Raw genomic sequence first — 57,671 nt, forward strand, 5'->3', positions numbered from 1 at the left:
AGGGCTGTCGCTTGCCGAATACGATTCACTATGCGACAGTGGAAAGCTGCACTCAAATGGTACAGCTCTATAGTAGACGGGGCCTGGGCCGGATGTGCATGAAATTAAATTCGTGGGGATCCCTCAGACTCTGACCCCATTATTTATTTCTTTGAAAGCAGAAGATAAACGCCGCTGGCAACGAACAGGCCGACAAACCAAGCGTAAGCGTAGAGGGTATCAAAGATTGCAGGGACCGAATTCACAAAACCCGCGGCATGGAGAAAACCTGGGATATTCGGCAAAACGCCAACAATTAAGGCTATCACACCTGCCATGTTCCAGCCGTTTTTAGCGGCGTATTCCCCTGTATGCTGGAACAGCGCGTCGATATTCAACGTAGACTTTCTTAAAATAAAATAGTCAGCGATCAAAATGCCCGCAATTGGGCCAAGTAAGGCTGAATACCCTGTTAGCCAGGTAAACAAGTACCCCCCTGCGGTTTCCAGAAGCTTCCAAGGGAAAATAGCGACGCCGATACCTGCCGTAATGTAGCCGCCCATTTTAAAGCTAATTTTTGCAGGTGCCATGTTTGAAAACCCATATGCAGGCGCCACCATATTAGCTGCTAAGTTGGTGGTAAGTGTCGCCAGCGCTAACGCTGCCAAGGCCAGTACAACGCCAACGCCGCCCATTCTGCCCGCCAAAGCAACCGGGTCCCATATGGCTTCGCCATAAATGGTAACCGTGGCCGAGGTAACTGCAACGCCTATAAACGCAAACAATGCCATAGGTAATGGTAGGCCAATGGCTTGCCCTAACATTTGATCTTTTTGTGATTTTGCAAAACGTGTGAAATCGGGAATATTTAACGCCATGGTGGCCCAAAAGCCCACCATAGACGTAAGGCCGGCAAAAAAGGCAGGCCAAAACTGTCCTTCCTTTGCGCCCCCAACAACAAACTGTGACGGTGTTGAAAGCATTTCTCCGAACCCTCCGGCTTGAACATAGGCCCAACCAAGAAGCGCTAAGCCCATTAAGATCAAAAATGGTGCAGCGAAGGTTTCAAGCCAGCGAATAGACTCCGTGCCAAATTTGATAAATACCAAGTGCATGGCCCAAAAGGCGAAAAAGCACAACGTTTGCGTGAGATCTATACCTAAAAACGGCAGGGCTTGGCCCACGAATGCATCGCCGCTAACGCTATTTAGTATGACGTAAATAGCGCTGCCCCCAACCCAGGTATTAATGCCAAACCAGCCGCAGGCTACAAGACCCCGTGCTAGCGCGGGAATTTTTGCTCCCTTGGTGCCGAAGGCGCTACGTAGTAAAACGGGGAAAGGCAAGCCGTACTTTGCCCCCGCATGGCCAATTAGCATCATGGGGACGAGTACGATTACGTTACCCAACAAAACTGTGATAACGGCTTGGTACCAGTTCATTCCTTCAGACACCAAACCAGCCGATAAAAGGTAGGTAGGTACACATACCACCATGGCTACCCACAACGCCGCGTAGTCTTTCCAGCCCCAAGTGCGCGCTGCGTTACTGGTTGGTGCTAAATCCTCGTTCCATAAATCGCCATCGTAGTGGGGAGGCTTCGCCATGTTATGATTATTAGAGTTGTCCACTATGCATTTCCTTTACAGCTTCAGTATGGTTTTTTGGTAATAAAGCAAAAATATTGCCGTTTTGTCATTTGCGCACTTATCATTTGTGCTTTTACTAATTGCACAAAAATAGGCGCACTAAAACCGGTCTTTCAAGAGAATGATTTTAGCTCGCCTTTATTGTATTGAGTTCGCTATATCGCATTGGAATAATACAGTATAACAACCCACTGTTATTAAAATTACCTCTAGAAATTACGTCTTACTGTTAAACCGTAGGTTCTTGGTTTTGCGTAGGATATCTGCGAGGTGCCGTAAAACCCTGACACATCAAAACCTATCAATTCGTGATCGGAATCGAACAGGTTATCCACATAGGCCGCGAGGCTCCATTTATCGTTGCTGTCATTCCACGTTAAGCGCGCATCGGCTGTGGCATAGCTATCAATCTCATGAGCAGTAAAATTACGCGCATTATGGAAGGTTTCAGACTGATAATTAGCCGACAATTGCGCCGCCATATTGCCTTCGAAGGCATCCCAGTTGTATCTCACCATGGCAGAAGCCTGATACTCTGGTGTAAACGGAGGCGTGGTATCGGCAAAGTAACCCGAAGCAACTTCTAAATCTTCTACCACGGCATCGGTATAAGAGAAATTCAACATCACGTCTAAGCTGTCTGTGGGGGTGAGGAATACTTCTAACTCTATGCCGCTGAAACTAGCTTCTTCATTGGTTACCACACCGGCATTATTTACCCATGAAAACGATTGATAATCGTTGTAGTCGTAGTAGAAGACATTGGCATTAAATACCCCGCTTCCCTGCATGAAGCTGTGCTTTAAACCGGCTTCGTATGAGGTAAGCTCTTCGGGCTCATAAAAACTAAACCCGCCGAATAATGGTGCATTAAAACTGCCCGCTTTTACGCCTCGGTTAATACCGGCATAATACAAACTATCGCCCACGCTATATTCTAGTTGGAGTTTAGCTGACCATAAGCTTTGATCGTTTTGTTCGTCCATCACCTCTAACGAGGCCGTGCTAGTATCTATTTCAATAATACGATCATTGGTATTTTCGTTTTGATATACGTTACCGACAAACGCTTTATCTTCTCGGGTATAGCGCAAGCCGCCTACTAAGACCAGGTCATCGGTTAAGCTATAGTCTACCTGCCCGAATAGGGAGTACGAGTCGGTCTCAAGTGACACTAAAGTATTGTTTTCCTCGCCACCTAGGAAAAATGTGGTAGGCGACCCCGCTAAACCCTGGCTGTAGTCGGTGCTAACAGACAAGTAATAAATCCCGCCAACCCATTTTAGTGCAGCTGTTTCACCTGAAAAACGAAACTCTTGGCTGAACTGCTCAATGGTACTGTCTGATTGAAAAATTAGCTCTGGCGACGCCGTTTGGTCGGAATCAAGGCCCACCGTGCGCGTAAATTCTTTGTAATCAGACATAGCGAAAAAATCAAAATCTTCAAACGCGTAATCTAATGTTGCTGCAAGCCCTTTAGATTCAATTTTATTTTGATCGTCAAAGGCAAAGTCTTTGTTTACCTTATTACCCGAACCATCGGGGTCGAAGTTACCGTTAAAGTCGCCACCTTGAACTGGGCGTAGGGGATCGCCATTAAAGTTGCCATCAACACAAACGCCGGCTTGAATTGTGTCGCAACCTAGCGGGTCATCAGCGGCAAAAATTACATCAATAACATTGCCCTGCGCATCTTTCACTTCTGTGGTATTCACTACCTGGTAGGGGCCTTCACTTTTAGTGGTATCCGACCAATTACCGCTTAACAATAGCGAGCCTTCATCGCCAATATCAAATAACAGCTGGGCACGAAACGCTTTAGTATCATCGTTATAGCCATCTTCGCCGCCACCTACTGATCCTAGCCGCGTATCGGGGGCAGCGCCGTCTTCATAAATATTTTCCAGTATTTCGCCCTGCTGATTGGTGAAACCAGAAAAGCGCCCATAAACCCCCTCTGTTATTTCGCCAGATATAGCACCTTCAAAGCGATATTGGTCAAACCGGGCGGCGGTGAATTCTCCGTAACCTTCGGTTTCTGCGGTAGGTTTTGCGGTAATGGTATTTACCAAGCCTCCCGTAGCATTACGACCAAAAAGTGTACCTTGTGGGCCTTTTAGTATTTCAATTCGCGCTACGTCAAATAACCCAAAGGTTTGTGCCTGGGTACTGGCAAGATAGCCGCCATCTACATACACGGCAACGGGCGCTTCGGCTAAATCGGCATAGTCGTTTTGCACCACACCCCGAATATTAAAAATAGCGCGTTGCCCGCCAATATCGCCGGCTAATGATACACCGGGGGTAAACGCGATAAGCTCGGTACTGCTTTCAAGACCAAGGGCTTCTAGTTGCTCGCCTGAAAAGGCGGTAATCGCAATACCCACATCACTGATATTCTCGTTGCGCTTTTGCGCGGTTACTTCAATACTTTCCCAAACATTCTCTGCAGCAAAAGCCGCTGGCGCACTTAACGCCGTCGCTACGGTTAACGCCAGCAGCCGCTTGTGTGTGTTTAACGTATGCATGTTTTACTCTCGTTTTAAGGATCTGTTTATATTTTTTATTAACAAGCCTTGCGGCGGTGTTGTCCCGATATTTTTATTTAAGAGTAACTGTCGACGTGAACTGCTTATCGAAGGCCACTAGGGTGCAAGCCTAAGGCAGGACTGGAGAGGAACTGCCAAAGGCTTGCGGTTTTAAAATTGTTATTATTAATGGCTTAGTATTAAGCCTGGTTTTGGGCTTAATTTTGTGCTGTTATTTACTTGCTATTTCATACCTTTCGGCCATGAACAAATAGCGTGCTAGCAACTTCTTTAAGGAAGCTTGCCCCGCATACTAGCTAGGAAACGAAAAGCTCACTCCTTCGCGCACGCCGCTTGAGGGCCAGCGCTGAGTGATAGTTTTACGTTTGGTATAAAAGCGCACTCCGTCTGGACCATAGGCATGAAGGTCGCCAAACAGCGAACGCTTCCATCCACCAAAGCTATGATAAGAAACCGGCACAGGCAGAGGTACATTAATGCCCACCATGCCCACTTGAATGTTGTCAGAAAAATAACGCGCAGCTTCGCCATCCCGGGTAAAAATACAGGTACCGTTACCATATTCGTGATCATCGATTAACTGCATGGCCTGCTGCATGTTTTCAACGCGCATGACTTGGAGTACAGGGCCGAAAATCTCTGCTTTATAGCTGGTCATTTCAGGGGTTACTTTATCGATAAGCGTAGCGCCTAAGAAAAAGCCCTCTTCATAGCCTTCAACATTAGGGCTTCGACCGTCTACAACAACATTGGCTCCCTCTTCTTTGGCACTGGCTATGTAACCCTCTACTTTTTGTTTGTGCTGCAACGTGATAAGCGGGCCAAAATCGTTTGTCGCATCTTCATAGGCGCCTACTTTTAAGTCCATCATGGCGGTTTGCATCTTATCCACAATGCGATTAGCAACATCATCACCAACCGCAACAACCACTGAAAGCGCCATGCAGCGCTCACCTGACGAGCCGAAAGCCGCGCCTAGTAACTGGTTCACCGCGTTGTCGATATCGGCATCAGGCATAACAATAGCGTGATTCTTAGCCCCGCCTAACGCTTGGCAGCGCTTACCGTTAGCGTTTGCTTTTGAATAGATATATTCAGCAATAGGCGTAGAGCCTACAAAACTCACCGCTTTGATGCGTTCATCATCAAGAATTTGATCAACGGCTTCTTTGTCGCCATTCACCACGTTAAATACGCCGTCGGGTAGCCCTGCTTCTTTTAGTAGCTTCGCTAAGTAAATGGCACAACTTGGGTCACGTTCAGAGGGTTTAAGTACAAAGGTATTGCCACATACAATGGCTAGGGGAAACATCCACAGCGGCACCATCGCAGGAAAATTAAACGGCGTAATACCAGCAACTACGCCTAAGGGCTGAAACTCACTCCACGCATCAATATTGGGCCCCACATTTTTACTGTGTTCGCCTTTTAAAAGTTGTGGCGCAGCGCATGCAAATTCCACATTTTCAATACCACGCTGTAATTCGCCTGCAGCATCGTGACTGATTTTTCCGTGTTCAGCGCCAATGAGCGCAACAATTTCTTCGGCGTGTTCTTCCAATAAGCTTTTAAATTTAAACATAACCCTGGCACGCTTACTTACCGGCGTATTGCGCCAGGTCGAAAATGCGTTTTGGGCACTGACAATGGCGTCGTTCACTGTGGCTTTAGATGCCAACAAAACTAATTTCTCGGCTTGCCCGGTTGCCGGGTTATATACGTCTTGCATTCGCCCTTTGGGCGTACAAGTTTCACCATCGATAAAGTGGCCTACTACTTTCATTTAACGTCCAACCCTTGTTGTTATGTGTTTTTACACGCGCTGTTATATCCGCGTTGGTAATACAGCAACGCATCTGCGTCTTCGTCCTGTGTAATATCAACCACCTGGCAAAATAGTACGTCGTGCGTCGCCACACTTTTCACGTCCGTTATTATGCAATCAAAACTCACCGCCGCATCTTTAAGCATCGGTGAGCCGGTTTTAGAGGTTAGCCACTCACCACTTTCAAAACGCTCTGCCATCGGCGCTTTGCCGCCAAATAAATTTGAAATAGGCTGATGTTGTGATGTCAGCGTATTAATGACTAAGTGCGTGCTGTTTTTAAACACTTGGTGTACCGATGCACTGCGATTTAAACAAACAAGTAAGGTGGCAGGGTTATCGCTGACACTACAAACTGCAGTGGCGGTAAAACCGGCAGGGCCGTCTGGGCCATTGGTGGTAACAATATTTACCGCTGCTGCTAGGCTGGACATTCCTTGGCGATAGGCTTCTGGCGTTACCGGGGGGAGCACTTCTGTTACTGCGTTTTTCACTGCTGTAATAGTCATACGATTATCCTTTGTGTTGTCGTTACAATATTTGACAGGCTTGCTCAAAACTTAAGCGAGGAAAACGTTTATGCACTTTCTCGCCGTCGCCATAGCCAATGTTAAGTAAGAAATTCACCTTCCACGTGCTATCTGAAAAGAAGGTGTCATTAAGTAATGTGGGATTAAAACCAGACATTGCGCCTGTATCTAGACCTAACGCCCGAGCAGCGCTAATTAAATAGGCGCCTTGCATAGAGCTGTTGCGCATAGCCGTTTCAAGCGCCGCTTCTGGGTTAGAGGTGAACCAGCTTTTCGCATCGGCGTATGGAAATAACGTAGGCAGTTGTTCGTAGAATTCTTCGTCATATGCCACTATAACTGTGCACGGGGCAGACATGGTTTGCTCTACATTGCCACTTGAAAGACACGGTTTTAGCTTTTCCCGCGCTTCATCTGTTGTTATAAAGACAAATCGCGCAGGGCTGCAGTTTGCTGATGTAGAACCCACTTTAACAAGATCGTAAAGTTGCTGAATTATTGCTTCATCAATCGGTTTTTCCTGCCAGCTTGTATGGGTATGCGCGTCTAAAAAAAGTTGCGCTAGCGCGTTATCGTTAAGTGGTGTTGTCATATAAATAATGTTCCAATTTGCAAAGGTTACTGGGGCGTTTTTGCTATTGCGTCTGCCGCGTTAAGTAACCGAGGATTAAATTATTAAAGGTGCGTGGAATGGTAATACTCGATGCATGCCCGCCATATTCCATTACCGCTAACTCTGCATTAGGCATTTCCTCGGCCAAATGCTGCGAATTCTGCCACGGCACCAAAGTATCGTCTTTGTTAACAATGGCTAATGTGGGTGTTGTTATTCCTTTAAGCCTGGCAGCAACATCAAAGCTACTAAGCGCACTAATACGCGCAAGCAAGTTACTCACATCGGGAAAATGGCCAAGCAAATGGGCCTCTTCCTGTTCTAAATGTGCGGCATTTGCTGCAATCCAGTCCGGCGGATACAAAAGCAATGCCTGTAGCTGCAAGTAGGCTTTTTTTCTGTCATCGGCAAGCAATGTTTTACGAATATTGAAGCATCGTGTGGTATGGGGGTTTGGACTACTCCATGCATTTACCAGCACTAAACTTTCAAGCAACGAGGGGGTTGTAAGCGCAAGTTGCAGCCCAACTAACCCGCCTAATGCATGACCAATGAAGTGACATTTAGCGATACTGAGTTCGCTTAATAACGCAGATAATTCTTCGGCCATATGCGCAATGCTGTAATCACTAGGCAAATTCGCTGGACTTTTATTTGTGCCGAGTTGGTCATAAGTTATAACGCGGTAAGATTGACTAAAGTCACTTAACTGAGGTTTCCAAAACCCACTCGCGCCACCTAAGCCTGAACTCATCACAATGGTAGGTGCATCTTTTGCCTTAAGCCCATGCACGTCAAAATGCATAAAGCTCACCTAAGTAGAACCAATGGGCGCATTCGGTAGATAGTCCAAACATAGCCACCTACCCAATATGCGCAACGGATGCGATTTCAATTAAGGCTTCTGGTTTTACTAAGCCTACTTTTATGCAATAGCGTGCGGGTTTCTCGCCCGGAAAGTATTCGGCGTATACTTTATTAACCGCAGCGTAATCGTCCCAGTCAGTAATAAAAATAGAGTTAAACGTCACGTCATCCATAGTGCCCCCGGCTTCTTGAATAACACTTTTGATGGTTTCTAACACGTGGCGTGTTTGCGCTTCTGCGTCGCCCACATGAACTACATCATTGTTTTCATCAAACGGTAAAGTCCCCGACACGTATAAGATGTTGTCAGCCATAGAGCCTGGTACAAAAGGCGCAATGGGGGTTGACGTACCTGCTGGAATAATCGCTTTCTTTGGCATCTTCAGATTCCTTTTCGTTGTTCTCTTTTGCGTTTTCTTAATTGCGTTCCGCTTAATTTGTTGAAGGCGTTTTTGCGCTAAACACTTCACAAAACTGCGCTGTAGTAGACACCCACCCAAAAAATGTTTGAATATTAAAAAGTGAGGCCTCGTGTATTTCAGGCGGGCCTGCTTGGTAAGCCGCATCTGCCAGCACCACACCAAAATATTCCAAGTGAAAGCCATCACGTAAGGTAGACTCCACGCACACATTGGTAGCAATGCCGGTAAACACCAAGTTGCGAATACCACACGCGCGCAACATGCTGTCTAAATTGGTGTTGTAAAAGCCGCTATAGCGGGTTTTAGGAATAACAAAATCGCCCTTCTGGGGTTTAAGCGCATCTACAAGTTCGTAATCCCACGTACCTTTTGCTAATAAGCTGCCTTTTAATTCAGGTTGCTTTCGCATGGTTTTAAGAGCGTTAGATTTGTACCAGTTAGGCGAGCCCGGGCCGCCGGCTTCTTTGTAATCTGCATCCCAACCATTTTGTAAATAGAATACCGGCATGCCTGCGCTTCGTGCGGTATCTAATACCTTTATGGTATTGGCTATCACAGGTTCGGTGGTCGATACATCAAACCCAGCTTTGTCTAAATATCCCTCTTTGCTGGCATAAGCGTTTTGAATATCCACCACAATTACTGCGGTTTCACTCGGGTTAAGTGTAAGCGGCTCTGGCGTAGCGGGAAGTACGGGTTGACCGCTCTGCTTCGCTTGAAAACAGCCAGAAACCTCAAATATTTCACCTGCTGACATTAGGCCGCTCCTGAGGTTTTTAAGTGCTGACGAGACTTCATAAGAGGCTGAATCTTGGTGCCGAAATCGTCCATACCTTTTAAAAAGTCATCAAAGGTAAGCAGCACCCCTTCACAGCCCGGTACTGTCGCAATGTCATCGAGCATTGAAGCTACCGACTCATACGAGCCCACTAGGGTACCCATGTTAAGGTTCACTGCAGAAGTTGGGTTGGTCATATCGCGGATATTTGTATCCTTACCCGACTTCTTATCAGCAGCGCCCTGCGTTGCCATCCAATCAAGCGCCGATTGATCTTTCCCTTCTTTATAGCTTTCCCATTTCGCCATGGCTTTCTCGTCGGTGTCATCGGCAATTACCATCATAAGCACCGCAGAACCCACACTACGTCCGTGCTTTTCAGCCGCTTCAGTTAGCCGCTCTGCAGTGGGTGCAAACGCGGTAGGCGTATTGACACCTTTACCAAAACAAAAGTTGTAGTCGGCGTGGCGAGCGGAGAAATCCATGCCCGCGGCACTTTGGCCTGCGCAAATAAGCGGTATTTTACGCTGCGGTTTTGGCAGCATTCGACAGTCATCCATTTGAAAATGCTCGCCTTTAAAATCGCTTTTCCCGGTTTCCCACAACTCTTTTACCACCTTGATATATTCATCAAGGTACTCATAGCGGTTACCGAAAAACTCGTCGCCCGGCCACATCCCCATTTGCGAATATTCGGGACGCTGCCACCCAGTAACTAAGTTCACGCCAAAGCGGCCGTTGGAAATTGAGTCGATGGTAGTTGCCATACGGGCCATGATCGCCGGAGGTAAAACTAAGGTCGCCGCCGTGGCGTAAAGCTGAATTTTTGAAGTGACCGCAGCAAGGCCAGCCATTAGGGTGAAAGATTCTAAGTTGTAATCCCAAAATTCCGTTTCCCCGCCAAACCCTCGCAATTTGATCATAGAGAGTGCGAAATCCATGTCGTACTTTTCAGCCTTCATCACAATTTCTTTATTGAGATCGAAAGTTGGTTTGAACTGAGGAGAATTTTTAGAAATTAACCAGCCGTTGTTACCAATCGGAATAAATACACCAATATCCATGTTGTTCCCTCTGCTTGTATGCGTTTTGAGCTGCTAGAACAGCTTTTTGTCAGGTTGCCGAGTTCAAAAATTTGAAGAGGCGGTACACAGATTAGACAGCATAAAACAGGCCAATATATGTTTTTTAATCTAATCAATAACTTACAAAATAGCATGAATGAAATTGGACCTGTTGGTTCAATTTGAAACATCAAGTCCAGTGCAAATGAACTTAATTGGTGCAATTTTGTTCAAACAGGTTTATAGCGGTTAAAACAACGCGTAAACTACGTGGGAGAATTAAAATTGCTGCAGTTTAAGAAGTGACGATGGCAGAAAATAAAGTAAATGAAAAAATAGCGCGTACATTTAGCCCTACCGCGCAAAGGCGGCGTGATAAGGCGCTACAAGAAAAACGCAGTCGTATTATGCAGTCTGCCCTAGCGCTATTTTCTAAAAATGGCGTAAATGGCACCACAGTAGAGCAAATTTCCGAATTAGCGAACGTGTCTAAGAGTAACCTGCTTTATTACTTTAAAAGCAAAGACGGCTTATATTTAGCCGTTATCAGCCACCTGCTCGATGTATGGTTGAGCCCCTTACACCGCTTCTCGGCTGAACAAGATCCTATGGTTACCCTAAGTGAATACATTAAGTTAAAGCTTGAGATGTCGCGGGACAATCCAGCGGAATCAAAGCTCTTTTGCATGGAAGTGGTTCAAGGCGCCCCGTTGTTAATCAAAGAGCTAGGTACGCCCCTTAAAGCCTTACTCGAAGCTAAAAGCGCAGTAATAAACGCGTGGATAGCAGAAGGCAAGCTCAAACCCGTGGAACCTGTTCATTTAATCTTTAGTATTTGGGCTGTAACCCAACACTATGCCGATTTTAGTGTTCAGATTAAAGCTGTAACCGGTACCGACTTGAGCGATCCAGTTTTCTTTGAAAGTACCTTAAAGAACATCCAGCATATTATCTTAGATGGCTTAAAGCCTTAACAATAATGGGGTCAGAGTTAATTACCGCCGAAAGCCCCCTAAGGGAAAGTACTCTGACCCCACGTTTTCGTGATAAACTAAGACACTATTTTTATAAAGTAGCGATCTTAAATGAACCAACAACCTAATAACCCGCTTCACGGCCTTACTTTGGAAAAAGTTGTCACCCAACTGTATGAATACTATGGCTGGGAAGGGTTGTACTACCGCATTAAAATAAATTGTTTTGATAACGACCCGTCAATTAAATCATCGCTAAAATTTCTGCGTAAGACCCAGTGGGCGAGGGAAAAAGTAGAGCAGCTTTATATTCAGACGTTTTGCCAATAGTCGGCTTTAAAAAGCGGTTGCCTTAGTAGTACTGCGCTTAGTATTGAAACAAGCATAGGTGATTTAATTCAGCCCGGTTAGCTGTGTCGGATCAGATTTATATATTCGGTGGTTGGTAATATATCCAACCACCTATCGTCGCAAAAAAAAACGTCGCTAATCTCATGTCGTTCGCACAAGCTTGGCAGTTCACTGGGGTAGCGACACATGACACCATCTATATCCGTGTTGTACTTCCAAGGGTCGTCTGTAATGAAACAATGCACCTTATGCCCGCGACTAACCATTAAGCGAAACAATCGATACTCGGTATAGTCGGTTCCCACGATAATAACCACTCTTAGGCTTTCAAGCGTTTTAAAACGCCTGAAAATACGTGGCAAACGTGACCGCGCCACTTATTTGTCAGCCTCCCACGCAGCCACATCATCATAATATTGCAAACCATGTTCTTCTAACCGCGGGCGCATATTATATATATCAAGCCCCAACACTCCTTTTGCCAATAGCTCGCGCTTTTCTTCTTCTTTTTGCTCTCGCTTATTAGCATTAACCAATGCCATATCTGCATTTTTACGTGCTACAACGCAAACACCATCATCATCGGCAACAATTGCATCACCTGGGTGTATAAGCTGACCTGCACACACGATAGGAACGTTTACACTGCCGAGGGTATTTTTCACCGTGCCTTTTGCTGAAATGGCCCGAGACCATACGGGAAAGTCCATTTCTTTGAGATCGCGCACATCTCGAACTCCCGCATCAATAATAAGGCCGCGTACACCTCGCGCTTGCGCAGATGTGGCAAGCAAGTCACCAAACATGCCATCTGTGTTATCGGTGGTACAGCCCACGACCAAAATATCGCCAGGCTGACATAACTCAATTGCCACGTGTAGCATCCAGTTATCACCAGGTTGAGCAAGCACGGTTACCGCGTTACCGGCGATACCTTAAGGTATATCAAACCCAAAACGTGTTGGGCGAAGATGAGGTTAACCGTGAGGAAAGTAGAAGTGAAAGTAAATTCACGCCCTCATTCACCGTTCAATGGCAAGCATCTGACGATATGAACCTTTTTGCTACCTACGCTAAAGGGCATAAAACCGGCGGTTTCAGTGACCGCATAGAAGATCCAGAGGGCGATATTGAATTCGATGCAGAAGAGGTTTCCAGTATTGAATTAGGTGCTAAAACCACATGGCTAGATGGTGCCTTGAGCCTAAACGCTAACTATTTTTCGATGGACATTGAAGGGTTGCAGCTTTCCACACAGCTTGAAGGTACCGTGGCAGCATTTACCGTAGACAATGCAGCCGACAGTACCAGTGAAGGTATTGAAATTGAGATGAAATTTTATGCGCATGAGAACTGGAATTTAGGAGGCAACTACTCGTATACAGATGCCAGTTATGATGAGTTTATCGGGGGAGCAGACTGCGCCGAGCGCCTACGTAATAGCGATGGCGTATGTGACCTAAGTGGTGAACCTTTAATATTTGCACCTAAAAATAAATGGTCATTGTTTGCTGAATACTATCATGATGACTTGTTTGGTGACTGGGATTTCAATGCAAGAACTGACATTGCGTTCACCGATGAACACTACACCGACATTTCCTATTTTGATGGCGCTAAGCAAGGTGACTATACTACATACAATGCCAGTATGCGGGTCGTCTCTCCAAACGAAGATATTACTATCTCGCTTATCGGCAAGAACTTAACTGATGAGAAAATAATGGCATGGGGCCTCCCTTCTGGCCCGAATATTTTAGCGGCTATGGCCCCTCCTCGTGAACTAACGCTGAAGGTGAGTTACCGCTATTAAACGGCAGTCTGTTTAACACAACAGCCAACATGCCTCTAAAAGGCCAGCGTTGTCATTAGCGCTGGCCTTTTTTATTTGCCTTAATAATTTATAAGTACTACTTGAAGCGTATTTATTATCTTGCCTAACAATAATGTTTTTACATACGTTTTTCTGTTGGTATCCCACTGTTGGGAGTTGATATTCAAAAAAATTACCGTTAAATTATCTGCATGAAATACTTTTCAACGTCTACATCATCCTTCTTCTGGTGGCGCTCTATATAGAGCGGCGCTGAATTCTTACATTCTTAAGCTGCTGGAAGGTAGCTAAGACTGTAATTTCTTTTATATCTCCAGTAGCGATCTGTTCAACCTAGGAGATATACCCATGAACACAAAACAAGGTGCTGATAAGCCGGAGATTATTCTGACCGGAGACAGAGCGACAGGGCCGTTACATCTCGGTCATTATGTCGGTTCTCTAAAGCAACGCGTAACTTTGCAAGAAATTCACGAGCAAACGATTCTTGTGGCTGATATGCAAGGTCTTACTGATAATGCGTACAATCCGAAAAAAGTATCATCCAACATTTTAAATATCGTTGCTGATTATCTAGCTGTTGGTATCGCCCCCTCTAAAACAACTATTTGCCTTCAGTCACAGCTCCCCGCCCTTGCTGAGTTGACTATGTATTACAACAACCTTGTAACCATCAGTCGGCTAGAGAGAAATCCGACCGTTAAGAGTGAAATCCAAAACAAAGGATTTGAACGATCTATCCCCGCAGGTTTTCTAACATACCCTATATCGCAAGCAGCTGATATAACGGGGTTTAATGCATCTTTAGTGCCTGTTGGAGATGACCAGTTACCCATGCTTGAACAAACTAATGAGATAGTGAGAAAGGTTAACTCACTAGCAGGACGTATTGTCCTAAGTGAGTGTAGGCCTTTACTAAGTAATGCGCCGCGGCTTCCTAGTACAGATGGAAAAAATAAGATGTCTAAGTCGTTGGGCAACGCAATTAACTTAGGGGCTACTGAAAAAGAGATCTCCGCAGCTGTAAAATCCATGTATACCGACCCTAATCACCTAAAGGTTGAAGACCCCGGTAAAGTCGAAGGAAATATCGTTTTTACTTATCTCGATGCCTTTCATCCTGATGAGGGCTATATCAGCCAGTTAAAAGAGCACTATCGTCGTGGAGGTCTTGGTGACGGTACAACGAAAAAAGTACTGGAAGAGTGTTTGCAGGATATGCTTCGACCTATAAGAAAAAGAAGAGGCGAGTTTTTAAATGATAAGGCTCAACTAGTAGATATTTTAATCAAGGGAAGCCAAATTTCTAGAGAGAAAACAGCGAAAGTACTTTTCAATGTTAAAGATATTTTTGGATTGAATATTTTCTGAGTAACTTATTTTCAACAGCCAGCTTTTAGAGGTTCGATACCCGAATTTCTAGAAGAAGCTGTTTCTGTAAACGTGATAAGAATAAATTATTTGAGTGTAGTAGATATAGGTTAGACAAGTAATAAAAAAGCTGCATGCCATCATCGGCCATGCAGCTTAGCAAACATTCACTTACAGCTAAATATTAGGGGCGTTGTTCTTGCTTCGGGTATTTCCCCATAGCCAAGAAAAGTAGAATACAAAGAACCATCATCCCTATGGATATCATTAATATTGTACTGTATCCACCCGCACCAGCCTTACCATAAATTGGAGGCGCAACACCTGCTCCTACCGCAAAAAAGGCAAAGATGCCGCCAAATACAGAAGAGTAATGACGTGGACCAAAATATTTTCCGGTGAGATACGCGAGCAAATCTAACTCGGCGCCAGCTGCCAACCCCAAGGTAAGTGCTACCATCACCGCCACCGTCACTGATCCAGGCATCCAAACCAGAAGTGATATAGAAATAATAGGCAAAAGGAAAATCACCGACGCTACACCGGGAGCCCAAAAACGGTCTACCAAAGCGCCGACAGCTAAGCGGCCAATGATAATGGTTACTCCTAAAACAGAGGCCACCCACGCAATTGTGCCGCCTTGCAAGCCTTTACTTAGTAAAATAGGTTTGAAGTTAGACAATAAGCCAACAATGACAACCGCAGTTAAAAACAACACAAACCCGAGGATCCAAAACTGTTTGCTTTTCATGGCTTCTCGGCGAGATACTCCCCACACACCTTTGTCACTAACGTTCGCCTCTTTCGCAACAGCATTAGGAGAGCGTTTAAATAAAGCAATAACAAAGGGTAAGGAAATCACCACCAGGCCAATACCGATAGCTTGATAGGCGGTTCTCCAACCGAACTCAGCAATTAAGTAGCTTGCTGAAGGAGGTAGCACCAATGCGCCTAAGCCAGTCCCCGTCATGGTCAGGCCAATGGCTTTACCTTTGTGCTCAACAAAGTAATCGTTGAGTATGGTTGTCCAAATAATGGGCAAAGAACCTGCCCCAAGGATGGCTAATAGGACAAAACTGGCATACCACAATACAAGAGAGCCATTATTCATGGAAATTGCGATATAGCCCACCGCGTGCCTGGGAGAGAATAAAAAACCAGAAGTGCTGCTTACCCTTTCAGGGGGGAGCATAGAACAAAGGGGTCAGAGTTAATTTTACTAAAAAATACTCTGACCCCATTTACTCATTTACTCTAGAATGAGTAATTAAGGTTGAGTAAATACGTTGGGCCAAACTGGCGGCGTGAAGAAACAACGCCGGTGGCATCATCGGTAGTTTCTTCGTCTTCGTCCGCAAGGTTAGTGCCCGATAGAGAAACTCTTAAACCTTCAAGGTACTCCACCCCAGAATCAGCAAAGTCGTAACTGATTTGCGCATCAACTAGTGTGACGTCACTGCGCGTTGCTTCTTCTATTTTGTTAGAACCACCTCGCTGGTAGGTAAGGAAGTCTGTGCGATGGGTTGTCGCTACGCGTACTTCAAAGCCTTCATACTGATAATACACGGTCAAAGAGTACGATTTATCAGACTGACCAGGAATACGGGATCCATCTTCAAGTTCAGCATCGACATAGGTAAATGACGCTGCTGTACCAAACCCATCCAATACCGTACTAAATGTATTAAAAGGTACGTTTGCGGTTAACTCTATACCTTCAACTTTTCCTTCTAACCCATCTTCAAAGAAAGAATAAGTACCTAAGTCAGGAGGCGTTGCTATATCACCGGCCTCGTAATAGACATTTGCCGGCCCGTAGATACCGTCTGTTTCAATAACGCGGTCATGGAATCCAGGAACGAAGTAATTTGCTCCGCCATTTGTTTCATCATTAGTAAAATCAATTAACTGATTCCCATCACGGGTCCAGTTCACTAGATCTTTATAAAAATAGGCTAGCGCAAAGTACCCTTCGTCACTGAAGTAATTTTCATATGACAAATCAATATTATTCGATTCAAGTGGACGCAATTGCGGGTTACCGGTGAATTTAGACCAAGGCGAGCCATAGTTTTCAACTGCTTCTTGTGAGTTTGGAATAGTGATTTGATCGATATTCAGCGTAAATTTGACAAAGCCCGACGCCTTCATTTGATCAATACGCGCGCGGCTGATTGTCTTGTTCGCAGCAAACTTGAAGAACTGCCCCTCTGCAAACTCTAGACTTAAATTCAAACTAGGTAATATATGGCTATAGCTATCACCCATACTCACTAAGCATGACTCGTCGACCACATTATCGTCATTATCATCGCACACTTTAAAGTTGCTACCGATAACCGCAATAGAGCCGACGGATGACTGATCGGTATCAACGTATTGAACCCCTAGATTACCGGTCAAAAACATATCATTAAAGCCGTATTCAAAATCGGCTTTAGCGTACAAGGTCAATACTTCTTCTTCGACCTCGTACGTATCTCCTAATCTATCTGGCTCTAACAGACCCGCGTCATTTTGCGTATAAGTACCATCTTCATAGGGACGAAAACCATCATAGGCTACCACTTCGCCTAACCCCATCCACGTTAGATCCGCGGTACCATACACATACTCGCTAGGGATAGATTCGCTGTACGGGTATGATTCTGCCGTGGCAAAAAAACCTTTGTTTATTTTATCTTTATAGCGGTCTGAGTAGTTAACCCCAGTAGTAATTTTAGTGAAAATTTCGCCATCTAGAAGCCCCGACAGTTCCAATTTAACTGTGGTTAGCTCTTCACTAAAATCTGCGAAGTTTAAAAAGCCATCTTGTCCATTGAGGTAGGAAAACGGGTTGCCGTTCGCTTGTAGAACGTCAGTTTCAAATTGCTCAGCTAAACTGGCCATGCCCCCACCCCAGCTTTGTGGGCCAGCTAACTGCAATAATGCTGGGTCTGAAAAGCTATCGAGTCCTGTGGAATCGGTAAACTCTATGCCATCTGGCGACATAATGAACTCACGGCTTCCGTATTCAGAGGGATCTAAAGCGCCAGAGCGCGCAAGACCTGCATAAGACTCCCCGCGTAGGTCACGTTTTTCTGATTCACTGTTTGCCGCATCTAGTTCGATGGACCAGTTGTCGTTAAGGAAGTAAGTCGCATTGATACCAAAGGTACTTAATTCACCGTCTTTTTGTCGAGGATCAGTTCTAAGTACCGAATTAGCATTAACTTGGGTGCCTGTAGAATTAGCGCCACTACCAGTAACGTTTATGGCAGTAAAGGGGTCGATGATACCCCGTCTTATGCCTGAATCTGAATAGTCGATGGAGAGCACATCTAGCACTATGTCTAGGTTGTCTGAAGGACGGTATTGTAACACTCCAGATATAGTATCCCTTTCTAACTCAGTACTTATTACGTGGCTGCTAATGCCTGTTGGGAGTATTTGTCCTTCTTCATTAGTGCCATATCCCCATACACCGTAGTTTCTTTGATTGTTTGGTGAGGTTGTTGTCGCTAATGCAAGCGCGAAGCCCACTGTATCATCAGCAAATTTTTTATTTATGGAGACGGCTAGACGGTGTCCCTCATTACCAAACTCAGGGTTATCTGAATCACGTTCCCCAACTTCATAGCTGGTATTAATGGTATAGGACTCTTCTGCCTGCAGTGGACGCACAGTTTGTAAATCTACTGTTCCACCAATACCTTGAACCATTAAATCGGCTTGGGTGGTTTTGTAAATGGTTGCGCCTGTCATAATTTCAGAAGGATAGAGGTCGTATTCTACGCCTCGGTTGTCACCAATTCCTATCAGCTCTCTGCCATTTAGCGAGGTACCTGTGAAGTCTTCTTTAAAGCCTCGAATGGAAATACCTGATGTGCGACCGCCACTTCGTTCACCGGCAAGGCCAGGCAAGCGCGCCAACGACTCGGCAATAGAAGAGTCGGGTAATTTACCGATATCTTCAGCAGAGATAGACTCAATGATCGATGCCGCATCCATTTTTTCAGCTTGTGAACGCGCCAACGCGCCACGGATCCCTGAAACCGAAATCACTTCCATTTCTTGCAAATTAGCTTCATCGCTTTGCTGCGCCATAGCGCCAGGTGCAGCGAATACGGATGACACTGATATTGCGACCATACTCGCTTTAAACATCTTTAAATTCATACAAGTCTCCTAAATGTGTAGTGTGTAGTGTGTTTTGTAGTGCATTGTGTAAAACGTTACTTCGCGCTTGCCTGTGGCTTTCCTAGCAGTCGGTAAAATGCGAGATCAACGCCATTGGTCCAACCAAATCCATCTTGAGTAGGGTATTCTCCGCCACCGGCCTTTAAGGTGGTGTCTACCACATTGTATTTTTCCATCATCTTGCCTTCGGCTTTGTAAACTTTCTCGTTAAGCGCAAGCCATCTGCTCATTGCTTCGTGAGCAACGTCGCTTTGTTGATAGTTAAGCAAGCCTTTTACCCCGATGTATTGCAGCGGCGCCCAACCATTCGGGTAGTCCCACTGCTCACCCGTTTCGACCAAGGTTGATACAAATCCCCCTGGCATAAGAAAATGTTGTGCGAGGTAGTCTGAAACTCGTTTAGCGGCGGTGTCGGTTGCTGCGCCTACGTAGAGGGGGTAGGCCATTGCCATGGACAGGCGTCCCGTATGTTGTTTCAGCTTAAAATCATAGTCTTGGTACGTGCCTGTTTTTTCATCGAAATGATATTTGTGAAGTAGTGATTTACGGCGCTCTGCTACGGCGAAATAGTGTTTACTTTTTTCAGTGTTCCCTGCATGTTCGAACAGTAACCCTAGCGTATGCTCTAGTTGAAAAAGTAAACTGGTTAAATCAACAGGAATAATGTCCATAGCATGAGTAGTCGACTTATTAACTCCATCTTTAAACCAACGACTGCTAAAATCCCACCCTGATTCGCACACGGCTCTAAGATGTCGGTGATAGTCGCCTCGTTGCGCTTCCGGCAGCGCAGAAGCCCAGCGTAATTCTTTTCCATATGCTTCGGCTCGAGGCTCTTCTTTTGCGCCTGCATAGCGATTTAGATAATCACCGTTTTCCAATACGATAAGGTGACGACCTTGTGTCGCCTGGTTTGGAATTTCCTCATTTCCATCCATCCAATAACCATATTCAGCTTCCAACTGCGGCAGGTAAGAAACGACAGAATCCATGCCATGCTTATCGGCATAAGCAAGTAAACTGGCAGCGAATAGAGGTGGTTGTGAGCGACTTAGAAAATAGCTGCGATTACCGTTTGGTACGAAACCAAACTCATCAATCATGTAGGCAAAATTATCAATCATTCCGCGTGCTAGCGCGTCTTCATCCGATTCTAAAAGCCCAACAATAGTAAAGTAGCTATCCCAATAGAACATTTCTCTGAAACGCCCGCCTGGCACAACATACGGGTGAGGTAAAGCAACCAGCGATGAATAATTAGATGTTTTTTGAGGGTCGCGAACCAAATTTCCCCAATGGTTATCTAGATGAGTTTTTAGCTCCGATTCATGGGACACTGTGGCCGCTTGGGCTTTCTCTGGCAATGTGAAATTAGCAAGTACAAACTGCTTTAGGTCAAAATCTGCTGTGTCCTTTTGTTGGTGGTACTTTTGAAGGATAGCTTCTGGAGAAGAATTAGGGATCGCATCGACAAAGGTTTTATAGTCGCCTAAAACCTTAGTAGTTTGTACCTGAGTAAATAGCTCACCCAATTCAGCGTCAGGGTGGTATTGCTCCGCGTGGCCAGAAGATTCGCCACTTGCGTGCCCTGCTACACCAGCCATTAAAATTAACGCCATCCATTTTCTCGAAGTGGCTTTCTTAACACCTTCACGCCAATAATTCTTTATCACAAAAACCTCCAAAATTTACAACCAGACAGGAAACCGGTTTCCATAGTATTTAAAAAATAGGGTGTGTCTGAAAAAGATCAGACGAATAGCCCTAGGATTAGCACAAGTGCGATACCGATAAATCCGATGAGCGTGGCCATACACGTCCATGAGATAAAGGTGTCTTTAACAGAGATATTGAAGTACCTATTGATGATCCAAAACCCTGTATCGTTGACATGAGACATAGCGGTTGCACCTGCCGCGATGGCGATGGTCATTAACGCTAAAATAGCAGGCGAGAACGCTAACTCTTGAACCACTGGCCCCATCAACCCTGCTGCCGTTAGCATAGCTACTGTTGCTGAGCCTTGAATTATTCGTACCGAAATAGCAATTAAAAACCCAGCGGCTAAGGGGGGTAACGGAGACAGTGCCACAACATCCGCGAATGCTTGACCCGCCCCAGAGTCTATAAGTACCTGCTTAAACATGCCCCCCGCCCCGGTAACCAAAATTACCAGTGCAACCGGCTCTAATCCCCGTGAAGCAATATTTCTAATTTGATCGTTCGATAAACCTTGGTTTTTACCTAACACTTTAAAACATGCAATTGTAGCTAAGGTAAGGGCGATAAATGGGTGACCAATAAACATGACTATTTGTTTAAAATAGCTATCAGGAAGTGCGAACTTAGCAAGCGTACCAATTAAAATTGCAAGTAATGGAAACAACAGCAAGCCTGCCACAGTCATAAAACTAGGCATGTTTTCCATGCGGTTTGTGGAAGCGGAAGCCTCAAGGGCATGGGGTGGCACAGGCACATGTAAGCGTTTGGCTAGAAACGTGGCGTAAATTGGTCCGGCAATGCACGCACAAGGAATACCCACAACAAAGCCAAATAAAATAACAAGGCCGATGTCAGCGCCCAATATCGACGCAACGGCCACTGGACCTGGGGTTGGTGGTATAAAAGCATGGGTGACAGCTAACCCCGCGGTTAGCGGAATACCATAATAAATAAGCGACTTGCCGGTCTTTTTCGCCATCGAATATATAAGCGGCATGAGTATAATCAGGCCCACTTCGAAAAACACGGGTATTGCCACTAAGAAGCCGGTTAATACCACGGCCCATTGGCTATTTTTCTCGCCAAAGCGCTTATTAATAGTTTGTGCTAAGCGGTCTATCCCCCCAGACTCTTCTAGGAACTGGCCGAACATTGCACCCAGGCCGACGATGGTGGCCACAAAGCCCAACGTATTCCCCATACCTGACTGCATAGACGCCAAAACGTCAGAGGCCTGCATACCCGTTCCAAGCCCAACGAAAGCGGCTGCTACTAAAATGGCCACAAAAGCATGCACTTTTCTTACTACCACCAAGTAGGTAAGAAGTACGATGCTACATATGGCGACAAAAAGTAATGAAAAGGTATCTGTCATAGTTTCTCTCTAGATAAAGTCGGCTGAGATCTGCATAAAAAGCGCTGTTGTTCTAAGCTTGCTGGCTATACCCGTGCACCTGCCACACAACCCAATGTTAACAACTTATTAATTACACTAACTTTTGGTAACAATATTATAATCATCTCTTGAACGCAACCGGTTTCCAAACTATTATTTGCTGGTAGTCAACTTGAACCACACGTCGAAAAGCATCAAACCCTGACCCTTAAAGTGAGAAGTGATTTTATGACCCAACGCCATGTATTTTTTGTTTCAGGAGTGTCTGGCACAGGTAAATCCACCTTAAGCCGGTATCTTGCTGATACATTTTCGTTGTCTTTTGAGGAGGGTGACAGCTATCACAGCCCGAGTAATATCAAAAAAATGTCCGCTGGTATTCCATTGCAAGATGCCGATAGATGGGAATGGTTAGAAACCTTGAATAAGGTTGCCAAGCAACATTTAAATGCCCAGCGAGATGTCATTGTCAGTTGTTCAGCGTTACGCGCTACGTACCGGGATGTGCTCACAAAAGACATCAGTTCACGTTGTCACTTTATTTATTTGCACGCGTCTCAGCAGGTGTTAAGTAAGCGGTTAAAACAACGAGAGCATTTTTTCAACGGTGATGCTATGCTCGATAGTCAATTTTCAGCGTTAGAACTCCCTTCAAAAGAGAACGCATTTATCATCGATGTAGCGCAGAGCTTCGACGACGTTGCCAAGCAGGCCGAAAGTTATATACGCCCAGTAATAACGCAGAACAAATAATTGATGAGTGCTTTCGGGCAACATATCGGTGAAATTGAAACCAGATTGTAATAACAAAAAATGACCATGGCTAAAAAACCCCGTACAAAAATTTCTGATGTTGCCGATTATTTAGGTGTTCATAAAACAACCGTTTCTAGAGCATTGAACAATTCCAGTGGCATTTCGAAATCGTTAGCGCAAAAAATCAAACAGGCTGCGCGAGAGCTAAACTATATTCCCAATCGCGCTGCTCAATCTCTTTCTGCAGATAGCAATCGTACAATTGCACTATTGCTCCCCTCTTTTGGCAACAATGTATTTAACGACGTTATGCTAGGTGTGAAAGCGGTTGCTGATAAAATGAATTATTCTTTGATGATTGGCGATTCCACTTATACTGAACTTGGTGAAGAACGCATTGTTGAGTCTTATATTCAGCAAGCTGTCAGCGGGTTTATTCTCACCTCAACCCGCCATACCCAAGAAACCCGAAAAATGCTTTTAGCCACGGGGACGCCTGTGGCTGAAATTATGGATATTTCAAGCGAACCGTTTGATATTAACTACGGGGTTAACAACGAGCTTGCCGCCAAAGAGATGACACAGTATTTAATTAATAAAGGGCGCCGTAATATTGCTTTTTGTTCGTTATTTCTAGATTGGCGGGCGCTACTTAGAAAACAAGGTTGGTCTAGCGCGCTCTATGAAGCGGGCTTATCTTCTGAACTGTGCATAGCTTCAAGGGCGGAACCCTCTTTTCAGGCTGGAGCTGAGCTGCTTTCTGAAGCCTTGCATAAATGGCCAGATTTAGACGCACTCTTTTTTGTTAGTGACGAACTCGCGGCAGGCGCTGTTATGGAGTGTAATAGACGAGGCATTAAACCCGGCAGAGATATTGATATTTGCGGGTTTAACGATTTGAGTTTCGCCCGCTCAATATACCCCTCGTTAACTACCGTGTCAGTGCCTCGTCGAAAAATGGCTGAAATGGCAACCGCCTCTTTAATTGCTCTTATTGAAGGTGAAGAGGTAGAAAAGACCAACACCATTTTACCTTTTGAACTTAAAATTAGAGAAACTGCGTAGCATACGCGCTATTTTTAATCTTCTGGTATGTCACCTATGTATTCAAAGCGAGCCAGCGTTTGCCCGTCTTTTACTACTGTTTCGAAAAACATTTCTAGCGGGCGCACCCACAGCGCTTTTTCTCCGTAGCACGGGCGATAAACCACAAGCTTACTTTCGTCTTCTGAATGCGTAGCCACTTCATAGACGTCATACAAGTTACCTTTATAGTGTTTGTAACGCCCCGGTGTTTTTAACTCATTTTTGTTCACTATTGCTCTCCAAATGGTAACGGTAATTGTTGCGACGATTGCTGCTCGGCTAACCCTATGTGTAGGCCTACCAAACGAATGCCTCGGCCTTTGCCGCGCTCATAAGCCTCTTCCATAAGCTTATGGAAGTAACTTTCGCTCAACTGGCTTTGACGATGCTCCACTGTCGTTAGCTGAAAGTCATTAAATTTAAGTTTCACCCCTTGTGTACGAATGCGTACAGGCTTCCCCGTACGCTTTTTGTGATTTTCCATACGCTCTTGTAGCTTCTCAAACAAATGGGGTAAGAAGTCTATGCATTCATCAAGTGTATGAATGTCATCACTCAATGTTCGCTCTACGCCAATTGACTTACGTTCCCTTGAAACTGAAAGCTCACGTTCATCAATACCATGTGCTCTTTCCCATAGCACACTTCCAAATTTACCCAGCGCTTTTTGAATACGCTCAAATGGGTATTGGCGAACATCGTTGCAGGTTGTTAACCCCATTCGCTGAAGTTTTTGCATGGTAACCTTCCCTACCCCGGGAATTTTTTTAAGTGGCATAGTGCGCACGAATGCATCTAACTTATCTGGGGTAATAACACAAATGCCATCCGGTTTATTTTCATCACTTGCTACCTTAGCCACAAATTTACATGGGGCCACGCCTGCAGACGCGGTAAGCCCTAGTTCACTTTTAATTCGCGCCCTAATTTCTTCTGCAATGAGGGTAGCACTGCCCCCACAAAACTCACTATTGGTTACATCAAGATAGGCTTCATCTAGCGAAAGTGGTTCAATTAGGTCGGTATAGTCATTAAAGATATGCCGAATCTTTTGTGATTCGCGGGCATAAACTTCCATACGCCCCTTTACGAGGGTTAGATTAGGACATAGCTTCATAGCATAGGCGGTGGCCATGGCTGAACGAACACCGTATTTTCGTGCTGGATAGTTGCAGGTAGACACTACGCCTCGCCGCTCAGAACTGCCGCCTATTGCTATAGGTATATCGCGCAATGCCGGGTTATCGCGCATTTCAACGGCGGCATAAAAACAATCCATATCAACGTGGATAATTTTGCGCATATGAACGATAAACCCTAAGCAAAGAATGGTAGAAGCGTTTGTTATTGCTAACTGTATAAACAGACAGTATAAGGTGAATGCGAATAAATTTCACCCATTTGATCTATACCTTTATTTATCTGCAAAAAACAAAGTGCGCTGAACCTATCGCGTATAAAACGAAAAAAGCGCTGAGGCCAATGACGCCCAGCGCTTTAGATAAAAGGCTTCCACCTTTTCGTTAAAGTGCGATGATCAGATGATCTGGTTTTGTTTCCACTCGTCCAATTTTTTCTGGCGAGCTTCTTCTTTTTCCATACGAGACTTTTTACGATCGCATGGCTCTGGGCAATCGCAGGCTTTTTCGATACCAAGCGCCCCTAAGCCACCGCAACTACCTGAAATTGATTTACGTTGCACTAGATAACCCACCGCCATGGCGGCAACCATGGTAAGAAAAAAACCAAATGCGAGAATGAATGTGGACATAATGTACCCCTTAATCTTTTACATCGACAAGTTTATCAAATTCTGGCGATGCATACTCCTCAAATCCGTCCTCTGTGCGACGAATGAGAAAAACGGCTAATTGCTGCTGCTGTGCTAACGCCTTCGCTCTATCCCACCCCATCACATTTAATGCCGTGGCTAGGCCATCTGATGTCATGGACGAGGGATGAACAACGGTAGCTGAAACCAGGTTGTGCGTAATAGGTTTACCCGTCGTTGGATCTATAAGATGCGAGTAACGTACCCCGTCCTGCTCATAGTAATTACGGTAATCCCCCGAGGTGGCAACGGCGTTTGTCCCTATTGAGACAACCTTTTGGATAGCGCGTTCAGTGGTAATGGGCTTTTCGATGGCGATAAGCCACTCGCTGCCATCTCCCCGTTCGCCTTTCACACGCATTTCACCACCTATTTCTACAAGGTAGTTTTGTAAGTTATGCTGTTCAAGAATAGCCGCAACTTCATCTACACCAAACCCTTTTGCAATGGTAGATAAGTCTACATAAAGCATTGGATTGCGCTTTTTAAGGCCGCTAGCAGTAGTAGCTAACTTATCGTAGCCTACATACTCGCGTACTTGAGCTATTTGCGCCGGTGTAGGGCTTACTTCGGGGCGCTTATTAGGGCCAAAGCCCCATAGGTTTACTAAGGGTCCCACAGTTACATCGAGAACACCGTCACTTAATTTAGCCAACCGTAGCGCTTCATTTACAACTTTTAAGGTATCACTAGACACTTCAAAGTTGTCGGTATACCTATACTGATTAAAACGGGACAATTCAGACGTTGCATCATAGGTAGACATCATCTTATTAATGGCGACCAATCTTTCGTCTATCTGAGCTTGTAAACCCTCTATAGCCTCTTCGCCCTCATTAAGAACATATTTAATATTGTACGTGGTACCCATAGTTTGGCCTTGCAAGTGCACTACAGGCGAAGGCTTTTCACTGCAACTTGCCAATATAAGAATGCCAATAGCAACCACGGCCAGTAGAATTCGGGCAAAAAATCGAATCACTTTGTTATCCTTTAGCTAAACAAAAAGGGGGCTAATGCCCCCTTTTTTTATCTTATTGCTACCTGCTTAACCACCGAAGTCATCAAGCATGATATTGTCGTCTTCAACACCTAGGTCTTTCAGCATGTTGATAACAGCTGCGTTCATCATAGGTGGACCACACATGTAGAACTCACAGTCTTCTGGCGCTGGATGATCTTTAAGGTAGTTTTCAAGAAGTACTTGGTGAATGAAGCCTGTCTTTCCTTCCCAGTTATCTTCTGGTTGCGGATCAGAAAGTGCAACATGCCACTCAAAGTTTTCATTCTCTTCAGCTAGCTCATCAAAATCTTCTACATAGAACATTTCGCGTAATGAACGTGCACCGTACCAGAAGCTGATCTTACGATCTGTCTTCAATCGACGAAGCTGATCGAAAATGTGTGAACGCATAGGAGCCATACCAGCACCACCGCCTACAAACACCATTTCAGCGTCAGTATCTTTCGCGAAGAATTCACCGAACGGACCAGAGATAGTTGCTTTGTCACCCTCTTTCAGGCTCCAAATATACGAAGACATCTTACCCGCAGGTAAACTTAGGTTATTAGGCGGCGGCGTAGCAATACGCACGTTTAGCATAATAATGCCTTCTTCTTCTGGGTAGTTCGCCATTGAATAAGCACGGATGGTCTCTTCATCCACTTTAGATTCGATATCGAAAAAGCCGAAACGCTCCCAGTCACCACGGTATTCTTCTGGAATATCGAAGTCTTTGTACTTAACGTGATGCGCAGGTGCTTCAATTTGAATATAACCACCGGCACGGAAAGGTACACTTTCACCGTTAGGAATTTTAAGCTTAAGCTCTTTGATGAACGTTGCTTTGTTATCGTTAGAGATAACTTCACAATCCCATTTCTTAATACCAAATACTTCTTCTGGAAGCTCAATCTTCATGTCTTGCTTAATCGCAACCTGACACGATAGACGACAACCTTCACGCGCTTCACCTTTGGTAATGTGGTCTAGTTCGGTAGGTAGAATTTCACCACCACCTTCTTTAACGTCCACACGGCATTGGCCACATGAGCCACCGCCACCACAGGCTGAAGATACGAAGATACCGGCTTCAGCTAATGCGCCTAGCAGCTTACCACCAGGTGCTGTTGTAATTGTATTCTCTGGATCATCATTGATAACAATTTTCACATCACCACTAGGTACCAATTTAGACTTGGCAAACATGATGATGAATACCAGCGCCAATACGATGGCAATGAACATGCCGACGCCTAAAAATATTTCTACTTGATTCATTTAAATGCTCCCGAGCTCTATTAAAGCTGAATACCAGTGAATGACTGGAAGCCCAGTGCCATAAGTCCAGCAATCATAAAGACTGAGCCAAGACCACGAACACCATCAGGCATATCTGCATATTTCAGCTTTTCACGTACAGCGGCCAACAACACAATGGCAATTGCCCAACCCATACCACTTCCTACGCCGTAAACAATACTTTCGGTCAAGTTGTATTCACGTTGAACCGCGAATGCAACACCACCGAAAATGGCGCAGTTAACCGTGATTAGCGGAAGGAAGATACCAAGTGCGTTATATAGCGCTGGGAAAAACTTATCCAAGCTCATTTCCAAAATTTGAACCAAAGCGGCGATAACACCGATAAAGGTTAAGAAGTTCAGGAAGCTTAAATCAGCGTCAGGGAAACCCGCCCAAGCCAACGCGCCTGGAGCAAGAATATTTACGTAAATGATTTGGTTTACCGGTACTGAAATACCCAGTACCACGATAACCGCCACACCTAGACCCATAGCAGTTTTTACTTTCTTAGATACCGCTAAGAAGGTACACATTCCTAAGAAAAGTGATAACGCCATGTTTTCAACAAAAATTGAACGAACAAACAACGATAAATAATGTTCCATGACTTACTCCTTAGGCTCAACTTGCTCAGGACGAATTGTACGGATAAACCACACCATACCGCCAATTAAGAAGAACGAGCTAAATGGAAGAATTAACAAACCATTACCCTGATACCAACCACCATTTTGAACCAGTGGAAGAATTTCAAACCCTAAAATAGTACCGAAACCAAATAATTCTTTGATTGTACCAATAACAATTAGGATGAAAGAGTAGCCTAGGCCATTACCAATACCGTCTAAGAAGCTCATAAGAGGTGGACTCTTCATCGCATAAGCTTCTGCACGACCCATAACAATACAGTTTGTAATAATCAGACCAACAAACACCGAAAGCTGCTTCGATATTTCATACGAATAGGCTTTTAGAATTTGGTCAACAACAATTACCAACGAGGCAATAATCGTCATCTGAATAATAATTCGTACACTAGATGGAATCTGGTTACGAATAAGTGAAATAAACAAGTTTGAGAACGCTACTACGCTGGTAAGCGCAAGCGACATTACCAAGGCTGTTTCCAGCTTAGTGGTAATTGCCAGTGCTGAACAAATACCCAATACCTGAAGGGCGATAGGGTTATTGTCCAGGATTGGCCCAAAGAGGGCCTTTTTCATTTCTTTAGTATCTGCCATGAGACTTCCCTTATGAACGCCATGCTTGGTTCTTCAGGAACTGGCCGAAGCCTTGCTCGCCTACCCAATAACGAATGGTATTTTCAACACCGTTACTGGTTAGGGTAGCACCTGAAAGTGCATCGATAGTGTGAGGATTGCTTGGGTTAGCATTTTTTACTACACGAATAGCGACTTCGCCATTCTCGTAAAGTTTTTTGCCATCCCATTTGTCCTGCCATGCAGGGTTTTGCACTTCACCACCTAATCCTGGCGTTTCTTTTTGCTGATAGTAAATAAGCTCGCGAACTGTTTGTCCGTCTGCGTCTATCGCTAAGAAACCATACATAAGATCCCAAAGACCGCTGCCGTGAACAGGTAAGATGATACGTGATACATCACCTGCTTCGTCACGTACTAAGTAAACACTGGCGACGTTAGGGCGGCGTTGGAAACCTACCTTACTGCTGGTTACTTGAGTGCTGTACTCAGTCTGCTTAGCAGCTTTATACATATCGTAATCTGGCTCAGGCGCCTCTACAAAGGTACCTTCGTCAAGATCAACATAACGTGATTCAACGCGTTCGCTATAGGTGCTTTCTATTTCGCTGTTGCTCATACCTACTTCATATAGGCCAGCAGCAGTAAGGATGTTGCTTTTCTTATCTAGCGTGGCGTTCGTTTGCTGAAGTTCACGCAAGCCTACCGCTGCGCCAGAAACGACAATTGAACACACCAAACATACAGCGACAACAACACCGATTGTTTTTCCTAAAGATTCTTTCTTAGCCGACACGTGCTACCCTCCGCTTGATATTGCTTTGTGCGACGAAATAGTCGAACAGTGGCGCCCACAAGTTTGCAAACAAGATTGCCAACATTACACCTTCTGGGAAGGCAGGGTTTAGGACGCGGATAAGTACCGTCATAAAGCCAATGAAGATACCGTAAGCCCACTTACCTTTGTTGGTGAACGACGCAGATACAGGGTCTGTCGCCATAAAGAACATACCAAAGGCTAGACCACCCACCACGAAGTGCCAATGCGCAGGCATAGCAAACATAGGGTTAGTTTCGCTTCCAATTAGGTTAAGCAAGGTTGCGAAGAAGGCTACACCTATCGCCACACCAGCCACAATACGCCAGCTTGCTATGCGCATGTACATTATGAACAAGCCACCAAGGATAATAGCTAGCGTAGACACTTCACCGGCTGAACCAGCGATAGTACCCATAAAGCTATCCATCCACTGTGTCATATCTGAATAGTCAAGATTGCCCCAAGCCGCTTGGCTTAGAGACGTAGCACCAGAGTAACCATCTGCCGCTACCCATACTTGGTCACCTGAAATTTGTGCAGGGTAAGCAAAGTATAGGAATGCACGACCAGACAATGCTGGGTTAAGGAAGTTACGACCTGTTCCACCGAATACTTCCTTCGCAATAACAACGCCAAAGGTAATACCTAGAGCAACTTGCCATAAAGGAATCGTGGCCGGAAGAGTAAGTGCAAAGAGTACTGATGTAACGAAGAAACCTTCGTTTACTTCGTGCTTGCGCACTGAAGCGAAAAGTACTTCCCAAAAACCACCTACAGCAAAGGTAACTGCATAAATAGGTAGCCAGAAACATGCACCGTAAAAGAACAGCCCCATCATACCGGCATTCGTCAAATCACCGCCTAACGCTGTGAAAAGACCTGCTTGCCATGTATCAGGCAGTGTACCTGCACCCATCGCAATGGCGTCTTGCGCCTGCAGACCGATGTTGTACATACCAAAGAACATTGCTGGGAATGTGGCCAACCACACCATAATCATAATACGTTTCAGGTCGATGCTGTCACGTACGTGGGTGTTGGCTTTGTTTACTTTACCTGGCGTGTAGAAAATAGTCGCTGCAGCTTCATAGAGTGCATACCACTTTTCGTGCTTACCACCTGGCTCAAAATTAGGTTCGATTTTTTCTAAATACGCTTTTAAACCCATGACTTAACCCTCTTTCTCAATCGTGGCCAAACAGTCGCGTAAAATCGGACCATAGTTGTATTTGCCAGGGCATACGTACGTACACAACGCCAAATCTTCTTCGTCCAACTCTAAACAACCCAACGTCTGAGCACTGTCAGTATCACCAGAAATCAGGTCTCTAAGCAGAAGCGTAGGAATGATATCTAGGGGCATAACGCGTTCGTAATTACCAATTGGAACCATAGAACGTTCAGAACCATTGGTCGTTGTTGTCATATCGAATTTCTTGCTACCACCTAGGTGACCTAGGTAAGCACGAGTCACTGAGTGTTTGTCTGAGCCTGGCGTAATCCAACCTAAGAACTTCTTCTCGCGACCTTCTTTTAATAGCGATACTTGGTTATGGAAACGACCTAAGAAGCCGTGAACGCCCTGCGCTGTTGTACCGTTCAATACTGAACCAGAAACAACACGAACTTCGCCGTCGGCCTGTTCTTTTTCCATTAACTCAGTTAAGTCGGCACCGATTACTGTGCGAACCAAACGTGGGTTAGTCGCAGCAGGTCCACCAATAGCAATAACACGACGGTTATCAAGCTCGCCAGTAGTCAGCAATGCGCCTACTGCCATAACGTCTTGATAGCTAATGTGCCATACCGTTTTGTTAAGACCTACTGGATCCAAATAATGGATATGCGTGCCGGCAAGGCCCGCTGGGTGAGGACCACCAAACTCTTCTACATCTACCGCTGCATCACCGGTCGCCACTGAGGCTCCCGCCGCTTTACAAACGTAAACCTTACCGCCGCTAAGTTGCGTTAGCGCTTTTAGGCCGTTTACAAAGTCGTCTTGACGCTCAGCAATAATCAATGCTGGATCGCCAGCTAATGGATTAGTGTCCATCGCGGTAACGAAGATTGAATTTGGCACTGAGTCTAAGGCAGGAGATTTACTGAATGGACGGGTACGAAACGCTGTCCACATGCCTGACTCAACAAGGATTGACTGAAGTTGCTCTCGCGGTGCACTGGCAAGTTTTGCGGCATCAATTTTGTCAAAATTAACAGCGTCATCGCCATTAACTTTCACTACTACTGATTGCAAAATACGTCTTGCTCCACGATTTACCTCTACCACTTCGCCAGCAGCCGGTGCAGTGAATTTAACGCCAGGATTCTTTTTATCTTCAAAAAGAATCTGGCCTTTCTTCACTACGTCACCTACTTGAACGTGCATGGTAGGGCGCATACCCACATATTCTTCTCCCAGAATGGCAACGCGCGATACAGCAGATGCTTCAGCGATCTCCTGTTTCGGCGCTCCCTCTATTGGGAGGTCGAGACCTTTCTTGATTTTTATCATATGTAATCGCACTACTCTAATAGAAATACCCTTTTGCATGACCGCAAGAATCCTCGCCTGTCTGCATGCAAAAGCATACTTTTAACAGATGTAACACACCTTTTATTTATGTAATAGATAGACGGCGTTTTTATGTAGCTACAGTCAGCCTGTTATGAAGCTGTAGGAATAAACACCTAATATTAGCGATGTAAATCGCCTATTCTTTTATAGAGCAACACCAGAAATTCACGCTTGTTATTGTTATTACGCGGCTACAATTTATGCTGTTGTTGGGTAGAAGACGAACAGCCCCCCACTTAATTTCGGGATTTTAGCATTAACCAAAGCCTTTGTGCCATGCAAATCATAGATAAAGCCAAATTTTTCTAGAATTTAATGTAAATCTAGGCTACCGCGTTTATAAAAATGCCCTTTGCCGGCGAAAAAAAGCCGTCATCATGACGGCTTACTCACTATTTGTTTTACAAACAAGTTAGTTAAGACTTACCAGTTGACTAACGGGTCAACCTCTTGTTCGTAGTCGACACCTTCGATATCAAAGCCAAATAGTTTCAAAAATTCGTGGTGGTAACCTTTATAGTCACTAATTTCATGGAAGTTTTCTTGTGTCACTTGATCCCAAAGCTTTTGAATTTTTGCTTGGGTAGCGTCATTGGTTTCTTTATCGTCCATGCGATAACGATTTTTTTCATCCAGCGTTGCCGTATTGCCAAACAGACATGAACTAAACAAACCATAAATTTGTTCAATACACCCTTCATGGGTGCCCTCTTCTTTCATTACTTTATAGATAAGTGAAATATATAAAGGCATGACAGGGATAGCAGAGCTTGCCTGCGTAACCAAGGCTTTCAGTGAGCTTACGTTTGCTTCTACAAGCAAGTCTGTGTTTTTACCGATAATAGCTGCAGCGGCTCTATCAAGGTCTTCTTTCGCTTTACCTATGGTCGCTTGACCATAAATAGGCCATGTAAGGGCTTTACCAATATACGTATAAGCGGTGGTTTTACAGCCTTCAGCAAGCACGTCAGCGGCCCGTAGTTGGTCCATCCAGCGCTCCCAATCTTCCCCGCCCATTACCTTAATGGTGTTAAGGATCTCTTCATCGTTCGCCGGCTCTAACGTTACGTCATGCACCTTATCTTTATCGGTGTCGTAGGTTTTTGTGGTGTAAGATTCACCTACTGGCTTAAGCGTAGATTTGTAGGTAATACCGCTTTCAGGGTCGGTGCGTCGCGGCGAAGCAAGGCTGTAAATGACTAAGTCAACTTTGCCCATTTCGGCTTTAATCTTTGCTATTGTCTCAGCTTTAATCTCATCAGAAAAAGCATCGCCATTAATGGTATCGGCATATAGCCCTTCTGCTTTTGCAAATTGATGGAAAGCTGCAGTGTTGTACCAGCCGGCCGTGCCGGTTTTACGTTCTGTAGGTGCTTTTTCAAAACATACGCCTAGTGTTTTGGCACCATAACCGAAAGCTGAGGTAATACGAGACGCTAAACCGTATCCGGTTGAGCTTCCAATAACTAACACGTTCTTAGGACCATCACCTAAGTCGCCTTTACTCTTTATATACTCTATCTGTTGTTCTACAGACTTCGCACAGCCAACCGGGTGTGCGTTTGTGCAAATGAAGCCTCTCACTTTAGGCTTGATAACCATAATAATTTTCCTTTTATGAGCGTGGGGCCATTGTAATGGTGCTAAGGCCGATAACAACTCGGAGCAGATAAATAAATTTATCATTACACCTATTACGGCTTCAAGTATATACGAAGAGGATGGTAGGCGCGTTTACTGCGTCGAATAAAACACAGCAAAAAACAGTAATAAAACAAAGAGAGGAGAAAGTAGAGAGGGCAGATACAGTGTGTAAAACACTGTATCTGCAGCGGCTTACTAGCCTAAGATGTCAAGCAACTCAACATCAAATACTAATGTGCTGTAAGGCGCAATAGCTGCGCCAGCGCCTTGCTCACCGTAGGCGAGATCGTGTGGCACGTATAAACGCCATTTAGCGCCAACTTTCATTAGTTGAAGCGCTTCAGTCCAACCTTTAATTACGCCACCTACTGGGAACTCAGCAGGTTGCCCACGCTCATATGAGCTATCAAAGGTTTCGCCGCCAATAAGGGTACCGTGATAGTGTACGCGAACGGTGCTTTGTGCAACAGGAGAGTCACCTTCGCCTTCTGCGATAACTTCGTATTGAAGACCTGATTCAGTAACATTTACTTCATCGCGTTTCGCATTCTCTTCCAGGAACTTAACGCCTTCCTCAATAACTGCTTTACTTTCTTCTTCTTTAGCAGCTTGTAAACGTTTGTGAATTTCACCAAACGCGTCGCGAAGCGTATCGTTGTCTACTTGGGGTGCTTCACCACCAAATGCATCTTTAAGTCCAGCAACCACCGCGTCCAACGCCAGGCCGTCGAAAGGGTTTGATTGCAATTGTTGACCCATTTGAAACCCAATACCATAACTAGCTTGAGATTCTACTGTATTAAATGTATCAGTCACATAAACTCCTGAAAGTAAATTACAAATGCAGTACGAATTTCATACAAACACAAGACGCGAGTTTGTTTCTGCATTTTCCAGTCTATCAGTGTACCACAGCAGAATTTATCTTGCTTTGCGCTTTGCTTTATAGGGGATAAAACTACCAAAATATTGTAAATTATAACTGAAAGAGGTTAGACAAGTTGGCAAGGAAACAGTATGGTAATCGCCATATATTTGGGAGGATAGCATGCAAACACACTACGATGCTGAACTGAAAGACACCGTTCGATACCTTGGAAAAACCCTTGGTGAAACTATTAAAAACCAGTTAGGCCAAGAGTGGCTCGATCGGATTGAAAACATCCGAATAGGGGGTCGCGCATCTTATCAGGGCGATGCTAAATATAGCGAAGAACTGAAAGAAACTTTCAAAAGTATGTCGGACAGCGATTTATTAACTGTCGGACGCGCCTTTGCGCAATTCTTGAATTTAGGCAATATTGCTGAACAAGAATACAATGCGGCAATGAATGTAGACGCCTCTATTGATGCGTTATTTAAACACCTTGATAAAGCCGAATTATCTACAGAAAAAGTCCAACAAGCGGTGGGCAAACTAAATATCGATTTAGTATTAACGGCACACCCTACAGAAGTTACCCGCCGTACCCTTATTCACAAACACAAAGAGCTAGCAAACTGTCTACAAGCCGTTCATCAAGAGTCGCTTAGCGACGTTGAGCGTAATAAAGTAGAAACCCGTATTGCTGATCTTATCAGCCAAGCATGGCACACCGAAGAAATTCGCTCGGTTCGCCCTACTCCGGTTGATGAAGCGCGTTGGGGTTTCTCTGTTATTGAAAACTCATTGTGGGAAGCGGTGCCAGATTTCCTTCGCGAACTCGATGACCGACTTAATCAAGACTATGCTGTGTCGCTTCCGCTTGATGCATCACCGGTACAGTTTAGTTCATGGATGGGTGGTGATAGAGACGGTAACCCATTTGTTACCTCAAAAGTTACCGAGCAAGTGTTATTGCTTGCCCGTAAACGTGCTGCCAAACTGTTCGCCACCGACCTAGATCGCTTGCAAGTTGAGCTTTCTATGTACGATTGTAACGATGCGCTTCGTGAAAAAGTGGGCGATGCCAACGAACCCTATCGCGCCCTACTGCGCCCATTGGTTCAGCGTTTTATAGCTACCCGTGACGGAATTGCAGACTATTTGGCAGGTAACAGCCCAGACACCTCGCAGTGGATTGAAAGCGACGATGAGCTTATTGATGCACTTATGCTGTGTCACCAATCATTGATTGATTGTGGCATGCAAGTAGTCGCGAATGGGCTACTTCTGGACACCATTCGTCGTGCACGTGTATTCGGTATTCACTTACTTCGCCTTGATGTGCGCCAAGATTCAGAACGTCACTCAGACGTATTTAGCGAGCTTACCCGTTACCTTGGCCTTGGCGATTACTCGCAGTGGAGCGAAGCGGATAAGCAAGCCTTCCTACTTCGTGAACTCGGCTCTAAGCGTCCGCTTTTCCCTGCACAATGGGATGCCTCTGACGATGTTAAAGAAGTGCTTGATACCTGTAAGGTTATTGCTAAGCATAGTAAACATGGCTTTGGTATTTATATTATATCAATGGCCAGTGAGCCGTCTGACGTATTGGCAGTACAGTTGTTGCTACAAGAGAGTGGCGTAGATTGGCCAATGCCAGTGGCGCCCTTGTTCGAAACACTCGACGATTTGAACAACTCACCTGATGTCATGCGCAAGCTACTATCCATTGATTGGTATCGTGGCTATGTAAAAGGACGTCAATTTGTGATGATTGGCTACTCAGACTCGGCGAAAGACGCCGGTGCACTAGCCGCTGGTTGGGCGCAGTATCAATCGCAAGAAGCACTTGTTGCGATTGCTGAAGAATACGATGTTTCGCTCACCCTTTTCCATGGTCGTGGTGGCACAATTGGCCGTGGTGGCTTACCTGCGCATGCTGCTATCTATTCACAGCCTCCAGGCTCGTTAGAAGGCGGGTTTCGAGTTACTGAGCAGGGCGAAACCATTCGCTATAAGTTCGGCATGCCCAAGCTTGCTAAACGTAGCCTAGGCATTTACGCCAGCGCAATTATTGAAGCTATGCTATTCCCGCCGCCGGCACCTAAAGAAGAATGGCGCGAACTCATCAGTGCTATGGCAGCGAAAGGACGTGATAATTATCGCGCTACCGTTCGCCATGACGAAGAGTTTGTTCCCTACTTCCGTGTAGCAACGCCAGAACAAGAATTGGGCAAACTGCCACTAGGTAGTCGTCCTGCGAAGCGTAAACCACAAGGTGGGATTGAAAGTCTACGTGCCATTCCATGGATTTTTGCGTGGGCGCAAACCCGTTTGGTATTGCCAAGCTGGTTAGGCGTGATGCGTGCGATCGACAGTGTGAAAAACGAAGAAAACGAAAAAGTGGTTAATGAAATGTTCAGTGAATGGCCTTTCTACCGCTCTCGTTTATCTATGCTAGACATGGTTTTCCACAAAGCCGACCCGCGCATTAGCGAAGCATACGATGCGCGCCTAGTACCAGAGGAATTAAAACACTTTGGCGAAGCACTGCGCGCTGAACTAAAGGAGAGTATTGCTTCGTTACTTGCCATCACAGGTGAAGAAGGCATTATGAAAAACGATCCACAGGGCAAAGAGTCAATGGAGATACGTGCAGGCTACCTACAGCCGCTACATTATCTTCAAATTGAATTGCTAGATCGTATTCGTAAAGCCGGTGATGACGCACAAAATACCGATCTTGAACGGGCCATGATGGTGACTATCGCAGGTATCGCCATTGGTATGCGTAATACAGGTTAGCCCGTTACGCTTACCGGTATGGCATGTGACTTAGTGCCTTATTACACCGGCCTTGAAATAGGCGAAAGCTTATTTCGATTAAAACCCCCGATGAGGTTCATCGGGGGTTTTGTAATTTAAGCCAGATAAAAAAATGCCAGTTAGCGTGACTAACTGGCATTTTCGTTAAAGGGGCCGCGTTCGCCCCCGTTTATTGTTTCGCTTATACTTCGTGCTTAGGCTAGGTCGAAGCGATCGGCATCCATGACTTTTGTCCAAGCTGCCACAAAGTCTTTAACGAATTTCTCTTTGCTATCATCTTGCGCGTACAACTCGGCATAAGCGCGCAATACAGAGTTAGAACCAAACACGAGGTCAAAGCGCGTAGCAGTAAAGACTTCGTCACCAGACGCTCTATCGACAATAGCATAGCTATTTTTGCCTGTTGGCTTCCAGGTATACTTCATGTCAGTAATGTTAACGAAGAAGTCTGTGGTTAATGCACCAATATTATCGGTGAACACGCCGTGTTGCGTACCGCCATAGTTGGTACCAAGCATACGCATACCGCCAACTAACACCGTCATGTCTTTCGCGGTTAACCCTAGTAGCTGGGTTTTATCTAGCATCAACTCTTCAGGCTTCACCACATAATCTTTTTGCAGGTAGTTTCTGTAACCATCAGCAAGGGGCTCTAGGGGCGCGAATGACTCCCCATCTGTCATCTCATCAGTTGCATCGCCACGGCCAGGTGAAAAGGGAACTGGCACACTAAAACCAGCCGCTTCAATGGCTTTTTCTACGCCTACATTGCCCGCCAGTACAATGGTATCAGCAAGGCTTGCCCCTGCGTCGTTAGCAAGAGGTGCTAACACATCTAATACCTTGGTTAAACGTGCCGGTTCATTGCCTTCCCAGTCTTTTTGCGGAGCTAAACGAATGCGTGCACCGTTAGCGCCCCCACGTAAATCTGAACCACGGAACGTACGTGCGCTGTCCCAGGCAGTGGCAACCATTTCGCCAATGCTCAAACCAGCGTTTGCAATGTTCGCTTTTAATGCACCCACATCGTAAGAGGTACTCCCCGCCGGTACTGGGTCTTGCCAAATAAGTGTCTCATCAGGCACATCTGGGCCTATGTAACGTACTTTAGGGCCAAGATCACGGTGTGTTAATTTAAACCATGCACGGGCGAATACGTCGCTGAAGTATTCGTGATCGTTATAAAACTTCTCAGAGATCTTTCTATACTCCGGGTCCATCTTCATCGCCATATCGGCGTCGGTCATTATAGGGTTGTAACGCTTTGATGGGTCTTCAACATCAACGGGCTTATCTTCCTCTTTAATGTTTATAGGTTCCCATTGCTCAGCACCGGCTGGGGACTTTTTCAATTCCCAATCGTAGTTGAGCAATAAATGAAAATAGCCGTTATCCCACTGGGTTGGATTGGTCGTCCACGCACCTTCAATACCACTTGATACTGTGTCTCGCCCAATGCTACGGCTTTCATGATTCATCCATCCAAGACCGGCCTCTTCAATACCCGCGCCTTCTGGATCTGGGCCTAATGCCTCAGCATTACCATTACCGTGACATTTACCCACGGTGTGGCCACCTGCCGCTAATGCTACGGTTTCTTCGTCATTCATTGCCATGCGCGCAAAGGTTTCACGCACATGGGCTGCGGTTTTAAGCGGATCAGGCTTACCGTTAACGCCTTCCGGGTTTACATAAATAAGGCCCATTTGCACCGCGGCTAATGGGTTTTCCATGGTTTCGGCACTGTCTACGTCTTCATAACGCTCATCGCTAGGCGCCAACCATTCTTTTTCTGCGCCCCAATATACGTCTTTTTCAGGGTGCCAAATATCTTCACGACCAAACGCAAACCCATAGGTTTTAAGGCCCATGCTTTCATAGGCAATCGTGCCGGCGAGGACAAATAAGTCAGCCCAGCTTAACTTGTTGCCGTATTTCTTTTTAATCGGCCAAAGCAGGCGTCGAGCTTTATCAAGGTTAACGTTGTCAGGCCATGAGTTAAGCGGTGCAAAACGCTGGTTGCCCGTAGATGCTCCTCCTCGACCATCAGCAATACGGTACGAACCCGCCGCGTGCCAAGACATACGAATCATCAAGCCTCCATAATGTCCCCAGTCTGCAGGCCACCACGGCTGCGAGTCGGTCATCAGGTCGGTTACATCTTTCTTAAGTGCCTGAAAATCTAATTTTTTGACCTCTTCACGATAATTAAAGTCTTCACCCATAGGGTTAGTTTTTGTATCGTGTTGATGCAAAATGTCTAAGTTTAAGGCTTCAGGCCACCAGTCCATTACGGTTGTACCCGTGGCAGTCATACCACCATGCATGACCGGGCATTTTTTTACCGAGTCATTTACATCACCTAACTTTGCATTGCTCATATTACTTCCTCTTTGCATACCGCCTATTGTTTCGTGCCGAACAAGCGTTATTTAAACTATGATATTCACGCCTTCCTAGGCATTATGAAGTCGACCTGAAACGCGTCTTGAAAGCGTAGACGAAAAAAAAGCAATTACCAGACGCTGAGCAAAAATTCATACTTAAGTCTTATGCCCAAAGCTTAATGCAGCGTACCCAAGTATGGAGTAAACGTAAAAAACGCCATATCTTAGAAGGTAACCGACCGCAAAAGATAAAACCTACCTAGTAATGGTAAAAAGATATGGAGAAGATATACGTTGGAAGAGTTTCAATAAGCAGGCTCTCTCCCCCCCCCCAAAAAAATGCGGGGGCAACACGAATTCAGCCACACCTAGAAACAGAAAGGCTGGATACGTAAGGACGTAACAGACTGTCTTTGGGAAAATCTATCTAATTAGAGAACAGGCTAAGGGATGAAGTGTAGAGTTGGAAGGGCTTTATAAGCAGGCTCTCCACCGCAGGAATGCGGTGGCGAAGCCTACAGGGACGTATTCACAGCGGGCCTGCGTTTAAAGGCCTACCAATGATGTCATCCACTTAGCCGTTGACGAAATCAACACCTAGCTTGATGTCGCCACGTAGGCCTTCAAGCATGTCGTTTTTCGCTTTTTCTTCAAATGCGCTTAGTTCACCGTAAGGTAGAATTTCAACAACACCTTCTGCGCCTAAACGTACTGGGTGAGCGAAGAATGCTGCATCATCGCTGTCGTCAGTTTGTACATATGTGTACTCAACTACATTCTCGCCTTGCATTGCAGAAACAAGAGACAGACAGAAACGTGCTGCAGCTTGGCCCATAGAAAGGGTTGCAGAGCCGCCGCCCGCTTTCGCTTCAACAACTTCGGTACCCGCATTCTGGATACGTGTTGTTAGGCTAGACACTTCTTCGTCTGTAAACTCAACGCCTTCAACTTGTGAAAGAAGAGGAAGGATAGTAGTACCAGAGTGACCACCGATTACCGGTACATGCACAGAAGATACGTCTACACCTTTAAGTTCAGCTACAAAGGTTTCTGCGCGAATAACGTCAAGCGTAGTAACACCGAACAATTTATTCTTGTTGTAAACACCTTTCGCTTTAAGCGTCTCAGCTGCAATAGCAACTGTAGTGTTAACAGGGTTGGTGATAATACCAACACATGCATCAGGACAGTTGTCAGCAACACCTTCAATAAGGTTTTTTACAATACCTGCATTGATGTTGAACAAATCAGAACGATCCATACCTGGCTTACGAGGCATACCCGCTGGGATAAGAACAACGTCTGCACCTGTTAGTGCATCAGCTAGGTCATCTTTACCGTGACCGGTTACCTTTACTGCTGTAGGGATGTGGCTCAAATCAACAGCGACACCAGGAACTACTGGCGCAACATCATATAGCGCTAAATCAGAACCTGCTGGCAATTGCGTTTTTAACAACAAAGACAGCGCCTGGCCAATACCACCGGCAGCACCTAACACGGCTACTTTCATACCATTTCTCCTATGGGATTACTCTCGTATTTAAACGGAACGTCACACTAATGCAACGCGGGGGAAAACTCAATCACCGTATAGTCTTATACAGCCTATTTACGACGATTTTTAAGCAATATTCATTATCATGAATGATTATGCAAAAAAATTGCGTATAGTCTACCTGTGGGGCACAATATATGCTAATGAAATAACCCCAAAGACGTAAAAAAGGACAGCATGGCAAACGTAAAGCAAGAGCAGCTAATAAAAGCCTTTAAAGAAATTTTAAAAGCTGAAAGTTATGGCTCACAGGGAGAAATTGTTGACGCATTAAAAGCCCAAGGCTTCGATAATATAAGCCAGTCTAAGATTTCACGAATGCTAAGCAAATTTGGCGCGGTTCGTACCCGTAATGCGCGAGGAGATATGGTGTACTGCTTGCCTCCTGAACTTGGTATGCCAACAGCCAAAAGCCCTTTAAAGCAGCTTGTATTAGATATTGTTCACAACAATGTCATGGTAATCATTAGAACCAGCCCGGGTGCTGCGCAACTGATTGCCCGCCTACTCGACTCTCTGAGTAAAAAAGATGGCGTACTAGGCACAATCGCAGGCGACGACACCATTTTTATTGCGCCAGCGGATGTCTCAAAAATTGAAGACTTGCGCCAGCGCGTTGAAGATCTCTTTGAAAATGTATAGTTCGCCTTCTCACTAATCTTTTGCAGGTGCAAAACCCCACCTACTGACTATTTTAGATATAAAAAAGCCGCTAACCAAGGGTTAGCGGCAAGGGAACTTGTACCAGGGAGATACAAATAAGAAACAGGGTTAACCTAGCACGAAGGCGTGTAAAACGTCTGTCATAAACTGTAAATTATCCGACTAGATGCGTTAGCACTACAAAGCTCGCAAAAAAAAGCCGCCAATCGCAATGCGTATAGCGGCTATGGGAACTGCCCAAGAGATACATGTTTGATATCACGACGTAAAGTTAACACACCCGTGTTTCACTTATATGTCAATAAAGGTAAGTTGTGTGTAAATAACGATTAACGGCGTGATAACATAATTTCTATCGCCTTGGCGAGTAGCCCAAGGTTATGTTACCCCAGTAGTTTCATAAGCGCTTCTGCTGCTGGACGAGATGAAGGTGGATTTTGGCCAGTCACTAACAAGCCATCAGTACACACCTTTACCGCAAAATCATCTGCACTTTCATAGTTGCCGCCCTTAATTACTAATTCGTCCTCCACGAGGTAAGGCACAACGTCAGTAAGCTCCATGGCTGCTTCTTCACTATTGGAAAAACCCGTAACCGACTTGCCTTCTACAAGAAACTTTCCGTCAGGCGACTTAACGTCTTTAAGTACAATTGGAGCGTGACAAACCGCTGCCACGGGTTTCTCGGCGGCAATCATATCTTCGATAAGTTTGATAGAGTGGGCATTATCCGATAAATCCCAAAGCGGGCCGTGACCGCCAGGGTAAAATACCGCATCAAATTCATCTGCCTGTACGTCTTCTAAGGGAATAGTGGAAGCGACTGCGCTGCGTGCCACTTCATCTTTAGTGTAGCGCATAGCATCATCTGTCATCGCATCATCGCTGAGACTGTTTGGGTCGATAGGCACCTGCCCGCCCATAGGTGATGCCAACGTGATGGAATAACCTGCATCTTTAAAGGCATAGTAAGGTGAAGCGAACTCTTCAAGCCACATTCCGGTTTTGTTACCGGTGTCACCCATTAGCTCGTGTGAGGTCATTACCATTAACATTGATTTAGCCATTATTTCTCCTATGCTCAAAAAGCGTGATCTGTTGCTTTCTTTTTCGTTGAGCAAGGTAAATAGGATCAGAACAATGGTAGGCTTTCGGCGAGTACCATCTGCATAAGATAATTAGCAGACATAAAAAATGCCACTTTCCTTAAAGGAAAATGGCATTTTACATTACATGTCTTTCAAATCATTTGATTAGAAACGGTAGTTAACACCTACACGCATTTCCCAAAGTGACGCGTCACCCTGGCGTGGCGTAGCATTGGTAGAACCAATAGTAACAGTGTTAAATGATGCTTCTTCAAGAATACCCCAATCATCGTTCAGCATGTTTGTGAAGTTATCAATCACAAATGATACTTGTGCAGTATGGTCTGGGTGGAACGCTGGAATATCTTGACGAACAGCGATATCTACCTTCGCCCACCAAGGGCTAGATTCTTCGTTACGCTCTGTACCCATAGGAAGTACACTTCCGCTATCCAAGTACGGAGTGAAACCAAAGATAGCGTTACCATCGTCTTTTGAGTAAACAAGACTGTAAGGACGTCCAGATTGCGCAACAGCAAAGGCTGAGAAAGTAGTATCTAAGCCATCAAAGAACGACGTGGTGTAACGTAAATCCAATGTAAAGCGGTGCTCAATATTCCAATCTGAAAGTGAAGACACTTCTTCGTTTGGATTAGTGAACGCTCTGTATTGGTAGTTTGAAAACGCTACCGAGCTTGTCATTGGCTGTACATCTTCAGCGTGGCTGTAGTTATAACCAGTCACTACAGAGATACCGTTATCCCATGCTTTATTCATGGTCGCAGTCAATGAGTACGAGGTAGATGTTTCGTCAGAGTTAGTTAATTCAAGTGAACCGTAGCCAGTTTTATCGTAGTCAATGTAACCTGCGTCAGTGAAACCTACTTCTTCAATACCTACGTACTTAATCATCGCTTGATCTTGAGTAACGCTTACTAATAAATCAAGATTGAATACGTAGTCTTCTTCGTTGATATGCGTCATACCCGCAGAGATTTTCCACTCGCTAGGCATGTCGAAATCTGGGTCTAGGTTGTTACTTTCGAAGTTGCTACCTGCGCCAGACGACATAGCTTCGTCTAAGTCTGAAGGCACTGAGTAACCTGGGCCTGCAGTAACGCCGTCTTCAGTGTTTACCCAAGTAATGCTACCGTCGAACAAATCAGCATAAGTATTGTCTACTTCACCGCCAGTAACGTTGGTGTTCTGGTAGTTGTTTGTCATCCAAACGTTAGGGTTACCACCTGAGAACAAGCCGATACCACCACGAAGCTCTGTATCATCGCTAAGCGTATAGTTAAGGCCGATACGTGGCTGAAGTAAGCTAATGCCATCAAGGTTGGCGGTATTGCTGTAGTTGTTTTGAGCTAAGAATTCAGCATTTTCAACAGGCTTATCAGACGTTGTGATCCAGTCGTAACGTAAACCCGCAACCACTTTCAAATCGTCAGTTAGATAAAACTCATCTTGCGCGTAAGTTGAATGCGCAGTGTAACCCCACTCAGCGGCACGGTCATTCAGGTCACCAGAGTATGCATAGCCGTATTCGATTTCTGCATTTGTACCTGCAACAAAGTCTTCTAGGCTTTCAAACAAGATACTGGTTTCAGCATGCTGAACGAAAAGGTTATAAATTTCTAGCTTATCGCTTTCGTAACCAAAGGTTAACGTGTGACCATTATCGAAGTAATAGTTACCACGAAGCATGATGCTGGTTGCATCCCAATCTAGGTCGTTTGCTTGACGGCTATCGTCAGAACCTAAATAAACAGTTAAATCATCATCTTCACTTTCGGTTTCGTTACCAAGCTCAATTTTGATCTCACCAAAATCGTTTCCGCCCGGAGTGCCGTCACCGTACATAGAACGCTGTGTATTGTTAAGCTCAGTACGAGAAATACGAATCTCAGTCGAGAACTTATCTGTCCAGTCTGAGTAAAGCACGCCAACAAATGATTCTAGTTCTGCACCGCGCTCATACAAGTGGCTAGTCAGTTCAAATTCATCAGAGTCTCCATCAGATTCTGCGAAGTTATTACCATCGTTATAGTTATAGGTAAACGCAAAACGGTGACTATCGTTGATGTTCCAGTCTAGCTTAACAAGAAGCTTTTCATCTTCATTAGGCATGCTTAATGGCGTTGTGCCTGCATCGAAGTTATAAAGAGACTGAGAAACTGACTGAATTTGTTCTAGTTGCGCTTGTGAAATTGCTACTTCGTTGATTGCGCCAGTGCCAATTGCGCCACGGTCAAACGTGTTTGCACCTTCAAGTTTTTCATAAGCAGCAAAGATAAATAGCGTATCTTCAATTAGCGGAGCGCCAACACTAAAGCCGTAACGCTTTTCAGTGTAAGAGCCTAGGTTAACATCATCACCTTCAAGTGAATCACCACGTAGGCTGTCACTACCGTAATCGTAAAACGCTGTACCGTGTACTTCATTAGTACCTGTTTTACTTACTGCACTGATGTTACACGCTGAGAAACCACCGTAAATAACGTCAAAAGGTGCGATTTCAACAGAAACACCTTCAATGGCGTCGTAAGAGAAAGGCATTCTTTCAGTAGGGTAGCCATTTGAGTTAAGGCCGAAAAGGTCGTTCATACGAACGCCGTCAACAGTCAAGCTGTTAAAACGAGGGCTTTTACCCACACACTGGATACCACCTGAGCCACCTTCGTCAACATAGATACGTGGGTCGATACGTACAATGTCGGTGATATCACGGTTGATTGCAGGCGCCTGTTCAAGGGTTGAAAGGTCGAAGCTAGCAGAGGGGCCTACTTGACCGAATGAAAGGCTGCTAACTTGAGAAGCAGTAACAACGATATTTTCGTAATCAGCGGCGCTTTCTAAAGAACGCTCAATAGATGATGCTTCACCTAGTTCTAAGTATACGTCGTTGATAGTTTGATCAGCATATTCATCAGAATCAATTTCGATAGTGTACGGACCACCAACGCGAAGACCGCGAAGGTTAAATGTACCACCATTATTTACTGTTACTGTTTTAACTGCACCTGTAGGTAAGTGAGTTACTTTAATTACAGTACCAACTGCTGGGCTGCCGTTAGGAGCAAGAATCTGACCGTTAAGCTCAGAAGAGGTAACTTGCGCCATTGCCGTAGTGGATAGACCAACCGACAAAGCAACAGCCGCCGCGATGCGGCTCAACTTAGCTGAAGTTTTCATGTGTGTTTCCCTTTTTGTTTAGAATTATGTTGGCGAGGGTAGAGATATTCCTTCCATCGCCTTTAATATTTTAAAGCTGTTCTTGCTAGCTCGTTGACGGCTGAAATTGTCATTGAGCTTCATGTCAAATTTATTACAAAGTTGCTTTTTTTATTGTTGCCTCAAAACTTCTGAGACAAGTTACCGCTTTAATTTCTTGACCAGATGGTCAAGTTAAATTACTTATTATTATTATTGTTAATCACAGGCAATTGACTGACTCTATTCTTGGCACATACACGACTAATAAACACCGTTTAATCAAAATCAGGTTTACCCATAAAAAAACCTTAATTTTCATATTCTTGACATTAAAAAGTAAAGTTACCTATTGCATTAAATAAACTTAACTGGTGAAATCACCGCATAAATCGTTAATTCATTTGGTCTTTTTTTTGACGAATTTCAGAATTATTGCTTCACGAAAATGGTTATTAGTGTTCATTGCAGCGTTAGTCTGCGGTGCGACGAACTTTTTTCTTCAAAATAAAACCTACACTGACATACCGCCTCAAACTGGTCAATATTCAAGCTGTTCTACGGGGTCAAACGGTAATCAAGACGTTTTCTATGTTTATGTTACCGATGCGAGAATTGCAAATATGGCAAGCGAGCGTTTGTGCAAAGACGCCACAATTAAACGACAATATGGCGAAGTAAAAGTAATTGTGGGACAAAGCGACTACGATACGTTTCGTTATGTTAATTATGGCGTGGTAGATTTAGCGCTAGTGAAACGAAATGTGGTTGACGCATTCGGCGCCGATCAAATCTACGGCTTCACCCCTATTGCTTCACACCCTAACTACAGTGCTTATTTTATCGCCTTGCGAGAAAAGCCTTGGCTAAATAAAGAATACTTACTGGGCAAACGGATTGGGCTGCTAGATTATCCAAGTAGCCGTTCGGGCCACATTCTTCCGAAAACCGTCTTACAGAGGCTAGGCCTTACCAACACTAATGTCGATATTGTGTACTATAACTCTCACCAAGATTTGAGGCGTGCGCTTCTTGCTGGCGAGGTTGATATCATTTCCTCGTACTGGGCAGAAGAAGATGCAAAGAAACTTTCTCGTAATTACGCTGTTCCCTTGCAAGAAAGTGTTAGCGGTATGCAGTGGTTTTTGAAAATGGAAACCAAAAACACCGACCTATTTTGTGCCACACAAGCGGTTGTACACAAATTGGCCGTAGACCACCCTCGCCCTTACTACAAAACAATAATATTAGAAGAAGGGTGTGACTCATGAGTACTCCCCCGTTAGCAATGAAATCAAAAACCCGTATTGGTCTTTCTTGGCTACTACTGTTTGTAGGTTTGCAATTAGTCGCCTTAATAGGTCAGTATTTTTCATTGTCTAGTACCACCCACCAGGCAATGGACAAAGTAGAACGACGGGTAAGCTTAGATAGTGCCTTTCTTGATGTGGGCAATACCACGCTAAATACGCCGGTCAATCAATATGCAGTGTCTCGTTATTTAAACCGAATTAACGAAACCCTTCGTCAGCAAGGCTACCCGGTAAGGGTGAGTAAAATACAAGATATTACCGCCGAGCAGGATATTGCACCGCACTTTAATAACAGCATAACGACTGTTTTTGACAATGCAGAGCAGCGCATTGAAATTGAAATACGTGTTGCCTCAATAGAAAGCAGTTTATCGTTTAGTTGGGTTGCACTTATAACCACGCTACTTATTGCGCCTTTCTTTATGCTGTCATCAACACCACGCAAACGAACGCAAGTGGCTGACATTGAACAACCAGTGGTGCCTGTACCTACGTTAATTATTAACCTAGAACAAAAAACCATTTCTAACGGCGTCGATGAAAAGGCTATTACGCTCCAGAATAAGCCGCTTTGTTTTTATACTGCCCTTGTAAGGTTTTGTATTGAAAACCCCACCGTTCCTTTGTCGCCGCACAAAGATGTTCCTTATGAACTAGTTGCACTTGCCAATAAAAGCTTTGCGCGCTTAATTGAGCTAGGGCATACCAAGCGTAAACGCCCCGACTTTAATGCTAATTTAGATAAAACCCTAAGTGAAATTCGTGCTGCGCTCGATGAAGTATTCTCAAGCTTCCCAGAAGAGAAAGAGATTTATAGCCCCCCTAGAGCGCAAGGTGAAGGCTCTCGCTCTAAGCAACACTCTTATGCGTTAGCTAAGATAAAACTCGAGGATGTCCAAATTATTGGAAACTAATGAAAAGTTGACCACATGGAAGATTTAATCTTAGGCGGGTGAGACCCACGCAATGCATTGAAATTACGACAATCTTCTTGCAAAGTTGTAGCCGAAGTTCTAGCAAAGTCCGATCCAAAATACTGACTTACATGAATATATCATTGATTCATGAAGCCTAAACGCGTATCTTTGCAGCAATAAAAATCAGCTTTTTAGTATTATGCAATCGCCTTTAATTATTGCCATTTCCGGTGCTTCGGGCTCCGGGAAGTCGTTATTTACCCAGAATTTGTTTAATGGTTTTGAAGCGCAAGGCCGCCCTGTGCAAGTGCTTCGTGAAGACCATTACTATCGTGCGCAAGACCATTTGCCAATGGAAGCGCGTGAGAAAAATAACTACGATCACCCCAATGCGTTTGAGCACGAGTTGCTAAAAGCACACTTGAAAGCGCTACGCGAGGGGCAACCGATTGATTACCCTCATTATTGCTTTAAAACACACACGCGTCTGCCTGAAACAGAACGGTTAAACCCCGCGCCTGTTATTATTCTCGAAGGCATCATGTTATTAGCGCGGCCTGAACTACTGCCGCTTTATGATGTGAAAATATTCGTAGATACGCCGTTAGATATTTGCCTTATGCGCCGCATGATGCGTGATATCAAAGAGCGTGGCAGAACGATAGACTCTGTGGCTAAACAGTACGAAGAGACAGTAAAGCCAATGTACCATCAATTTATTGAGCCCAGTCGCTTTACTGCCGATGTCGTTGTTACACAAGGCGGCAAAAACCAAATTGCACTCGATGTGATTAAATCTCACATTCAACAAGCGCTTCTTTAAGGGATTGATAATATGGTAGGTTTACTGGGCGTTGCCGTCCTTCTAGGCATCGCATTTGCGCTGTCATCAGCGAAACGCAGTATTAACTGGCGTACCGTTGGGGGTGCATTTGCAATTCAAGCTTCTGTTGGAGCTTTCGTCCTGTATTCCGAACCTGGCAAAAACGTACTGTTAGCGGCCACTAAGTTTGTGGCTAACATTATCGCGTATAGCCAAGAAGGTATAAATTTCCTTTTCGGCCCTATTGGCGATAAATCTATCGCTTTTATATTTGCGTTCAACGTTCTTCCCGTAATTGTCTTTTTCTCTTCTCTTATCGCGGTGCTTTATCACCTTAGAATTATGGGTCTTATCATTAAATTGATAGGTGGGGCATTACAAAAACTACTGAACACCAGTAAACCAGAATCTATGTCTTCGGCGGCCAATATCTTCGTAGGGCAAACTGAAGCACCACTGGTTGTTCGCCCGTTTATTCCCCATATGACAAGTTCTGAGCTATTTGCCGTTATGGTGGGTGGCTTGGCCTCTATTGCCGGGTCGGTAATGGCAGGTTATGCGGGTATGGGTGTTGAACTAAAGTACTTACTTGCAGCCAGTTTTATGGCGGCCCCAGGTGGGCTGTTAATGGCGAAAATAATTTTGCCGGAAACCAGTACCCCTAACGAAGAGCTAAAAGAAGTTAACGCAGAAGAAACGGGCTATGCCAATGTCTTTGATGCTGCCGCTAGTGGCGCCGCATCGGGTATGACCCTCGCTCTTAATGTGGGCGCTATGCTACTTGCTTTTATCGCTCTAATTGCCATGCTTAATGGCCTTATCGGGTGGTCTGCTGGGCTTTTCGGTTTTGAGAATGTTACTTTTGAAGGCATCTTAGGCTATATTCTTCAACCTCTTGCGTGGGCCATTGGCGTTCCATGGGAAGAAGCACAACTGGCCGGAAGTTTTATTGGCCAGAAAATGGTGGTTAACGAATTTGTGGCCTACCTCAACTTTTTAGAGAATCAATCTGCCCTATCTGCGCCATCGCAAGCTATAATTACATTTGCATTATGTGGGTTCGCTAACTTTTCATCCATTGCCATTTTAATGGGCGGCATAGGTGCTATGGCCCCTACCCGTCGCAAAGAAATTGCGCGCTTAGGTATGAAAGCGGTTATCGCCGCTACGTTGGCCAACCTTATGAGTGCCACCCTAGCTGGTATCTTTCTATCGTTAGGTTAATTAATTTACAGTAGACTAAGCGGTCAACTTTTACTACATTATATAACTTCAATCGCGATGATTGATTTAAGTCAATCATCGCGTCTTTTTTGGCGGCCCGTCTACCTTTATAATGCCGCAATCAAAATACACGGGATAACATTATGCAATTAGTAGCTGTAGATTACACGGCGCCAAATGCCCAAGAGGAATTTGTAAAGTCGCTAAGAGAGACTGGTTTTGGTGTACTTAAAAATCACCCTATCCAACAATCGTTAGTTCAAGGGATCTACGATAACTGGCAAGGCTTTTTCGATAGTGAAGAAAAGCACGACTACCTATACAACAAAGGTAAGCAAGATGGCTTTTTTCCTCAAAGCGTATCTGAAGTAGCCAAAGGCTTTACCAAAAAAGACATTAAAGAATATTATCATTATTACCCTTGGGGTCAGTGTCCAGAATCGTTACGTCCTCAAATTTCTCAATACTATGAGGAAGCAAATGCATTGGCGAAAGACTTACTGGGATGGATTGAAAAGCATTCTCCTAGCGAAGTAAGCGATAAATATAGCCAACCGCTTGGTGATATGATCAAAGATTCAGATCAGACGCTATTGCGCATACTTCACTACCCTCCTCTTAGTGGCGATGAAGAAGTAGACGCAATTCGCGCTGCGGCCCATGAAGATATCAATCTAATTACTATCTTGCCAGCAGCTAACGAGCCAGGTTTACAGGTTCAAGCAAAAGACGGAAGCTGGTTAGATGTTCCTTGTGATTTTGGAAACTTGATTGTAAATATTGGTGACATGCTACAAGAAGCGTCGGGGCATTATTTCCCATCCACAACGCACCGTGTGGTAAACCCTGATGGTGCAGATATGACCAAGTCTCGTATCTCACTACCCTTGTTCCTACATCCACGCCCTGATGTTGTACTGTCTGAACGCCACACCGCAGGTAGCTACCTACAAGAGCGCTTAAGAGAACTCGGTGTCATTTAATTAATACCCCGTTTTATAACAATTAGCCACGCCCTAACGCGTGGCTTTTTTGTTAGTTGCTGGCAAGGGTAGATAGCTTGCTCATATAACGCACTTCATCTTGTTGGTTTGGAGCAAACTTAGCAGCCCGTTGCAAGTAGCTCTCGGCCTTCGATATATCGCCTAGTTCCCAGTACACTTTCGATAAGCCAAATAACACTTCGTGTCGTGAATTATCAAGCTTAAACGCCCGTTGATAATACGTTAGTGCTTGTTCGAAGTTACCCTCATCAAAGGCCTGCTCTCCTAGGATAAAGTGATAAAATGGGTTACTTTTACGGCGTGTTTTAACCATTGCCTGAATTTCCTCTGCTTTCTGTTTTTGGCCTTTGTGATGAAACAAAATAGAGAGGTTTTCCCAAGCGGTTAAATTGTCATCGTTAAGGGTTAACGCATATTCATAACTTTGCTCAGCTGCATCAAACGCATCCACCATACGATACAACACCCCTAAATTTACCCAACTTTGTTGCAACTCAGGCGCGAGCATGGCGGCAGCGCGAAAATAGCTGTATGCCCGTGTGTAACTATTTGCAACTAACGCATCAGCGCCTTTATTGTTGTAAAACATAGCTAGCACAAGTGTTTTGCTTACCTGTATACGCGGAAAGTGCTTTCTCATCATTTGCGGGTCAAAATCTACATCTGCACTCTTAGGCCCAATACTGGTTACTGTTGGGTCATCAGGTATAGAAATACGCAGGTTTACATGGCCGTTCAAAAAGCTAAAACCTTCTCTACGTGTCCAGTATTCAGGTATATCCACTTCATAAAACTGGGCTTTAAACCCGGCATGCTTTGCCATCGCGTAGGTCATAATGGAAAGTGATAGACAATTTGCCGCCCGATTGGCAAAGGTGCTTTCGGCGGTAGAATTTGCATTGCTGCGATACAAAAGCCCCATTTCCGAGTGATCGAAAATAGAAGAAATTAAGCTTTTTACGCTCCTATGGTGGGTGTTGCCGCTAATGATAGTGGTAGCGCGTTTAACAAATGCTTTAGCGTCTTCGCCAAGGGCAAACACGTCTTCTTCCGTTTCTACAGGAAACAATTCATAGGTAGGAAATAACTCATCATGCAGCGCTGGGTAAGGGTTTAGTGTGACAGGCTCGGGGGTAGACGTACACCCCACAAGCAGAACGCTCATTACTACCGCAATGGCTAGGTGTCTCATTTGGTGTACCTCACAACTGTCTCAACCAACCATGAGTATAGACTATTTACCTATTTTTAACATTTGGTTAACCCTACTAAATGGCTCACTTATCGCGAAAGGCGGTTATTTAACGCACGTCTTAGCCCTTTATATTGGTCACCCCGCATAGTAAATATTGCTGGCGTTATAGCCTCGCCGTCACTCTATAGCTTTAGCCTATGTCGTTAAAAAATGGTGAATTATTAAACTTTAGGCCAATGCCATTTACCGCCTTGGCAAGGTATTCTTACTAAGTAATTTTGAGAGCGTGAGACTGATTAAGGAAAGTCTATGGTGGTAATCTATGGTAGTAAATAGCGTAACTAAACGAAGGCTGAGTGATTGCAAAATTTTAATTGTCGATGATCAAAGTAGTAGCCGTTTAGTTCTATCAACATTGTTGGAAGATATAGTAGCCTGCGACGCCGTAAAATCGGGCCAAGAAGCGATAGATTATTGTGCTAATTATCGCCCCGATCTTATATTGATGGACGTAGTTATGCCGGAGATGGATGGCCACGAAACAACAAAAATACTCGCCTCAAACCCCGATACAGCCACAATTCCTTTTATGTTTGTTACCTCGTCTAACGCCGATGACGAACAAGCAAAGTGTTGGGCGTCAGGTTGTGTCGATTTTATCGAAAAACCGATTAATGCCTGTACAGTGAGAAACCGTGTTAAATCGTACCTTCAGCATAAACTAAAAAGTGATTTTTTAGAGCGTCTTATTTATATTGACAGGCTAACCTGTGTGTATAATCGCCATTATCTAGAAGATCATTTGCCGAACATAATCAAAGACGGCACAAGAAATAATACCGCTACGTCACTCATCCTCTTCGACGTTGACTATTTTAAAAAGTACAACGATCACTATGGCCACCTAGAAGGCGACAATTGCCTATTTAAAATATGCCAAAACGTAAGTAAGTATTTACTAAGACCTATGGATTGTATTGTACGTGTGGGGGGTGAAGAGTTTTTAGTCATTCTGCCTAATACCGATGAAAGTGGCGCACGCCAAGTAGCTAATCGCCTATTAGGGTGTGTGAACGAACTACACATCAATCACAGCGATTCCGAATTTAAGCATGTCACTATTAGTGCAGGTGTTTCTACCAAGCTAGGAAACGAAAATAAATCTATCGATTACCTTATGCTTGAAGCGGATAGAAATTTATATGTGGCGAAAAATGCTGGGCGAAACCGCGTGGTGTGTCGAGACGGCAAAATAAGTTCTGCTTCCGCTGAAATTTCATTCGCTTAGTGTATAGGTGGTTTTTCTCGGCTAGCCCAGGTTAGACCGCCCCGTTGCCCGCGTATGTCTTAGCTTTTTTAAACAGCCGTGACGACTAGCGCCAAGCTCATGTACCTGCGCAAACCACAACTGCAAGGTGGCCAATGCATCGTCTAACGCATTATGAGCAGGAGCCACGGGTAACATTAACCGTTTCCGGCAAGCACTAAGCGTTACGCTCCCCTCTGGCAAAACACTATGGCGCTTTTTCAATTGATAAACCGCCATTTGCAAAGTATCCACAAAGCATATTTCCACCCTAGGTTTGGACAAACGTGCGATTACTTTATTTAACACGGCTAAATCTAACGAAGCATTGTGAAACACCAAGACATTTGTGCTTAATTTATCGAATAAGTGATTTATCACATCTTCTAACGCACACCCTTCACGCAACACTTCAGGGGTTAACCCGTGAATAACTGGGCTTTGTCCTAAGGGTTGCTGAGTATCTACCACACAATAAAAAGCACTGTTTAAGTCAATCTTTCCATGGCTCCCTGCTACCCAGCCGATAGAGGTAATCTCTGCATTATTACTGTCTAGCGAGGTTAACTCTAGGTCGATAGCTAAAAAGGGAACGTGACTAAGCGGCGCCTCAAATAGTGGCGCTCGCGTGCTTTTCCAACCCCGGAATAAATAGTTCCATAGCGTAGTGAGCACTAACCCACGCCTCCAGAAAATTTCACCACCATTGCTTGCTTCGCACGGTCAATTGCTTTAAATGAAGCTTTTAATTGGTGTTTTTCAATGGAGGATAGCGTAGAGATGGACACGGCATTATCAGTAACCTTATTGAGTAGTTGATGGCGCCAACGAAGACGGTTTAGAAACAGCCATATATCACGTAAGTTGTTCGCATCTTCTTTCGCTAACCCTACATTCGCTGGAAGCGAGGCCAGCCTAGCCAAGGTAGAAGGCGTATGTACGCCTGCCGCAAGCGCATAAATTCTAGCGATGTTATTAACCAGCGCCACCGCCCGGGTTTTAAGATCTATCGTGTCCTTTAGCTCACGCCCTTTCTCATAGGTAAATGTCTGAAATAAAGATAAAGGTATTGCAAGGTCGTTAGTGTGCCTTGCCAAGGCAGCTAAAAATAGGCTTTGAGCCAACAACGGGCTGCGTGCTTTTTGCATGCGCTTAAATAAACTGCTATCGCCCGCCGCACATCGAACATCAAGGAAGATATTAAAGTGCATAATGGCATCTTTCGTTGGTGCGTTTACCCATCCCCTCGCCTGCTCTATCGCCTGATCAATAGATAGTCTTAATTCGGGGTTACTCGCCATAATATTGCCATCACACAACCTAATTCCGCATTTCGCCAAGCCCTGACAAACGTATTCAGACATAGCAGCAAAATACGCCGCTTGCGAACTATTCGGTTCGCTGGCAAGCAGTAATCCGTTGTCTTGATCTGATCCCATCGTTTGGTCTTCGCGGGCTTGCGAACCGTACACAAGCCATGCAAACATCATGGGGGCTTTACCATGCGCTTGCTGATAAAACGTAATCAACTTTCGGGTCATGATATCAGTAGCTTGCGATAACACTTTACCTGCAATATCAAAGTCGCCCACACGTTTCGCATGACGAGAAAAATAATGGGGTAACTGCCAAGCTAAACGAGTAAGCGCATATAAGCTTTCTGCTTTTGCTAACTCGCCAATAATGAAAAGCACATTCCCGCGCTGCTCTCTCACCATATCCGTCGCGGTCACCATACCTACAGGTGATACTCCTTGTTTATCTACCACGGGCAAATGATGAAGGTTTTTCTCGGTCATGACCGAAAGTGCATCAAAAACAGTATGCTGATGGGATACAGTGGTGGGCGATGGCGTCATTATGCTGTGAATTGCCTGCGTATATGAAAGCCCCTTTGCCACCACTCGGGTACGAAGGTCGCGATCGGTTACTATCCCCACCAGCTTCCCCTTTTCAGTAATAATAAGCGATGACACCCGTTCGCTAGACATCTTAAGGGCAGCCTGTTGAATGGTGGTAGCCATATCCACATGAATAGGTTCACGCGTAACCACATCTTCTAAGCGTTTATACAGCCACATAGAATGAGAATCTTTTGCCGCCTGATTATGTAACGCGTTGCTTCGTAAACCTTGGAAAAAACGATGGACCTGAGGAATGGTTAGCAGTTCGCTAAACACCTCGGCGGTAAAACGGAATATTAACCCTGGATTTTCTATATGGATTGAAACTGGATAGACAGTATTTTCTAGTATGGCCGGGTAGCCAAAGTAATCTCCTTCGCTAACGTGGCGCTGAGCATCTGCGCTATCTATTACTGAAAACTGACCACTTTGAATAAGATACAGGGCCATGGGCCCTTCGTTAATTGCATTGGCGTTATCGTCACTTAAGTAAATAAGTTCTGCGCCTTTTAATAGTCGGGCGCGAACTGCTTCTGATAAGCTGTCGAAGGGGGCCGACGCTGCGAGAAAGTCGCTAACTTGCTGTGCAATTGCCGCCATGCCCACGTCTCCTGTTATTCACTTAGTGTGCTGATGCTTCACCCGCGCCTTTAGGGTAGCGTATACTTTCTACTAGCTGCTGAATTTCTTCAGGTGCATCATCCGTCGCCTTAAACACAATAAAGGCAACCACAAAGTTCACTACCATACCCATAGTGCCTATCCCTTCAGGCGACACCCCAAACCACCAATTATCAGGTGTATTTGCCGCAGGGTTGATAAACTTAAAGTAGATAATGTAGGCAGCAGTAAATGCAATACCCGAGACCATGCCGGCTATCGCGCCTTTATCATTCATACGTTTACTGAAAATACCCATAATGATGGCGGGAAAGAAACTCGATGCAGCCAAGCCAAAGGCGAAGGCGACCACCTGGGCGACAAAACCGGGCGGATTAATACCAAAGTAACCTGCAATAACAATAGCCACGGCCGCGGCCAAGCG

At 44.9% G+C, this 57,671-nt stretch carries 49 protein-coding genes (1 of these 49 running past the window's edge); 14 read left to right on the top strand and 35 right to left on the bottom strand.

Going from position 1 to position 57,671, the window contains the following annotated elements:
* Nucleotides 1-143 precede the first annotated feature (143 nt).
* The 9 genes from GTH32_RS13855 to rutA all read right to left on the bottom strand — a co-directional run bounded on the left by GTH32_RS13855 (nucleotide 144) and on the right by rutA (nucleotide 10,276).
* A complete protein-coding gene (locus GTH32_RS13855) occupies nucleotides 144-1,610 on the bottom strand; it encodes an NCS1 family nucleobase:cation symporter (protein ID WP_163086784.1) in 1,467 nt (488 codons plus the stop codon).
* Nucleotides 1,611-1,837: 227 nt separating this feature from the next.
* Nucleotides 1,838-4,156 (bottom strand): TonB-dependent receptor, encoded by a 2,319-nt coding sequence (locus GTH32_RS13860; protein ID WP_163086787.1) that lies wholly within the window; start codon nucleotides 4,154-4,156, stop codon nucleotides 1,838-1,840.
* Nucleotides 4,157-4,469: 313 nt separating this feature from the next.
* Nucleotides 4,470-5,960 carry a CoA-acylating methylmalonate-semialdehyde dehydrogenase gene (locus GTH32_RS13865; RefSeq protein ID WP_163086790.1) on the bottom strand — a complete coding sequence of 497 codons (1,491 nt, stop codon included), beginning with the start codon at nucleotides 5,958-5,960 and terminating at the stop codon, nucleotides 4,470-4,472.
* A gap of 20 nt (nucleotides 5,961-5,980) precedes the next feature.
* A complete protein-coding gene (locus GTH32_RS13870; protein WP_163086793.1) occupies nucleotides 5,981-6,511 on the bottom strand; it encodes a flavin reductase in 531 nt (176 codons plus the stop codon).
* 22 nt (nucleotides 6,512-6,533) lie between these two features.
* Nucleotides 6,534-7,124, bottom strand: a complete 591-nt coding sequence (locus GTH32_RS13875; protein ID WP_163086796.1) for a malonic semialdehyde reductase — start codon at nucleotides 7,122-7,124, stop codon at nucleotides 6,534-6,536.
* A 43-nt stretch (nucleotides 7,125-7,167) separates the two neighbouring features.
* Nucleotides 7,168-7,950, bottom strand: coding sequence for a pyrimidine utilization protein D (gene rutD / locus GTH32_RS13880; protein WP_163086799.1), 783 nt, complete (start codon nucleotides 7,948-7,950; stop codon nucleotides 7,168-7,170).
* A 58-nt stretch (nucleotides 7,951-8,008) separates the two neighbouring features.
* Nucleotides 8,009-8,392: a pyrimidine utilization protein C gene (gene rutC, locus GTH32_RS13885; RefSeq protein ID WP_163086802.1), complete on the bottom strand. Its 384-nt coding sequence runs from the start codon at nucleotides 8,390-8,392 to the stop codon at nucleotides 8,009-8,011.
* A gap of 52 nt (nucleotides 8,393-8,444) precedes the next feature.
* On the bottom strand, nucleotides 8,445-9,191 hold the full coding sequence (rutB, locus tag GTH32_RS13890) for a pyrimidine utilization protein B (protein ID WP_163086806.1): 747 nt from the start codon (nucleotides 9,189-9,191) through the stop codon (nucleotides 8,445-8,447).
* Nucleotides 9,191-10,276 (bottom strand): pyrimidine utilization protein A, encoded by a 1,086-nt coding sequence (gene rutA, locus GTH32_RS13895; protein WP_163086809.1) that lies wholly within the window; start codon nucleotides 10,274-10,276, stop codon nucleotides 9,191-9,193. The genes rutB and rutA overlap by 1 nt, the downstream gene beginning before the upstream one ends.
* 308 nt (nucleotides 10,277-10,584) lie before the next feature.
* On the opposite strand from rutA, the gene rutR reads away from it, so the two are divergent.
* Both rutR and GTH32_RS13905 read left to right on the top strand, forming a co-directional pair.
* Entirely contained in the window at nucleotides 10,585-11,250 is a 666-nt protein-coding gene (rutR, locus tag GTH32_RS13900) for an HTH-type transcriptional regulator RutR (RefSeq protein WP_163086812.1), read from the top strand.
* Between the two features lie 111 nt (nucleotides 11,251-11,361).
* Nucleotides 11,362-11,580: a VF530 family protein gene (locus GTH32_RS13905; protein ID WP_163086815.1), complete on the top strand. Its 219-nt coding sequence runs from the start codon at nucleotides 11,362-11,364 to the stop codon at nucleotides 11,578-11,580.
* A gap of 77 nt (nucleotides 11,581-11,657) precedes the next feature.
* Here the strand turns inward: GTH32_RS13905 and GTH32_RS13910 are convergent, their stop codons facing one another.
* Both GTH32_RS13910 and GTH32_RS13915 read right to left on the bottom strand, forming a co-directional pair.
* A complete protein-coding gene (locus tag GTH32_RS13910; RefSeq protein WP_163086818.1) occupies nucleotides 11,658-11,978 on the bottom strand; it encodes a hypothetical protein in 321 nt (106 codons plus the stop codon).
* A complete protein-coding gene (locus GTH32_RS13915; protein ID WP_203565508.1) occupies nucleotides 11,979-12,476 on the bottom strand; it encodes a 4-carboxy-4-hydroxy-2-oxoadipate aldolase/oxaloacetate decarboxylase in 498 nt (165 codons plus the stop codon). It abuts the gene before it with no gap.
* On the opposite strand from GTH32_RS13915, the gene GTH32_RS13920 reads away from it, so the two are divergent.
* Complete coding sequence (locus GTH32_RS13920) at nucleotides 12,470-13,414, top strand: TonB-dependent receptor (RefSeq protein WP_281360047.1); 945 nt, start codon at nucleotides 12,470-12,472, stop codon at nucleotides 13,412-13,414. The two genes, GTH32_RS13915 and GTH32_RS13920, sit on opposite strands and share 7 nt — an antisense overlap.
* Before the next feature lie 369 nt (nucleotides 13,415-13,783).
* Entirely contained in the window at nucleotides 13,784-14,806 is a 1,023-nt protein-coding gene (trpS, locus tag GTH32_RS13925) for a tryptophan--tRNA ligase (RefSeq protein WP_163086821.1), read from the top strand.
* Between the two features lie 184 nt (nucleotides 14,807-14,990).
* Here the strand turns inward: trpS and GTH32_RS13930 are convergent, their stop codons facing one another.
* The 4 genes from GTH32_RS13930 to GTH32_RS13945 form a co-directional block, all read right to left on the bottom strand.
* Nucleotides 14,991-15,998, bottom strand: coding sequence for an MFS transporter (locus GTH32_RS13930; RefSeq protein WP_281360048.1), 1,008 nt, complete (start codon nucleotides 15,996-15,998; stop codon nucleotides 14,991-14,993).
* Between the two features lie 62 nt (nucleotides 15,999-16,060).
* The gene (locus tag GTH32_RS13935) at nucleotides 16,061-18,964 is read right to left on the bottom strand and encodes a TonB-dependent receptor (protein WP_163086827.1); all 2,904 of its coding nucleotides are present in this window, start codon (nucleotides 18,962-18,964) and stop codon (nucleotides 16,061-16,063) included.
* A gap of 56 nt (nucleotides 18,965-19,020) precedes the next feature.
* Nucleotides 19,021-20,658: a trehalase family glycosidase gene (locus GTH32_RS13940; RefSeq protein ID WP_343033438.1), complete on the bottom strand. Its 1,638-nt coding sequence runs from the start codon at nucleotides 20,656-20,658 to the stop codon at nucleotides 19,021-19,023.
* A 77-nt stretch (nucleotides 20,659-20,735) separates the two neighbouring features.
* On the bottom strand, nucleotides 20,736-22,082 hold the full coding sequence (locus GTH32_RS13945) for a GntP family permease (RefSeq protein ID WP_163086830.1): 1,347 nt from the start codon (nucleotides 22,080-22,082) through the stop codon (nucleotides 20,736-20,738).
* A gap of 249 nt (nucleotides 22,083-22,331) precedes the next feature.
* On the opposite strand from GTH32_RS13945, the gene GTH32_RS13950 reads away from it, so the two are divergent.
* Nucleotides 22,332-22,856: a gluconokinase gene (locus GTH32_RS13950; RefSeq protein ID WP_163086832.1), complete on the top strand. Its 525-nt coding sequence runs from the start codon at nucleotides 22,332-22,334 to the stop codon at nucleotides 22,854-22,856.
* Between the two features lie 66 nt (nucleotides 22,857-22,922).
* On the top strand, nucleotides 22,923-23,924 hold the full coding sequence (locus GTH32_RS13955) for a LacI family DNA-binding transcriptional regulator (RefSeq protein ID WP_246223264.1): 1,002 nt from the start codon (nucleotides 22,923-22,925) through the stop codon (nucleotides 23,922-23,924).
* Nucleotides 23,925-23,938: 14 nt separating this feature from the next.
* Here GTH32_RS13955 and GTH32_RS13960 read toward each other — a convergent pair whose 3' ends face one another.
* From GTH32_RS13960 to bamJ, 12 genes are all read right to left on the bottom strand, one after another.
* Nucleotides 23,939-24,175 (bottom strand): DUF1653 domain-containing protein, encoded by a 237-nt coding sequence (locus GTH32_RS13960; RefSeq protein ID WP_163086836.1) that lies wholly within the window; start codon nucleotides 24,173-24,175, stop codon nucleotides 23,939-23,941.
* On the bottom strand, nucleotides 24,175-25,248 hold the full coding sequence (dinB, locus tag GTH32_RS13965; RefSeq protein WP_163086850.1) for a DNA polymerase IV: 1,074 nt from the start codon (nucleotides 25,246-25,248) through the stop codon (nucleotides 24,175-24,177). The genes GTH32_RS13960 and dinB overlap by 1 nt, the downstream gene beginning before the upstream one ends.
* Nucleotides 25,249-25,482: 234 nt before the next feature.
* On the bottom strand, nucleotides 25,483-25,716 hold the full coding sequence (nqrM, locus tag GTH32_RS13970) for a (Na+)-NQR maturation NqrM (protein WP_163086854.1): 234 nt from the start codon (nucleotides 25,714-25,716) through the stop codon (nucleotides 25,483-25,485).
* 10 nt (nucleotides 25,717-25,726) lie between these two features.
* Complete coding sequence (locus GTH32_RS13975; protein WP_163086857.1) at nucleotides 25,727-26,758, bottom strand: FAD:protein FMN transferase; 1,032 nt, start codon at nucleotides 26,756-26,758, stop codon at nucleotides 25,727-25,729.
* A 66-nt stretch (nucleotides 26,759-26,824) separates the two neighbouring features.
* Entirely contained in the window at nucleotides 26,825-28,057 is a 1,233-nt protein-coding gene (gene nqrF / locus GTH32_RS13980; RefSeq protein WP_163086860.1) for an NADH:ubiquinone reductase (Na(+)-transporting) subunit F, read from the bottom strand.
* Between the two features lie 20 nt (nucleotides 28,058-28,077).
* On the bottom strand, nucleotides 28,078-28,686 hold the full coding sequence (nqrE, locus tag GTH32_RS13985; RefSeq protein WP_163086863.1) for an NADH:ubiquinone reductase (Na(+)-transporting) subunit E: 609 nt from the start codon (nucleotides 28,684-28,686) through the stop codon (nucleotides 28,078-28,080).
* Between the two features lie 3 nt (nucleotides 28,687-28,689).
* Nucleotides 28,690-29,322 (bottom strand): NADH:ubiquinone reductase (Na(+)-transporting) subunit D, encoded by a 633-nt coding sequence (locus GTH32_RS13990; protein WP_044058143.1) that lies wholly within the window; start codon nucleotides 29,320-29,322, stop codon nucleotides 28,690-28,692.
* A gap of 10 nt (nucleotides 29,323-29,332) precedes the next feature.
* Entirely contained in the window at nucleotides 29,333-30,097 is a 765-nt protein-coding gene (locus GTH32_RS13995; RefSeq protein ID WP_163086866.1) for a Na(+)-translocating NADH-quinone reductase subunit C, read from the bottom strand.
* Nucleotides 30,087-31,289: an NADH:ubiquinone reductase (Na(+)-transporting) subunit B gene (locus tag GTH32_RS14000; RefSeq protein ID WP_163086869.1), complete on the bottom strand. Its 1,203-nt coding sequence runs from the start codon at nucleotides 31,287-31,289 to the stop codon at nucleotides 30,087-30,089. Before GTH32_RS14000 ends, GTH32_RS13995 begins: the two co-directional genes overlap by 11 nt.
* 3 nt (nucleotides 31,290-31,292) lie before the next feature.
* Nucleotides 31,293-32,633, bottom strand: coding sequence for a Na(+)-translocating NADH-quinone reductase subunit A (locus GTH32_RS14005; RefSeq protein ID WP_163086970.1), 1,341 nt, complete (start codon nucleotides 32,631-32,633; stop codon nucleotides 31,293-31,295).
* A 486-nt stretch (nucleotides 32,634-33,119) separates the two neighbouring features.
* Nucleotides 33,120-34,298 carry an enoyl-ACP reductase FabV gene (gene fabV, locus GTH32_RS14010; RefSeq protein ID WP_163086872.1) on the bottom strand — a complete coding sequence of 393 codons (1,179 nt, stop codon included), beginning with the start codon at nucleotides 34,296-34,298 and terminating at the stop codon, nucleotides 33,120-33,122.
* A gap of 237 nt (nucleotides 34,299-34,535) precedes the next feature.
* Entirely contained in the window at nucleotides 34,536-35,156 is a 621-nt protein-coding gene (gene bamJ / locus GTH32_RS14015) for a BamJ family beta-barrel-assembly machinery protein (protein WP_163086875.1), read from the bottom strand.
* Between the two features lie 232 nt (nucleotides 35,157-35,388).
* Between bamJ and ppc the strand changes: the two genes are divergently transcribed.
* Nucleotides 35,389-38,010 (top strand): phosphoenolpyruvate carboxylase, encoded by a 2,622-nt coding sequence (gene ppc, locus GTH32_RS14020; protein WP_163086878.1) that lies wholly within the window; start codon nucleotides 35,389-35,391, stop codon nucleotides 38,008-38,010.
* Nucleotides 38,011-38,225: 215 nt separating this feature from the next.
* Here ppc and katG read toward each other — a convergent pair whose 3' ends face one another.
* Nucleotides 38,226-40,412, bottom strand: coding sequence for a catalase/peroxidase HPI (katG, locus tag GTH32_RS14025; protein ID WP_163086881.1), 2,187 nt, complete (start codon nucleotides 40,410-40,412; stop codon nucleotides 38,226-38,228).
* 580 nt (nucleotides 40,413-40,992) lie between these two features.
* A complete protein-coding gene (gene mdh, locus GTH32_RS14030; protein ID WP_163086884.1) occupies nucleotides 40,993-41,931 on the bottom strand; it encodes a malate dehydrogenase in 939 nt (312 codons plus the stop codon).
* Between the two features lie 222 nt (nucleotides 41,932-42,153).
* Between mdh and argR the strand changes: the two genes are divergently transcribed.
* Entirely contained in the window at nucleotides 42,154-42,618 is a 465-nt protein-coding gene (gene argR, locus GTH32_RS14035) for a transcriptional regulator ArgR (protein WP_163086886.1), read from the top strand.
* Nucleotides 42,619-43,022: 404 nt separating this feature from the next.
* On the opposite strand, the gene GTH32_RS14040 is transcribed toward argR, so the two are convergent.
* The gene (locus GTH32_RS14040; protein WP_163086889.1) at nucleotides 43,023-43,706 is read right to left on the bottom strand and encodes a type 1 glutamine amidotransferase domain-containing protein; all 684 of its coding nucleotides are present in this window, start codon (nucleotides 43,704-43,706) and stop codon (nucleotides 43,023-43,025) included.
* A gap of 186 nt (nucleotides 43,707-43,892) precedes the next feature.
* Complete coding sequence (locus tag GTH32_RS14045; protein WP_163086892.1) at nucleotides 43,893-46,922, bottom strand: TonB-dependent receptor; 3,030 nt, start codon at nucleotides 46,920-46,922, stop codon at nucleotides 43,893-43,895.
* Nucleotides 46,923-47,356: 434 nt separating this feature from the next.
* On the opposite strand from GTH32_RS14045, the gene GTH32_RS14050 reads away from it, so the two are divergent.
* From GTH32_RS14050 to GTH32_RS14070, 5 genes are all read left to right on the top strand, one after another.
* Entirely contained in the window at nucleotides 47,357-48,211 is an 855-nt protein-coding gene (locus GTH32_RS14050) for a PhnD/SsuA/transferrin family substrate-binding protein (RefSeq protein ID WP_246223265.1), read from the top strand.
* A complete protein-coding gene (locus GTH32_RS14055) occupies nucleotides 48,208-49,167 on the top strand; it encodes a hypothetical protein (protein WP_163086898.1) in 960 nt (319 codons plus the stop codon). Before GTH32_RS14050 ends, GTH32_RS14055 begins: the two co-directional genes overlap by 4 nt.
* A 202-nt stretch (nucleotides 49,168-49,369) precedes the next feature.
* On the top strand, nucleotides 49,370-49,993 hold the full coding sequence (udk, locus tag GTH32_RS14060; RefSeq protein WP_163086901.1) for a uridine kinase: 624 nt from the start codon (nucleotides 49,370-49,372) through the stop codon (nucleotides 49,991-49,993).
* Nucleotides 49,994-50,005: 12 nt separating this feature from the next.
* On the top strand, nucleotides 50,006-51,217 hold the full coding sequence (locus tag GTH32_RS14065) for a NupC/NupG family nucleoside CNT transporter (protein WP_163086904.1): 1,212 nt from the start codon (nucleotides 50,006-50,008) through the stop codon (nucleotides 51,215-51,217).
* A 143-nt stretch (nucleotides 51,218-51,360) separates the two neighbouring features.
* On the top strand, nucleotides 51,361-52,200 hold the full coding sequence (locus GTH32_RS14070) for an isopenicillin N synthase family dioxygenase (RefSeq protein ID WP_163086907.1): 840 nt from the start codon (nucleotides 51,361-51,363) through the stop codon (nucleotides 52,198-52,200).
* A gap of 52 nt (nucleotides 52,201-52,252) precedes the next feature.
* On the opposite strand, the gene GTH32_RS14075 is transcribed toward GTH32_RS14070, so the two are convergent.
* Complete coding sequence (locus GTH32_RS14075; protein WP_163086910.1) at nucleotides 52,253-53,413, bottom strand: tetratricopeptide repeat protein; 1,161 nt, start codon at nucleotides 53,411-53,413, stop codon at nucleotides 52,253-52,255.
* A 325-nt stretch (nucleotides 53,414-53,738) separates the two neighbouring features.
* On the opposite strand from GTH32_RS14075, the gene GTH32_RS14080 reads away from it, so the two are divergent.
* Nucleotides 53,739-54,704: a GGDEF domain-containing response regulator gene (locus tag GTH32_RS14080; protein ID WP_163086913.1), complete on the top strand. Its 966-nt coding sequence runs from the start codon at nucleotides 53,739-53,741 to the stop codon at nucleotides 54,702-54,704.
* Between the two features lie 21 nt (nucleotides 54,705-54,725).
* Here the strand turns inward: GTH32_RS14080 and GTH32_RS14085 are convergent, their stop codons facing one another.
* The 3 genes in view from GTH32_RS14085 to GTH32_RS14095 are tightly spaced (at most 22 nt apart) and all read right to left on the bottom strand, a layout consistent with a single transcriptional unit that may run on beyond the window.
* Entirely contained in the window at nucleotides 54,726-55,397 is a 672-nt protein-coding gene (locus GTH32_RS14085) for an exonuclease domain-containing protein (protein WP_163086916.1), read from the bottom strand.
* Complete coding sequence (locus GTH32_RS14090; protein ID WP_163086930.1) at nucleotides 55,397-57,226, bottom strand: DUF294 nucleotidyltransferase-like domain-containing protein; 1,830 nt, start codon at nucleotides 57,224-57,226, stop codon at nucleotides 55,397-55,399. Before GTH32_RS14090 ends, GTH32_RS14085 begins: the two co-directional genes overlap by 1 nt.
* 22 nt (nucleotides 57,227-57,248) lie before the next feature.
* On the bottom strand, nucleotides 57,249-57,671 hold the 3' end of the coding sequence (locus tag GTH32_RS14095; protein ID WP_163086933.1) for a sodium:solute symporter family protein. 1,284 nt of this gene lie beyond the right edge of the window; only the last 423 of its 1,707 coding nucleotides appear in the window; its start codon lies beyond the right edge, outside the window — the gene reads right to left on this strand; its stop codon occupies nucleotides 57,249-57,251.

The organism is Alteromonas profundi (assembly GCF_010500865.1).
GTDB lineage: Bacteria > Pseudomonadota > Gammaproteobacteria > Enterobacterales > Alteromonadaceae > Alteromonas > Alteromonas profundi.

Bases quoted from the DNA above. Each gene is read 5' to 3' on its own strand.
- mdh (WP_163086884.1), bottom strand. From the start codon at position 41,931: ATGAAAGTAGCCGTGTTAGGTGCTGCCGGTGGTATTGGCCAGGCGCTG.
- GTH32_RS14065 (WP_163086904.1), top strand. From the start codon at position 50,006: ATGGTAGGTTTACTGGGCGTTGCCGTCCTTCTAGGCATCGCATTTGCG.
- rutA (WP_163086809.1), bottom strand. From the start codon at position 10,276: ATGGATATTGGTGTATTTATTCCGATTGGTAACAACGGCTGGTTAATT.
- GTH32_RS13875 (WP_163086796.1), bottom strand. From the start codon at position 7,124: ATGACAACACCACTTAACGATAACGCGCTAGCGCAACTTTTTTTAGAC.
- GTH32_RS13870 (WP_163086793.1), bottom strand. From the start codon at position 6,511: ATGACTATTACAGCAGTGAAAAACGCAGTAACAGAAGTGCTCCCCCCG.
- udk (WP_163086901.1), top strand. From the start codon at position 49,370: ATGCAATCGCCTTTAATTATTGCCATTTCCGGTGCTTCGGGCTCCGGG.
- GTH32_RS14040 (WP_163086889.1), bottom strand. From the start codon at position 43,706: ATGGCTAAATCAATGTTAATGGTAATGACCTCACACGAGCTAATGGGT.
- GTH32_RS13945 (WP_163086830.1), bottom strand. From the start codon at position 22,082: ATGACAGATACCTTTTCATTACTTTTTGTCGCCATATGTAGCATCGTA.
- rutR (WP_163086812.1), top strand. From the start codon at position 10,585: ATGGCAGAAAATAAAGTAAATGAAAAAATAGCGCGTACATTTAGCCCT.
- nqrF (WP_163086860.1), bottom strand. From the start codon at position 28,057: ATGAATCAAGTAGAAATATTTTTAGGCGTCGGCATGTTCATTGCCATC.
- GTH32_RS14005 (WP_163086970.1), bottom strand. From the start codon at position 32,633: ATGATAAAAATCAAGAAAGGTCTCGACCTCCCAATAGAGGGAGCGCCG.
- GTH32_RS13955 (WP_246223264.1), top strand. From the start codon at position 22,923: ATGGCTAAAAAACCCCGTACAAAAATTTCTGATGTTGCCGATTATTTA.
- GTH32_RS14055 (WP_163086898.1), top strand. From the start codon at position 48,208: ATGAGTACTCCCCCGTTAGCAATGAAATCAAAAACCCGTATTGGTCTT.
- GTH32_RS14075 (WP_163086910.1), bottom strand. From the start codon at position 53,413: ATGAGACACCTAGCCATTGCGGTAGTAATGAGCGTTCTGCTTGTGGGG.
- GTH32_RS13865 (WP_163086790.1), bottom strand. From the start codon at position 5,960: ATGAAAGTAGTAGGCCACTTTATCGATGGTGAAACTTGTACGCCCAAA.
- trpS (WP_163086821.1), top strand. From the start codon at position 13,784: ATGAACACAAAACAAGGTGCTGATAAGCCGGAGATTATTCTGACCGGA.
- ppc (WP_163086878.1), top strand. From the start codon at position 35,389: ATGCAAACACACTACGATGCTGAACTGAAAGACACCGTTCGATACCTT.
- nqrM (WP_163086854.1), bottom strand. From the start codon at position 25,716: ATGTCCACATTCATTCTCGCATTTGGTTTTTTTCTTACCATGGTTGCC.
- argR (WP_163086886.1), top strand. From the start codon at position 42,154: ATGGCAAACGTAAAGCAAGAGCAGCTAATAAAAGCCTTTAAAGAAATT.
- GTH32_RS13860 (WP_163086787.1), bottom strand. From the start codon at position 4,156: ATGCATACGTTAAACACACACAAGCGGCTGCTGGCGTTAACCGTAGCG.
- GTH32_RS14000 (WP_163086869.1), bottom strand. From the start codon at position 31,289: ATGGGTTTAAAAGCGTATTTAGAAAAAATCGAACCTAATTTTGAGCCA.
- GTH32_RS14080 (WP_163086913.1), top strand. From the start codon at position 53,739: ATGGTAGTAAATAGCGTAACTAAACGAAGGCTGAGTGATTGCAAAATT.
- fabV (WP_163086872.1), bottom strand. From the start codon at position 34,298: ATGGTTATCAAGCCTAAAGTGAGAGGCTTCATTTGCACAAACGCACAC.
- GTH32_RS14045 (WP_163086892.1), bottom strand. From the start codon at position 46,922: ATGAAAACTTCAGCTAAGTTGAGCCGCATCGCGGCGGCTGTTGCTTTG.
- GTH32_RS14070 (WP_163086907.1), top strand. From the start codon at position 51,361: ATGCAATTAGTAGCTGTAGATTACACGGCGCCAAATGCCCAAGAGGAA.
- rutD (WP_163086799.1), bottom strand. From the start codon at position 7,950: ATGCATTTTGACGTGCATGGGCTTAAGGCAAAAGATGCACCTACCATT.
- dinB (WP_163086850.1), bottom strand. From the start codon at position 25,248: ATGCGCAAAATTATCCACGTTGATATGGATTGTTTTTATGCCGCCGTT.
- GTH32_RS13935 (WP_163086827.1), bottom strand. From the start codon at position 18,964: ATGAATTTAAAGATGTTTAAAGCGAGTATGGTCGCAATATCAGTGTCA.
- rutC (WP_163086802.1), bottom strand. From the start codon at position 8,392: ATGCCAAAGAAAGCGATTATTCCAGCAGGTACGTCAACCCCCATTGCG.
- rutB (WP_163086806.1), bottom strand. From the start codon at position 9,191: ATGTCAGCAGGTGAAATATTTGAGGTTTCTGGCTGTTTTCAAGCGAAG.
- GTH32_RS13905 (WP_163086815.1), top strand. From the start codon at position 11,362: ATGAACCAACAACCTAATAACCCGCTTCACGGCCTTACTTTGGAAAAA.
- nqrE (WP_163086863.1), bottom strand. From the start codon at position 28,686: ATGGAACATTATTTATCGTTGTTTGTTCGTTCAATTTTTGTTGAAAAC.
- GTH32_RS13990 (WP_044058143.1), bottom strand. From the start codon at position 29,322: ATGGCAGATACTAAAGAAATGAAAAAGGCCCTCTTTGGGCCAATCCTG.
- GTH32_RS14090 (WP_163086930.1), bottom strand. From the start codon at position 57,226: ATGGCGGCAATTGCACAGCAAGTTAGCGACTTTCTCGCAGCGTCGGCC.
- katG (WP_163086881.1), bottom strand. From the start codon at position 40,412: ATGAGCAATGCAAAGTTAGGTGATGTAAATGACTCGGTAAAAAAATGC.
- GTH32_RS13950 (WP_163086832.1), top strand. From the start codon at position 22,332: ATGACCCAACGCCATGTATTTTTTGTTTCAGGAGTGTCTGGCACAGGT.
- GTH32_RS13930 (WP_281360048.1), bottom strand. From the start codon at position 15,998: ATGCTCCCCCCTGAAAGGGTAAGCAGCACTTCTGGTTTTTTATTCTCT.